The 57,671-nt window shown below is 66.9% G+C and carries 46 protein-coding genes and 6 tRNA genes (1 of these 52 cut by a window edge); 22 read left to right on the top strand and 30 right to left on the bottom strand.

The genetic code is table 11. From position 1 onward, the window contains the following. The 7 genes from ACZIYR_RS05905 to ACZIYR_RS05875 all read right to left on the bottom strand — a co-directional run. Nucleotides 1-221: the start of an ABC transporter ATP-binding protein gene (locus ACZIYR_RS05905; RefSeq protein WP_483528539.1), read on the bottom strand. The gene continues 742 nt to the left of window position 1, outside the view; the window shows 221 of its 963 coding nt (coding positions 1-221); its start codon is at nucleotides 219-221; its stop codon lies off the left edge, out of view. Between the two features lie 166 nt (nucleotides 222-387). After that, nucleotides 388-462, bottom strand: a tRNA-Gly gene (locus ACZIYR_RS05900). 9 nt (nucleotides 463-471) lie between these two features. Further along, nucleotides 472-547, bottom strand: a tRNA-Glu gene (locus ACZIYR_RS05895). 18 nt (nucleotides 548-565) lie between these two features. Further along, a tRNA-Gly gene (locus ACZIYR_RS05890) sits at nucleotides 566-640 on the bottom strand. A 59-nt stretch (nucleotides 641-699) separates the two neighbouring features. Further along, nucleotides 700-775 (bottom strand) — tRNA-Glu (locus ACZIYR_RS05885). A 36-nt stretch (nucleotides 776-811) separates the two neighbouring features. Further along, nucleotides 812-886 (bottom strand) — tRNA-Gly (locus tag ACZIYR_RS05880). 24 nt (nucleotides 887-910) lie between these two features. After that, nucleotides 911-986, bottom strand: a tRNA-Glu gene (locus ACZIYR_RS05875). A gap of 155 nt (nucleotides 987-1,141) precedes the next feature. Between ACZIYR_RS05875 and msrB the strand changes: the two genes are divergently transcribed. The 4 genes from msrB to htpX all read left to right on the top strand — a co-directional run bounded on the left by msrB (nucleotide 1,142) and on the right by htpX (nucleotide 4,943). Beyond that, a complete protein-coding gene (gene msrB / locus ACZIYR_RS05870; RefSeq protein WP_473032836.1) occupies nucleotides 1,142-1,543 on the top strand; it encodes a peptide-methionine (R)-S-oxide reductase MsrB in 402 nt (133 codons plus the stop codon). Between the two features lie 76 nt (nucleotides 1,544-1,619). Next, entirely contained in the window at nucleotides 1,620-2,603 is a 984-nt protein-coding gene (gene ylqF / locus ACZIYR_RS05865) for a ribosome biogenesis GTPase YlqF (RefSeq protein ID WP_483528538.1), read from the top strand. A 58-nt stretch (nucleotides 2,604-2,661) separates the two neighbouring features. Next, entirely contained in the window at nucleotides 2,662-3,894 is a 1,233-nt protein-coding gene (locus ACZIYR_RS05860) for a pyridoxal phosphate-dependent aminotransferase (protein WP_473032835.1), read from the top strand. 149 nt (nucleotides 3,895-4,043) lie between these two features. Next, a complete protein-coding gene (gene htpX / locus ACZIYR_RS05855; RefSeq protein ID WP_473032833.1) occupies nucleotides 4,044-4,943 on the top strand; it encodes a protease HtpX in 900 nt (299 codons plus the stop codon). Between the two features lie 82 nt (nucleotides 4,944-5,025). On the opposite strand, the gene pdxB is transcribed toward htpX, so the two are convergent. Beyond that, the gene (pdxB, locus tag ACZIYR_RS05850) at nucleotides 5,026-6,186 is read right to left on the bottom strand and encodes a 4-phosphoerythronate dehydrogenase PdxB (protein WP_483528537.1); all 1,161 of its coding nucleotides are present in this window, start codon (nucleotides 6,184-6,186) and stop codon (nucleotides 5,026-5,028) included. Nucleotides 6,187-6,372: 186 nt separating this feature from the next. Here pdxB and ACZIYR_RS05845 point away from each other — a divergent pair, with 186 nt between their 5' ends. Further along, on the top strand, nucleotides 6,373-6,654 hold the full coding sequence (locus ACZIYR_RS05845) for a hypothetical protein (RefSeq protein WP_473032831.1): 282 nt from the start codon (nucleotides 6,373-6,375) through the stop codon (nucleotides 6,652-6,654). Here the strand turns inward: ACZIYR_RS05845 and ACZIYR_RS05840 are convergent, their stop codons facing one another. Both ACZIYR_RS05840 and rlmKL read right to left on the bottom strand, forming a co-directional pair. Further along, entirely contained in the window at nucleotides 6,655-7,002 is a 348-nt protein-coding gene (locus tag ACZIYR_RS05840) for a glutaredoxin family protein (RefSeq protein ID WP_473032830.1), read from the bottom strand. Then, nucleotides 6,999-9,218, bottom strand: a complete 2,220-nt coding sequence (rlmKL, locus tag ACZIYR_RS05835; protein ID WP_483528536.1) for a bifunctional 23S rRNA (guanine(2069)-N(7))-methyltransferase RlmK/23S rRNA (guanine(2445)-N(2))-methyltransferase RlmL — start codon at nucleotides 9,216-9,218, stop codon at nucleotides 6,999-7,001. The genes ACZIYR_RS05840 and rlmKL overlap by 4 nt, the downstream gene beginning before the upstream one ends. 268 nt (nucleotides 9,219-9,486) lie before the next feature. Here rlmKL and rmf point away from each other — a divergent pair, with 268 nt between their 5' ends. Next, entirely contained in the window at nucleotides 9,487-9,693 is a 207-nt protein-coding gene (gene rmf / locus ACZIYR_RS05830) for a ribosome modulation factor (RefSeq protein ID WP_473032829.1), read from the top strand. A gap of 297 nt (nucleotides 9,694-9,990) precedes the next feature. On the opposite strand, the gene ACZIYR_RS05825 is transcribed toward rmf, so the two are convergent. From ACZIYR_RS05825 to ACZIYR_RS05805, 5 genes are all read right to left on the bottom strand, one after another. Then, nucleotides 9,991-11,013 carry a quinone-dependent dihydroorotate dehydrogenase gene (locus tag ACZIYR_RS05825; protein ID WP_483528535.1) on the bottom strand — a complete coding sequence of 341 codons (1,023 nt, stop codon included), beginning with the start codon at nucleotides 11,011-11,013 and terminating at the stop codon, nucleotides 9,991-9,993. A 196-nt stretch (nucleotides 11,014-11,209) separates the two neighbouring features. Beyond that, nucleotides 11,210-16,048 (bottom strand): NAD-glutamate dehydrogenase, encoded by a 4,839-nt coding sequence (locus ACZIYR_RS05820; protein ID WP_483528534.1) that lies wholly within the window; start codon nucleotides 16,046-16,048, stop codon nucleotides 11,210-11,212. A gap of 232 nt (nucleotides 16,049-16,280) precedes the next feature. Beyond that, the gene (trmA, locus tag ACZIYR_RS05815) at nucleotides 16,281-17,390 is read right to left on the bottom strand and encodes a tRNA (uridine(54)-C5)-methyltransferase TrmA (protein ID WP_483528533.1); all 1,110 of its coding nucleotides are present in this window, start codon (nucleotides 17,388-17,390) and stop codon (nucleotides 16,281-16,283) included. A gap of 39 nt (nucleotides 17,391-17,429) precedes the next feature. After that, the gene (gene murI / locus ACZIYR_RS05810; protein WP_483528532.1) at nucleotides 17,430-18,206 is read right to left on the bottom strand and encodes a glutamate racemase; all 777 of its coding nucleotides are present in this window, start codon (nucleotides 18,204-18,206) and stop codon (nucleotides 17,430-17,432) included. A 98-nt stretch (nucleotides 18,207-18,304) separates the two neighbouring features. Then, nucleotides 18,305-18,850 carry a hemerythrin domain-containing protein gene (locus ACZIYR_RS05805; protein ID WP_473034998.1) on the bottom strand — a complete coding sequence of 182 codons (546 nt, stop codon included), beginning with the start codon at nucleotides 18,848-18,850 and terminating at the stop codon, nucleotides 18,305-18,307. Between the two features lie 230 nt (nucleotides 18,851-19,080). Between ACZIYR_RS05805 and ACZIYR_RS05800 the strand changes: the two genes are divergently transcribed. After that, entirely contained in the window at nucleotides 19,081-20,412 is a 1,332-nt protein-coding gene (locus ACZIYR_RS05800; protein ID WP_473032825.1) for a replication-associated recombination protein A, read from the top strand. 291 nt (nucleotides 20,413-20,703) lie between these two features. Here ACZIYR_RS05800 and lolA read toward each other — a convergent pair whose 3' ends face one another. From lolA to ACZIYR_RS05785, 3 genes are all read right to left on the bottom strand, one after another. Then, nucleotides 20,704-21,333 (bottom strand): outer membrane lipoprotein periplasmic chaperone LolA, encoded by a 630-nt coding sequence (lolA, locus tag ACZIYR_RS05795; RefSeq protein ID WP_473032823.1) that lies wholly within the window; start codon nucleotides 21,331-21,333, stop codon nucleotides 20,704-20,706. A gap of 105 nt (nucleotides 21,334-21,438) precedes the next feature. Continuing rightward, entirely contained in the window at nucleotides 21,439-24,240 is a 2,802-nt protein-coding gene (locus tag ACZIYR_RS05790) for an FtsK/SpoIIIE family DNA translocase (RefSeq protein WP_473032821.1), read from the bottom strand. Next, entirely contained in the window at nucleotides 24,126-24,626 is a 501-nt protein-coding gene (locus ACZIYR_RS05785) for a DNA translocase FtsK 4TM domain-containing protein (protein WP_483528531.1), read from the bottom strand. Before ACZIYR_RS05785 ends, ACZIYR_RS05790 begins: the two co-directional genes overlap by 115 nt. 175 nt (nucleotides 24,627-24,801) lie before the next feature. Here ACZIYR_RS05785 and aat point away from each other — a divergent pair, with 175 nt between their 5' ends. The 3 genes from aat (at nucleotide 24,802) to infA (ending at nucleotide 26,700) form a co-directional block, all read left to right on the top strand. After that, a complete protein-coding gene (gene aat, locus ACZIYR_RS05780) occupies nucleotides 24,802-25,530 on the top strand; it encodes a leucyl/phenylalanyl-tRNA--protein transferase (RefSeq protein WP_483528530.1) in 729 nt (242 codons plus the stop codon). Nucleotides 25,531-25,573: 43 nt separating this feature from the next. Continuing rightward, the gene (locus tag ACZIYR_RS05775; protein ID WP_473032817.1) at nucleotides 25,574-26,311 is read left to right on the top strand and encodes an arginyltransferase; all 738 of its coding nucleotides are present in this window, start codon (nucleotides 25,574-25,576) and stop codon (nucleotides 26,309-26,311) included. 170 nt (nucleotides 26,312-26,481) lie between these two features. Next, entirely contained in the window at nucleotides 26,482-26,700 is a 219-nt protein-coding gene (infA, locus tag ACZIYR_RS05770; protein ID WP_010627817.1) for a translation initiation factor IF-1, read from the top strand. A gap of 119 nt (nucleotides 26,701-26,819) precedes the next feature. On the opposite strand, the gene clpA is transcribed toward infA, so the two are convergent. The 4 genes from clpA to ACZIYR_RS05750 all read right to left on the bottom strand — a co-directional run bounded on the left by clpA (nucleotide 26,820) and on the right by ACZIYR_RS05750 (nucleotide 33,403). Then, nucleotides 26,820-29,093, bottom strand: coding sequence for an ATP-dependent Clp protease ATP-binding subunit ClpA (gene clpA / locus ACZIYR_RS05765; RefSeq protein ID WP_483528529.1), 2,274 nt, complete (start codon nucleotides 29,091-29,093; stop codon nucleotides 26,820-26,822). Between the two features lie 140 nt (nucleotides 29,094-29,233). After that, nucleotides 29,234-29,617, bottom strand: a complete 384-nt coding sequence (clpS, locus tag ACZIYR_RS05760) for an ATP-dependent Clp protease adapter ClpS (RefSeq protein ID WP_483528528.1) — start codon at nucleotides 29,615-29,617, stop codon at nucleotides 29,234-29,236. 146 nt (nucleotides 29,618-29,763) lie between these two features. Beyond that, entirely contained in the window at nucleotides 29,764-31,020 is a 1,257-nt protein-coding gene (gene icd, locus ACZIYR_RS05755; RefSeq protein ID WP_483528527.1) for an NADP-dependent isocitrate dehydrogenase, read from the bottom strand. A gap of 145 nt (nucleotides 31,021-31,165) precedes the next feature. Then, complete coding sequence (locus ACZIYR_RS05750) at nucleotides 31,166-33,403, bottom strand: NADP-dependent isocitrate dehydrogenase (protein ID WP_483528526.1); 2,238 nt, start codon at nucleotides 33,401-33,403, stop codon at nucleotides 31,166-31,168. Nucleotides 33,404-33,701: 298 nt separating this feature from the next. On the opposite strand from ACZIYR_RS05750, the gene ACZIYR_RS05745 reads away from it, so the two are divergent. Next, nucleotides 33,702-34,319, top strand: a complete 618-nt coding sequence (locus ACZIYR_RS05745) for a pseudouridine synthase (protein ID WP_473032812.1) — start codon at nucleotides 33,702-33,704, stop codon at nucleotides 34,317-34,319. Beyond that, nucleotides 34,316-34,765, top strand: coding sequence for an NUDIX domain-containing protein (locus ACZIYR_RS05740; RefSeq protein WP_483528525.1), 450 nt, complete (start codon nucleotides 34,316-34,318; stop codon nucleotides 34,763-34,765). The genes ACZIYR_RS05745 and ACZIYR_RS05740 overlap by 4 nt, the downstream gene beginning before the upstream one ends. Here the strand turns inward: ACZIYR_RS05740 and ACZIYR_RS05735 are convergent. From ACZIYR_RS05735 to ACZIYR_RS05725, 3 genes are all read right to left on the bottom strand, one after another. Beyond that, nucleotides 34,753-37,764 carry an efflux RND transporter permease subunit gene (locus ACZIYR_RS05735; protein ID WP_483528524.1) on the bottom strand — a complete coding sequence of 1,004 codons (3,012 nt, stop codon included), beginning with the start codon at nucleotides 37,762-37,764 and terminating at the stop codon, nucleotides 34,753-34,755. The two genes, ACZIYR_RS05740 and ACZIYR_RS05735, sit on opposite strands and share 13 nt — an antisense overlap. Further along, nucleotides 37,761-38,828, bottom strand: a complete 1,068-nt coding sequence (locus ACZIYR_RS05730; protein ID WP_483528523.1) for an efflux RND transporter periplasmic adaptor subunit — start codon at nucleotides 38,826-38,828, stop codon at nucleotides 37,761-37,763. The genes ACZIYR_RS05735 and ACZIYR_RS05730 overlap by 4 nt, the downstream gene beginning before the upstream one ends. A gap of 79 nt (nucleotides 38,829-38,907) precedes the next feature. Then, nucleotides 38,908-39,513: a TetR/AcrR family transcriptional regulator gene (locus ACZIYR_RS05725; RefSeq protein ID WP_483528522.1), complete on the bottom strand. Its 606-nt coding sequence runs from the start codon at nucleotides 39,511-39,513 to the stop codon at nucleotides 38,908-38,910. Between the two features lie 136 nt (nucleotides 39,514-39,649). On the opposite strand from ACZIYR_RS05725, the gene mnmA reads away from it, so the two are divergent. The 7 genes from mnmA (at nucleotide 39,650) to ACZIYR_RS05690 (ending at nucleotide 47,520) form a co-directional block, all read left to right on the top strand. Next, nucleotides 39,650-40,780 (top strand): tRNA 2-thiouridine(34) synthase MnmA, encoded by a 1,131-nt coding sequence (gene mnmA, locus ACZIYR_RS05720; protein ID WP_483528521.1) that lies wholly within the window; start codon nucleotides 39,650-39,652, stop codon nucleotides 40,778-40,780. Then, nucleotides 40,777-41,415: a high frequency lysogenization protein HflD gene (gene hflD / locus ACZIYR_RS05715; protein ID WP_483528520.1), complete on the top strand. Its 639-nt coding sequence runs from the start codon at nucleotides 40,777-40,779 to the stop codon at nucleotides 41,413-41,415. Before mnmA ends, hflD begins: the two co-directional genes overlap by 4 nt. 60 nt (nucleotides 41,416-41,475) lie before the next feature. Next, on the top strand, nucleotides 41,476-42,840 hold the full coding sequence (gene purB, locus ACZIYR_RS05710; protein ID WP_483529050.1) for an adenylosuccinate lyase: 1,365 nt from the start codon (nucleotides 41,476-41,478) through the stop codon (nucleotides 42,838-42,840). Between the two features lie 307 nt (nucleotides 42,841-43,147). After that, nucleotides 43,148-44,320, top strand: coding sequence for a JmjC domain-containing protein (locus ACZIYR_RS05705; protein ID WP_483528519.1), 1,173 nt, complete (start codon nucleotides 43,148-43,150; stop codon nucleotides 44,318-44,320). A 73-nt stretch (nucleotides 44,321-44,393) separates the two neighbouring features. Next, the gene (locus ACZIYR_RS05700; RefSeq protein ID WP_483528518.1) at nucleotides 44,394-44,828 is read left to right on the top strand and encodes a GNAT family N-acetyltransferase; all 435 of its coding nucleotides are present in this window, start codon (nucleotides 44,394-44,396) and stop codon (nucleotides 44,826-44,828) included. A 389-nt stretch (nucleotides 44,829-45,217) separates the two neighbouring features. After that, nucleotides 45,218-46,813, top strand: coding sequence for an isocitrate lyase (locus ACZIYR_RS05695; protein WP_483528517.1), 1,596 nt, complete (start codon nucleotides 45,218-45,220; stop codon nucleotides 46,811-46,813). A gap of 239 nt (nucleotides 46,814-47,052) precedes the next feature. After that, nucleotides 47,053-47,520, top strand: a complete 468-nt coding sequence (locus tag ACZIYR_RS05690) for an outer membrane lipoprotein (RefSeq protein WP_473032801.1) — start codon at nucleotides 47,053-47,055, stop codon at nucleotides 47,518-47,520. 92 nt (nucleotides 47,521-47,612) lie between these two features. Here ACZIYR_RS05690 and ACZIYR_RS05685 read toward each other — a convergent pair whose 3' ends face one another. Further along, nucleotides 47,613-47,897 (bottom strand): hypothetical protein, encoded by a 285-nt coding sequence (locus ACZIYR_RS05685; protein WP_473032800.1) that lies wholly within the window; start codon nucleotides 47,895-47,897, stop codon nucleotides 47,613-47,615. A gap of 212 nt (nucleotides 47,898-48,109) precedes the next feature. Here ACZIYR_RS05685 and ACZIYR_RS05680 point away from each other — a divergent pair, with 212 nt between their 5' ends. After that, entirely contained in the window at nucleotides 48,110-48,592 is a 483-nt protein-coding gene (locus tag ACZIYR_RS05680; protein WP_473032799.1) for an FKBP-type peptidyl-prolyl cis-trans isomerase, read from the top strand. 69 nt (nucleotides 48,593-48,661) lie between these two features. Here ACZIYR_RS05680 and ACZIYR_RS05675 read toward each other — a convergent pair whose 3' ends face one another. Further along, nucleotides 48,662-50,878 (bottom strand): FAD-dependent oxidoreductase, encoded by a 2,217-nt coding sequence (locus ACZIYR_RS05675; protein WP_483528516.1) that lies wholly within the window; start codon nucleotides 50,876-50,878, stop codon nucleotides 48,662-48,664. Nucleotides 50,879-51,023: 145 nt separating this feature from the next. Between ACZIYR_RS05675 and msrA the strand changes: the two genes are divergently transcribed. Next, nucleotides 51,024-51,650 (top strand): peptide-methionine (S)-S-oxide reductase MsrA, encoded by a 627-nt coding sequence (gene msrA / locus ACZIYR_RS05670; RefSeq protein WP_483528515.1) that lies wholly within the window; start codon nucleotides 51,024-51,026, stop codon nucleotides 51,648-51,650. Here the strand turns inward: msrA and ACZIYR_RS05665 are convergent. Beyond that, a complete protein-coding gene (locus ACZIYR_RS05665) occupies nucleotides 51,624-52,823 on the bottom strand; it encodes an MFS transporter (RefSeq protein WP_483528514.1) in 1,200 nt (399 codons plus the stop codon). The two genes, msrA and ACZIYR_RS05665, sit on opposite strands and share 27 nt — an antisense overlap. 258 nt (nucleotides 52,824-53,081) lie before the next feature. Between ACZIYR_RS05665 and ACZIYR_RS05660 the strand changes: the two genes are divergently transcribed. Continuing rightward, a complete protein-coding gene (locus ACZIYR_RS05660; RefSeq protein WP_473032795.1) occupies nucleotides 53,082-53,969 on the top strand; it encodes a LysR family transcriptional regulator in 888 nt (295 codons plus the stop codon). Between the two features lie 2 nt (nucleotides 53,970-53,971). Here the strand turns inward: ACZIYR_RS05660 and ACZIYR_RS05655 are convergent, their stop codons facing one another. After that, on the bottom strand, nucleotides 53,972-54,556 hold the full coding sequence (locus ACZIYR_RS05655) for a C40 family peptidase (protein WP_473034995.1): 585 nt from the start codon (nucleotides 54,554-54,556) through the stop codon (nucleotides 53,972-53,974). 606 nt (nucleotides 54,557-55,162) lie between these two features. Next, complete coding sequence (locus tag ACZIYR_RS05650; protein WP_483528513.1) at nucleotides 55,163-57,622, bottom strand: DUF1266 domain-containing protein; 2,460 nt, start codon at nucleotides 57,620-57,622, stop codon at nucleotides 55,163-55,165. Nucleotides 57,623-57,671 lie beyond the last annotated feature (49 nt).

Here is a 57,671-nt window from a genome sequence, read left to right as displayed (position 1 = left end):
AAGTCGCGGTCGATATCGATGCCGAAGATTGAAACCTGGCCGGCGCTCTTCTGCACCAGCGAACAGACCACGCCCAGGGTGGTGGACTTGCCGGCGCCGTTGGGGCCGAGCAGAGCGAAGAAATCGCCCTGCTCGACATCAAGGTCGATGCCCTTGAGGGCGTGAAAACCGTTGCCGTACACCTTGGTCAGGCCACGGATCGACAGCGCCGGTTCGGCCATGAGACATCCTTGCATTGAAATCGGTAGGGGAGAGAAGACATTAGGGCGCGAAGGAAATTTTCAAGTCGCCGCCTGGAAAAACGCAGAAATCCCCGCCACTGGGCAAGGTCATCAAATTAAGTAGGGGGGGGCCGAGCCTTGGCATGTTCGAGATGGAGAGGAAAACTGGAGCGGGAAAGGAGATTCGAACTCCCGACCCTCGCCTTGGCAAGGCGATGCTCTACCACTGAGCTATTCCCGCTTTTCGAGGTGGCGTCCCATAGGGGGTTCGAACCCCTGTTCCCGCCGTGAAAGGGCGGTGTCCTAGGCCACTAGACGAATGGGACGCAAAAGCTTGTCGGCTTTGGAGCGGGAAAGGAGATTCGAACTCCCGACCCTCGCCTTGGCAAGGCGATGCTCTACCACTGAGCTATTCCCGCATGCACGACAGTCTATGCTATCACTAACGCAACCGCTATAGCGGATGCAACCGGCAGCGTGGCGTCCCATAGGGGGTTCGAACCCCTGTTCCCGCCGTGAAAGGGCGGTGTCCTAGACCACTAGACGAATGGGACGCATTGGAGCCTGTGCTCCCCTGCCGAAGCAGGAGCTGGAGCGGGAAAGGAGATTCGAACTCCCGACCCTCGCCTTGGCAAGGCGATGCTCTACCACTGAGCTATTCCCGCACTCCGGTACCCTGATGAAGCGATTGGCGTCCCATAGGGGGTTCGAACCCCTGTTCCCGCCGTGAAAGGGCGGTGTCCTAGACCACTAGACGAATGGGACGCAGCCGTCTCGCCTCAACGAGGTGGCGCGAATATTACTCAAGCCCCCGGGAGCTGTCAACACTCGGCCGTGAACGCCCCGGGGCTGGAAATGACGGCGGCATCCAGTGTCTGATGGACACGAGATGACGGAAAGCACCAAGCAGGAGAGACGCCATGCGCAAGAAGATAGAGAAGAGCGACGCCGAATGGCGTGCCCAGCTCACTCCGGAGCAGTATCGCGTCACCCGCGAGAAGGGCACGGAACGCCCCTACAGCGGGAACTACCGAGTCAGCGACGAGCACGGCATCTATCACTGCGTGTGCTGCCATGCGCCGCTTTTCGAGAACGAGCACAAGTTCGATGCCGGCTGCGGCTGGCCGAGCTTCGACCGGCCGCTGGGCAAGTCGGCGGTGGAAGAGCATAGTGACGACTCCCACGGCATGCAGCGCACCGAGGTCACCTGTGCCCACTGCGACGCCCACCTGGGCCACGTCTTCCCGGACGGCCCGCCCGATACCACCGGCCTGCGCTACTGCATCAACTCGGTGGCCATCACCTTCCACCCCGGTGAGTAGCCGTCTTTCCCCTGCCCTGAAACGGCCGCCCTTCTGGTATGATGGGCGGCCGTTTCATTTAGGCAGGAGAGGCACGATGCTCGGCTGGTACCCGGGACACATGCACAAGGCGCGCCGCCAAATCCAGGAGGCGCTGCCAGAGATCGACGTGGCGATCGAGGTCCTCGACGCCCGGCTGCCCTACTCCAGCGCCAACCCCATGCTGGCCGAGCTGAGCCGTCACACCCCGGTGCTCAAGATTCTCTCCCGAGCCGACCTGGCCGACCCCGAGCGCACCCGCGAATGGGTCGCCCACTTCGACGCCCAGCCCGACACCCGCGCGCTCGCCATCACCACCACTCAGGCCCGCGAACTCAAGCGCATTCCCAAGCTGTGCCACGAGCTGGCGGGCGCCGTACGCGCCGACCGCGATGTGCGGGTAATGGTCATGGGCATTCCCAACGTCGGCAAGTCGACCCTGATCAACGGCCTAGCCGGCCGCACCCTGGCCAAGACGGGCAACGAGCCGGCGGTCACCAAGCGCCAGCAGAAGGTGCGCATCAACGGACGAGTGGCGCTGATCGACACCCCCGGGGTGCTATGGCCGAAGATCGAGGATCAGGCCAGCGCCTACCGCCTGGCCGCCAGCGGCGCCATCCGCGATACCGCCATCGACTATATCGACGTGGGCATGGTCACCGCCGCCGAGCTGGCCAAACGCTACCCCGACGCGCTCAAGTCCCGCTACAAGCTCAAGGTGCTACCCCCCTACAGCCCCAATCCCGAGGCGGAGCGGGTGGAGGCCGACGGCCCGGCGCGGGTGGACCTACTGGCCCTGGCGGGCTTCGACGGCCATGCGATACTGGCCGAGATCGCCGCCAGGCGCGGCGGCTTGCGCCCGGGCGGCGAAGTGGACCTGCACCGCGGCGCCGAGGTACTGCTCCACGAGCTGCGCGACGGCAAGCTGGGCCGGCTGACGCTGGAAACACCGGCCGACATTCCGCCACCGCCCGCGCCGGAAGCGCTCGACGAAGCCTCCGCTTCCGACTGCCGTGGCGGCGCAGGCAGCGAGCCCGCATAATCACCCGAGCCGCCCCGACTCGAGCGGCCACTGGACACCACTGGAATTCGGATACGCCATGGACACGCCCGCCCTTTTCAGGAAATCGCACAAGCTCGACAACGTCTGCTACGACATCCGCGGCCCGGTGCTCGAACATGCCAAGCGCCTGGAAGACGAGGGTCAGCGCATTCTCAAGCTCAACATCGGCAACCCTGCGCCGTTTGGCTTCGAGGCGCCGGAGGAGATCCTTCAGGATGTGATGCGCAACCTGCCCACCGCCCAGGGCTACTGTGACTCCAAGGGGCTCTACTCGGCGCGCAAGGCGATCATGCAGGAGTGCCAGCGCAAGGAGATTCCCGGCGTTGGCATCGAGGACATCTTCATCGGCAACGGCGTCTCCGAGCTGATCGTGATGGCGCTGCAGGCGCTGCTCAACGACGGTGACGAGGTGCTGATCCCCGCGCCGGATTACCCGCTGTGGACCGCCGCTGCCAACCTCTCGGGCGGCCATGCCGTGCACTACCGCTGCGACGAGCAGGCCGACTGGGCGCCGGACCTGGACGATATCCGCGCCAAGGTCACCGGCCATACCCGAGCCATCGTGATCATCAATCCCAACAATCCCACCGGCGCCGTCTATCCGCCAGAGGTAGTGCGCGAGCTGCTGGAGATCGCCCGCCAGCACGACCTGGTGGTGTTCTCCGATGAGATCTACGACAAAATCCTCTACGACGGCACCGAGCATGTCTCCACCGGGGCGCTGGCCGACGAGGACCAGCTGGTGGTGACCCTCAACGGGCTCTCCAAGAGCTATCGCTGCGCGGGCTTCCGCTCCGGCTGGATGATCCTCTCCGGCAGCGTCGCCATGCAGCGTGCCCAGGACTTCCTCCAGGGGATCAACATGCTGGCCTCGATGCGCCTGTGCGCCAACGTGCCGGCCCAGCACGCCATCCAGACCGCCCTCGGCGGCTATCAGTCGATCAACGACCTGATCCTGCCCGGCGGGCGGCTGCTCGCCCAGCGCGACATCACCTTCGACAAGCTCAACGCCATTCCCGGGGTCACGTGCACCAAGGCCAAGGGCGCGCTCTACGCCTTCCCGCGACTGGACCCCAAGGTGTTCAATATCCAGGACGACCAGCAGATGGTGCTCGACCTGCTCCTCCAGGAGAAGATCCTGCTGGTGCAGGGCACCGCCTTCAACTGGCCCGAGCCCGACCATGTGCGCATCGTCACCCTGCCCTGGGCCGACCAGCTGGGCGACGCCCTGGACCGCTTCGCACGGTTCCTGTCGCGCTACCGGCAGTAGTCCCGGCCCGGATTGACGCCGCGGTCCGCCAAAGCTTGCAGCGGCTTGAAACCCAATCGCCGAGACCGTATCTAAGCAACAGCTTCTGGATGCCACGCGCAGGACCGCGTGGCGCCCCCCTTACGATGACCAATCGGAGAACCCGTACCATGCTGCGAATCCTGCTCTTTCTGGGCACCAACCTGGGCGTCATCATCGTCGCCAGCATTACCCTGCGCCTGCTGGGCGTGGAAGGCTACCTGCGCGGCCAGGGCATCAACTTCAACGCCCTGCTGATCTTCTGCTTTATCGTCGGCATGGCCGGCTCGATGATCTCGCTGTTCATCTCCAAGTGGATGGCCAAGCGCACCACCGGCACCGTGATCATCGAGACACCGTCGAATGCCACCGAGAAGTGGCTGGTCGAGACGGTGGAAGAGCTCTCCCGAGAGGCCGGCATCAAGACCCCCGAGGTGGGCATCTTCCCGGCCCAGCAGTCCAACGCCTTCGCCACCGGCTGGAACCGCAACGACGCCCTGGTAGCGGTCTCCGCCGGGCTGCTCAACCGCATGCGCCCCGAAGAGGTCCGGGCAGTGCTGGCCCACGAGATCGGCCATGTGGCCAATGGCGATATGGTGACCCTGGCGCTGATCCAGGGGGTGGTGAACACCTTCGTGATGTTCTTCGCCCGGGTGGTCGCCCACCTGGTGGACCAGTTCCTCAAGAGCCGCAGCGACGGCGCCGGACTCGGCTTCATGGGCTACTTCGCGGTGGTGATCGTCGCCGAGATCGTGTTCGGCATCATCGCCTCGGCCATCGTCGCCTGGTTCTCGCGCTTCCGCGAGTACCGCGCCGACGCCGCCGGCGCCCAGCTGGCCGGCTCCGGCGCCATGATCAACGCCCTGGCCCGCCTCAAGGCCGAGACCGAGATGCCCGACCAGATGCCGGATACCCTGCGCGCCATGGCCATCACCAAGGGCCAGACCAAGTCGCTGATGGAGCGGCTGTTCGCCAGCCACCCGCCCCTGGACGATCGCATTCGCGCGCTGAAGGAAGCCGCCTATCGCTGATCCCCGGTCGCGTATTTGGCGCCAACGCAGCGGGCCCGCCATTCGGCGGGCCCGCTGCGTTATGTGAGACGAAGGCGAGGCGTCAGGGCTCTCCTGCCCGGAAACCGGCGGCCGTCAACAGCAACGCCAACTCGCGGGCCTCCCCCTGAAGCTCGATCGCCAGGGTGGCAAACTCCCGGCGCAGCGGGTAATCGGCGCGGCAGGCCTCAAAGCCCTTCTCGATCCCGCGGCGCCCGGCCTCTCGCCGCAGGCTGTCATGGTCGCGGCGCACATCGTAGACTGCCCGGGCACAGAGCCTCAGGGCCTCCTCGGCGGAGAGCCCCTCGCCCAGCGCCAGGCGCGCCACGGGCGGTGCCGGCAGCAGCTCCGCCAGGGTCAGCCGCGCCGGCAGGCCCAGCCGATGCGCCAGCGCCGTATAGATCTGGTGGGTGCCACGCAGCTTGCCGTCCAGGCTGTAGCCGGCGATATGGGGCGTGGCCAGTGTCGCCAGATCGCGCAGCGCGGCATCGATGCCGGGCTCGCGCTCCCACACATCCAGCACCGCACTGATGTCGCCCTGGCCCGCCAGGCGCTGACGCAGCGCCAGGCCGTCCACGCAAGAACCGCGGCCGGCGTTGAGCAGCACCGTGCCCGGCGCCAGCTCGGCGATACGCTGGGCGTCGAGCAGGTGATGGGTGGCATGGGGCCCCTCGCGGGTCAGCGGGGTATGCAGGCAGAGCACATCGCACTCATCGATCAGGGTGTCCAGGTCGCGGAACGCCTCAACCCCGGCAGGCGGCGCATCCTGGCGCTCGGCGCGGGGCGGGTCGCAGGCCAGGCAGTCGATGCCCATGGCGGCAAGCCTGGTCAGCAGCCGCCCCCCCACGTTGCCGACCCCGACGATGCCGACACGCCGCTCGCCAAGCCGCCACCCCTGGCGTTCGGCCAGGGTCAGCAGGCTGCCCAGCACATAGTCGACCACCGCCTCGGCGTTGCAGCCGGGCGCGCTGGCGAAGGCGATGCCGTGGCGTGCCAGCGCCGCCTGGTCGACATGGTCGGTGCCGATGGTGCAGCTGCCCACGAAGCGCAGCCGCGACCCCGCCACCAGCGCCTCGTCGACCCGGGTGACCGAGCGCACCACCAGGATGTCGGCGTCGCGCACCGCTTCGGCATCGATCTCGCGCCCCGGCAGGCGCACCAGCTCCCCCAGCGAACCGAAGCTCGCCTCGGCGGCTGGCACGTTGGCATCGACAACAATCCTCACAGGCACTCCCCCTTCACAGGCACTCTCCCTTCACAGGCTCTCTCCCTTCACAGGCTCTCTCCCTTCACAGGCACTCTCCCGAAAACGGCCTTCATGCGACTTGTTCAGTCTGCGTGAACCCTTACAATACCGCCAAACGCACAGGAACGTCGCCACCCGGCGGCGTCACACCGCTAGGGAGCCATCGTGATCGTCCGCTGGGAGAGTGACCATGACTATGTGCTGGTGCATATCCACCAGGACATGTTCGGCGACTGGATCTTCAGCCGCGCCTGGGGGCAGATCGGCACCCAGTTCGGCGGCCTGAAACACCAGCTGGCCGACGATCACGACCAGGCGCTGATGTGGCTCGCCGACGAGACCACCATTCAGGCCTCCCGCGGCCTGCGCAAGGTGCTGGAGGTGGCGAGCGAAAGCGCCGAGGGCCAGGCGGCGGTCGAGCAGCTCTCGCTGCTCGACAAGGCCTGATCAGCCCAGGTAGCGCCGCCCACTGCCTCGCCCGGGAGAGGCCGGCCGCACTGCCGGGGCCCGCGGCGACTCCCCCGCCTGCAGCCGCTCCCAGGCCGCCGCATCGAGCCGGCCGCGCGCCTCCAGCCAGGCGGCCAGCCGGGCCGGTTCGAAACCCCGGTCCAGTTCATCACCTGCCTGGTCCACCAGCACCGGAATCCTCACGCCATAGCGCTCGACCAGGGCATCGTCCTCGCTGATCTCGATCGCCTCCAGCCGGTAGTCGCCCCGACACAGGGTCGCCAGCAGCGCCTCGAGCCGTTCGCAGAGATGACAGCCCAGGGTGGTATAGAGCCTCAGTCGCATCATGCGCCCTCCCGGTGGCGAATCAGAAACACATGGTGAAGATCGGGTCGGCGCTGGAAATCCGGGTCGAATGTCTTCGCCGAGATATCCTCCACGGCGTAGCGCGCGCTGAGCGCCGGGTCGAGCTTGAAGCGACGCTGATTGTTGGAGAACACCAGGGTGCCCCCTGGCGCCAGGCGCGCCATGGCCAATTCGACCAGCTGCGGATGGTCGCGCTGCACGTCCAGGGTGGCGTCCATCTTTTTGGAGTTCGAGAAGGTGGGCGGGTCGAGAAAGATCAGGTCGAACTCGGCCCGGGCGGTCTCCAGCCAGCGCAGGCAGTCATCGCGCACCACCCGATGGCGCGCGGGGTCGAGGCGATTGAGGGCGAAGTTGTCCCGTGCCCAGGCCAGGTAGGTATTGGAGAGATCCACGCTCACGCTTTCGCTGGCACCGCCCTCGGCCTCGCTGCCCAGCGCCGCCTGCACCGTGGCGGTCGCGGTATAGCAGAACAGGTTGAGAAAGCGCTTGCCGGGCGCCATCTCGGCCAGCCGCCGACGCACCGGCCGGTGATCGAGGAACAGGCCGGTATCCAGGTAGTCGTGCAGGTTGATCCAGAGCCTCGCACGCCCTTCTCGCACCTCGAAGCGCTCGCCCCTTGCGCCCTGCTTCTGGTACTGCTCCTTGCCCTGCTGGCGTTCACGCCGTTTGACGACGATGGCCGAGGCCTCGACGCCCAGCGTCTCGGGAATTACCGAGAGGGCATCGAAGAGCCGTTTCTGGGCCTGGGCGGCATTCACCGAGCGCGGCGGCGCATACTCCTGAACGTGCACCCGGCCATCGTAGACATCGATGGCCAGGGCGTACTCGGGCATGTCGGCGTCATACAGTCGGTAGCAGGTCTCACCGGACTGTTTCAGCCACTTCTTCAAGCGCTTGCGGTTCTTCTGCAGGCGATTGGCGAACATCTGGGCCCCTTCGCTGCGCGCGGGGGTCGCCCCTCCCTCCAACGCCTCGGCGGATCTGGTACTGGCACCACCTGCGCCGGCAGCGCCATCGGGCACGTCCATCAGCAGCAGCCGCGCCTCCAGGGGGCCATTCTTCAGCGAATACTGCTTGTCGGCACGCATGCCCAGGCGATGGCCCAGGTCCGGGTTGGCGGTGAACACTGCCAGGCGCCATCCGGGAAAGGCCCGCCGCACCCCCTCCCCCAGCTCGGCATAGAGCGCCACCAGCTCCGGCAGCTCGCCGAGCCGCTCGCCGTAAGGGGGGTTGGTGATCACCAGCCCGCGAGCCGAGGCCTCCAGCGCCTCCGGCCGCTGCAGCTGACCGAGCGAGGCACCGTGGAAGTCGATCAGGGCGGGAATGCCGGCGCGCATGGCGTTGGCCTTGGCCGCCGCCAGCGCCGGGGGACTCTGGTCGAAGCCGAACAGCTTCACCCGACAGCGCTTGCGGCCGATGCTGGCCCGCGCCTCGGCCTCGCGCCTGAGTTCACGCCACAGGGTGTCGTCGTGGCCCGCCCAGCCGTGGAAACCGAAACGCTCACGCGACAGATTGGGCGCCATGTCGGCGGCCATCAGGGCGGCCTCGATCAGCAGCGTGCCGGCCCCGCACAGCGGGTCTACCAGGGCCTCCCCGGCGCGCAGCCGCTCAGGCCAGCCGGCGCGGATCAGCAGCGCCGCCGCCAGGTTCTCCTTGAGCGGCGCATGCCCCACGTCGCGACGGTAGCCCCGGCGATGCAGGCTCTCACCGGAAAGATCCACCCCGAGGGTTAGCCGACCGCGATGCAGGTGGGCATAGAGCCGCAGGTCCGGCTGCTTGAGGTCGACGTTCGGACGCGGCTGGCCCGCCCCCTGCAGCGCCGCCACCACGCCATCCTTGACCAGCTGGGCGCCGAAGCGGGTATGGCGGATCTGCTCGCTGCGACCGTGGAAATCCACCGCCAGGGTGGCGCCTGGGGATAGGTGCGATGCCCACGGCACCCGGGTCACCGCCTGGCGCAGCGCCTCGGGCGTCTCGACGCCCTCCTCCCGGGCGAGGCATAGCACGATGCGGTTGGCCAGGCGCGACCAGAGGCAGGCTCGATAGGCGGCCGCCAGATCGGCGTGACAGTGCACGCCGGCCACGGTGGTCTTGACCGGCTCGGCGCCCAGGGCGCGGAGCTCATCGGCCAGCAGCTCCTCGAGCCCTTTTGGACAGCTGGCCAGCAGGCGTAGTGGGGTATCGGGTGACTCGGTCATGGCAATGGGGCCCGTGCTTGATCGGGCATATTCCTCAGGTTGCAGTTTTGCGTCGATCTTATGACGAAACATAGGTCGACAATGCTGCCCATAATGAGCTAAGAATAAGGTGAGTAGCTACTCTATAGACGCATGCGTTCTGTCAGCGACCCCCGGGCTCGCTACCCCTTCGCTCTGCCGTTGACTTGGCAACGGCACTGGAGCGGTGGAACGTCGGGTTGGAACATGGTGTTCGGCCCAAATTGGTACCTTTACAAGAGGTCATCCGATGAAAAGACAGAAACGTGATCGCTTTCAGCGCGCTTACCTTCATGGCTACAAGGCCGGTGTCTCAGGGCGCTCCCGCGACGACTGTCCCAGTCAGGATGTCAATATTCGCGAATACTGGATGAGCGGTTGGCGTGAAGGTCGCGGAGATCAATGGGCCGGCATGACCGGCGTCTCCGGGATTCACAAGAACCCCATGGTAATGTAACCCTCTATCGACCCAATCGACCGTCCACTGCCGCCGCTGCCGCGGCGGACATCACCCAAGCCCGTGATTCGCTCACGGGCTTTCTTTTGGTTCATCCCAGACTGGCGTGAGCTGGTTCTGTGGGAGGGACGGTTCGACGCCTCGACTTTAGCTCGCGAAGTAGTGCGCAGGGCTACCCAGGGGGCGCCTGCGGCGCCTTCGTCGAAGCGTCGAACCGCCGGCAGAGCCGGCCTCCCACCTTGACGCTTGCCAAACTTATTCACGCAAAGAGCGAAATACATTACTTTTGGCTTCCGGCTAGCCTGCCGCTGCCGCCTTGAGCGCCCGGGCACACTCGCCGACCAGCGACGGCCCACGGTAGATGAAGCCCGAGTAGAGCTGCACCAGATCCGCCCCCGCCTGACGCTTGGCCACCGCCGCCTCGCCGCCGTCGATGCCACCCACGCCAATGATCGGCAGGTCGGGCAGATGGCGACGCAGCTCACGGATCACCGCATTGGACGGCTCGAACACCGGCCGCCCTGACAGCCCACCCTGCTCGTCGGCGTGGGGGAGCCCGGCCACGGCCTCGCGCGACACCGTGGTGTTGGTGGCGATCACCGCATCGATCTCGCTGCGCGCTATGCTTTCGGCCACCAGGCCGATCTCCTCGGGCGTCATGTCCGGGGCGATCTTGACCGCCAGCGGCACCCGCCTGCCGGCGGCGGCATCCAGGCGATTGCCGGCCTCTCTCAGGGTGCCCAACAGGGCATCGAGCTGCTCGCCGAACTGCAGGTCGCGCAGTCCCGGGGTGTTGGGCGAGGAGATATTGACGGTCACATAGTCGGCATGCGCGTGCACCTTCTCCAGGCAGTGGAGATAGTCCTCCACGGCCCGCTCTACCGGCGTGGTGAGATTCTTGCCGATATTGATGCCGAGGATGCCATCATAGCGGCGCTGGCGAACCCGCTCGACCAGGTGATCGACGCCGGCATTATTGAACCCCATGCGGTTGATGATGGCGCCGCGCTGGGGGATGCGAAACAGCCGCGGCCGGGGATTGCCCTCCTGGGGGTTGGGGGTCACGGTGCCGACCTCGACGAAGCCGAAACCCAGCGCTCCCAGGGCGTCAAGGTGGTCGGCATTCTTGTCCAGGCCCGCGGCCAGCCCCACCCGATTGGGAAAACGCAGCCCCATCAGCTCCACCGGATCCTCGACGCGACCGCCCCCCAGGCGGGACGCAAGGTTCAGCCGGTGCGATGCATCCAGCGCGCGTAGCGCTATCCCATGGGCGGTTTCGGCATCGAGGCGAAACAGCAGCGAACGGGCCAAGGCGTACATGGGCATCTCCGGGCAGTGACTGGCAACGGGCGGCAGGAGTATACCAGCCCTTGCCACCACTTGTGGGAGGGCGATGTATCGCGCGAAGCAGCGCGGAGCGCTGTCTACACCCGGGCGCCTTGCGGCGCCTTCGCCCGGCAGAGCCGGCCTCCCACCCTGGACCGATGCACCAGCAAGGAAATGCGAGCTGACGCCGTCATCCCTCGTCGTTGCTTTCGGCGAGGTCGACCAGCTCGCGCACCGCCACGGCGAACAGCGGAAAGCTAGCCTGGCTGCCGCTGCGCACTTCCGCGATCAGGCGGCACCAGCGCTCGTGCAGTGAGCGGTGGGCCTGAAGCCAGTGCTCGACGCGCTCTTCGGGCTCGCGGCCGTCCTCGGTCTTGAGCACGCTGACCGTCAGCGCCAGCTGCTGGCGGTCGATGTCGTCGCGGAAGGTTTCACGCGCCTGGGCCTGCCAGCTGTCGCGCACCTTGAGGTCGGTGACCTGCTGGATCATCCACGGCAGTTCGAGACGGTGGCCGATCTCGTAGAAGATCTCGGCCACGCGCTGGGGCTTCTCATCGGTCTGCCGCGCCGCCTGGATAATGCCCAGCGCACCATAGAGGCTGCCAGCACCGGCCACGGTGGCGGCCAGCTCTTCCGGTACCCCGGCCTCGATCAGCTCGCTGCGCTTGGCCTCCCAGCTGTCACGCTCCTCGCCGCGCACCAGCTCGCCGATGCTCTCCTGGAGCTGCGCGACCCGGGGGGCAAAGTATTCGATCGCATCCCGCGTCGAGAGCCCCAAGCGCTGGCGCAGGAACCAGCGGGTGGCGCGGCGGATCAGGCGCATCAGGTCGAGCATCATGGCGTACTGCACCTGGCACGGCACCTGGTTATCCAGGGCTTCGATCCGCTCCCAGATAGCGGCCAGCTGGAAGCTGTCGCGGGCGACGATATAGGCCCGGGCGATCTCGGGCCGGCCGGCCCCGGTAGAGTCGATCAGCCGGCGCACGAACACCATCCCCATGTGGTCGACCAGATCGTTGGCCACCTGGGTGGTAACGATCTCGCGCCGCAGGCGGTGGTCATACATCTCATCCTTGAAGCGCTCGACCAGCACCGGCGGGAAGATGCGCTCCAGGTACTGCTGAATGTAGGGGTCGTCGGGAACGTCGGAGGCCAGCACCTCGCCCTTGAGCACGCTCTTGGCGTAGGAGATCAGCACCGACAGCTCCGGCAGGGTCATGCCCTGCTCGTTGGCGGCCCGCTCCTGCAGCTCCTCGTCCGCCGGCAGGAACTCCAGCTCGCGGTCGATCTGCCCCACCGCCTCGAGCTCGCTGATGAAGCGGCGATAGGGCCCGATGCCGTGGCGGGAGAGGATCTCGGAGAGATCCAGCGCCTGGGTCTGGCGATAGTTGTCCCGGATCACCAGGTCGGCAACCTCTTCGGTCATATCCGCCAGCAGCTGGTTGCGCTGCTTATCGGTCATGTCGCCGCGCTTGACGATCTCGTCGATGAGGATCTTGATATTGACCTCATGGTCGGAGCAGTTGACCCCGCCGGCGTTGTCGATGAAATCGGTATTGACGCGAACGCCCTTGGCGGCCGCCTCCATGCGCCCGTGCTGGGTCAGCCCCAGGTTGCCCCCCTCACCGACCACCCGGCAGTTCAGCTCACGGCCGTTGATGCGCAGGGCATCGTTGGCCTTGTCGCCGACCTCGGTATCCGACTCGTCGCTGCCCTTGACGTAGGTGCCGATGCCGCCGTTCCACAGCAGATCGACCCGGGAGCGCAGCATGGCGCGAATCAAATCGTTGGGCGACAGCCGCTCCTCCTGGATATCGAACACTTCCCGCATCTCCCGGGAGATGGGAATCGACTTGGCGCTGCGCTTGAACACCCCGCCCCCCTCGGAAATCAGGGAGGTATCGAAGTCCTCCCAGCTCGAGCGAGGCAGGTCGAACAGGCGTTGACGCTCGGCGAAGGTGGCCGCGGCGTCCGGGTTGGGGTCGACGAAGATATGCAGGTGATTGAAGGCCCCCACCAGGCGAATCTTGTCGGAGAGCAGCATGCCGTTACCGAAGACATCGCCGCCCATGTCGCCGACGCCGATCACGCTGAACTCGTCCTCCTGGGTATTGAGTCCCAGGCCGCGAAAGTGGCGCTTGACCGACTCCCAGGCCCCGCGAGCGGTAATACCCATCTTCTTATGATCGTAGCCGTTGGCCCCACCCGAAGCGAAGGCATCCCCCAGCCAGTGGCCGTACTCGGCGGAGATTTCGTTGGCAATATCCGAGAAGGTCGCCGTGCCCTTGTCGGCGGCCACCACCAGGTAGGCATCGTCGTCGTCGTGGCGCACCACGTTCTCCGGGGGCACCACCTCGCCGCCCACCAGGTTGTCGGTGACATCCAGCAGCGCGCTGATGAAGGTCTTGTAGCAGGCGATCCCTTCGCGCTGGAGCGTGTCGCGGTCGGCGCCCTCGGGCATGCGCTTGCAAACGAAGCCGCCCTTGGCACCCACCGGCACGATCACCGCGTTCTTGACCTGCTGCGCCTTGACCAGACCCAGCACCTCGGTGCGATAGTCCTCGTGACGGTCCGACCAGCGCAGCCCTCCGCGGGCCACCTTGCCGCCGCGCAGGTGAACGCCCTCCACCCGGGGCGAGCAGACGAAGATCTCGTAGGCCGGGCGCGGGCGGGGCATGCCGGTGACCCGGCTCGGGTCGAGCTTGTAGGCGATGTAATCCTTGACCCGGCCATCCGCTGAGGGCTGATAGTAGTTGGTTCGCAGGGTGGCCTGGATCAGCTCCATGTAGCGGCGCAGCAGCTGATCATCGTTGAGGCTGGCCACGCCGTCGAGACCGCGAAGAATGCGCTCCACGCAGGCGTTGACCTGCTCCTCGTCGGGACGCTGCTTCGGATCGAAGCGCAGTGCGAACAGCAGCACCAGATCACGGGTGATCTCGGGGTGGTTGGCCAGGGTGGCGGCGATGTAGTCCTGGGACATGCCGAAGCGGATCTGCTTCAGGTAGCGCGCGTAGGTGCGCAGCATGGCCACTTCTCGCCAGTCCAGGTTGGCCACGATCACCAGGCGGTTGAAGGCGTCGTTGTCGGCCTCACCGGCCCAGATGCGCCGGAAGGCCTCGATGAAGGGCTCGCGCATCTCCTGCAGGCTGACCTCGATGCTGGTGTGGTGCTCCAGGTCGAAGTCGTGGATCCAGTAGCGGATATCCGGGGTATCGATCTCGTAGGGGCGCTCGCCGATCACCCGCAGCCCGAGATTCTCCATCATCGGCAGCACATCGGAGAGCGGAATCGGCTGGTCACGGTGGAACAGCTTGAGGTTGACGCCGCTGCCCTCCTCCTCGACCAGGCGATAGAGGGTCAGCGCCAGCGGCTCACCGCGATCCAGCTCCCCCATGTGCTGCAGGTCGAAGACCGCCGTCCGGGCGCCGAAGTCGTCTCGGTAGCTGGCCGGAAAGGCATCACGGAAGCGGTCCATCAGGATGTTGGCCTGCTCCTCGCCAAAGCCCTCGATCATGGCCTCCTGGAGCTCATCGCGCCAGCTGCGCGCCAGCCGCGCCACCTTGGCTTCGATGCGCTTGATGTCGAAATCGCGCGGGCCCTCCTCGTTGAAGCGCAGGATGAACTGGATACGCGCCAGCACCGACTCGGAGAGGTAGGTGTTGAAATCGCCGAAGGAGGCGTTGAGCTCCTCGCACAGCAGGTGCTGGATGCGCAGGCGCAGGTCGGTAGAGAACACATCCCGCGGTACGAAGACCAGGCAGGAGTGGAAGCGGCCGGAGAGGTCGGTGCGGATGAACAGCCGGACCCGGCGCCGCTCGCGAATGTCGAGAATACCCAGCGCGGTCTTGGCCAGCTCATCGGTGTCGATCTGGAAAATATCGTCGCGGGGATAGACCTCGAGGATCTGCAATAACTGCTTGCCGTTGTGTCCCTTGGGATTGAAGCCGGCGATCTCCATCACCGCCTTGAGCTTGCGGCGCAGCAGCGGGATGTTGCGCGGCGATTCATTGTAAACGGTGGAGGTGAACAGCCCCAGGAAGCGCCGCTCCCCGATCACGCGCCCCTTCTCGTCGTAGCGATCGATGGAGATGTAGTCCGGATAGGTGGGGCGGTGCACCCGAGCATGGTGGGCGCTTTTGGCGAAGGAGAGCAGCTGGGGCACCAGCACGAAGCGATTCCCCTCGACGCCCAGCTCGGTACGAATGCGCTCCTGGTAGCGCGGCTGGTCCAGACGAAAGACCCCCAGCTCGCTGCCGGCGACCTTGGTCAGGCGGTCGCCGTCGGCGTCGGCCTCGATAACGTACTCGTCATAGCCCAGGAAGGTGAAGTTGTCGCGCACCATCCATTCGAGAAAGGCGATAGCCTCCTCGTGATCCGCCGGGTCGACCTGTTCGGGGCAGCTCGACTTGAGCTCGGCAATCGCCTCGTTGACCCGCTCGCACATGGGCACATAGTCGTTCACCGCCGTGCGCACGTCCTCGAGCACTTCCTGCAGGGCGTCCTCCAGCGATTCCAGGACGCTGATGTCCGTGTGGCGGTCGATTTCGATGGCGATCAGCGACTCGCGGGCCTGGGGCGCATCCGCCTCGCGCGGCGAAACGACCCGCGTCAGGGTATGATCGGCGCCCCGCTCCACGGCGAGGACCGCATTGTGGATGGCGTGCACGGTCAACCCGCGGCGGTTGAGCTCGATGCGCACCGAGTCGACCAGAAAGGCCATGTCCTCGTGCAGAACGGCCACGAAGGTGTGGGTCGACTGCCAGCCGTGCTCCTCGAAATCGGGGTTGAAGACCCGCACCTTGGGCTCGGCCGGATCGTGGTGCTGGATGAAGTGCCAGACCGAAAGCGTGGCACCGTAGAGGTCATCGAGCCGGCGGTCGGCAAGGTCCTCCAGCGGTACCGTGGCATAGAAATAGCGGGCGAAGGCATCCACGGCCTCGGCCCGCTTCTCGTCCAGTCGACTGAACAGGCGTTCCCGTAGCTGCTTGAGAATGTCCTGCCTGCCGGCTTCGATCGTTTCGTAATGCATCCCTACACCTCGGCTGCCTGGGACCGCGGATTGCGGCCCTGGGAAAGAGTCAGCGCGGCCCCTCGGCCGCCTGATGTCAGCTTACTGCAGCCCCGATCCCCACCCTATCGACTTGCCAGCCTTCTCATGGAGCATGTCGCTTCTGCATCATTGGCCGCGGCTTTTCGCCTTGACTTTGCCGGCATGACGCCGAGCCTTGCCGATGACGCCGCCAACCCAAGCGCCGCGGCGCTCAGCCGGCTCGCCGTTCCAACAGCACGCCGCACTCGCAGTGATGCGTCCAGGGAAACTGGTCGAACAGGGCGAAGCGCGTCACCTCATGGGTCCGACTGAGTGTCTCCAGGTTGCGCGCCAGGGTATCGGGGTTGCATGAAATATAGACGATGCGTGGATACTCGCTCAGCTGACGGCAGCTGGATTCATCGAGCCCGGCCCGGGGCGGGTCGACCAGCACGGTCGAGAAGTCGTGCTCGTCGAGCGCCATCTCTGCCACCCGGCGCCCGCCCTTGTCGCCGTTCAGCGCAGCGGCAAACTCCTCGGCGGACATCCTCGCCACGCGCACGTTGTCGATACCGTTAGCGGCCAGGTTCTCACGGGCGCTGGCCACCGAGGTGCGCGAGATCTCGGTGGCCAGCACGCGACGGAAGTTCTCGGCCAGGGCGATGGTGAAGTTGCCGTTGCCGCAGTAGAGCTCCACCAGATCGCCGTCCTGGCTAGCGCGCGTCGCCTCTCGGGCCCAGGCCAGCATCGCGCGGCAGATCTCGGCATTGGGCTGGGTGAAGCTGTTCTCCACCTGCTGATAGACGAAGGGCCGCCCCTCGACCTCGAGGCGCTCCCAGACATGGTCCCGCTCGAGCACCAGGCGCTGCTTGCGGGAGCGGCCGATGATCATGATACCAAGCCGCGCCTGCAGCTCGCGGGCCTCGGTTTCCCAGGCATCGTCCAGGGGGCGATGGTAGATCAGCGTCACCAGCGCCTCGCCCGACAGAGTGGTGAGAAACTCGACCTGGAACAGCCGACGCCGGAGCACCGGGCTCTCAAGCAGCGCCTCGCGCAGGCGCGGCATCAGGGCATTGATCGCACGGCTCGCCACCGAATACTGGTCCAGGCGGATCACCCTCTTGCGCTTGGGATCTTCGGCATCCACCTCGAACATCGCGTAGTAGAGATCGTCGCCCTCGTGCCAGAGGCGGAACTCACAGCGCTGACGATAGTGGGTTGCAGGCGAAGGGAACACCTCGAGCGGCGGGGGGGCAAAGCGCGCGAACTGCGCGGTGATGCGCTCGCGCTTGGCCGCGAGCTGCTCGTCGTATCGGCCGGGTTCGACAACGGGAAGGGACACGGCATCTCCTGTCGTGTGCGGTGCAGGGAAAATCGGACATCAGCCGACGGTCAGCAGACCCGGCTCTGCAAAGGCGTAGCGGGAAAGCGCCCTGGCCAGGCGGCCATCCGGGGCGGTGGCGAAGCTTGGGTCACAGCCCTGACGCGGGGGTGGGTCGACCGCCAGCTGGGCGGCCCGCCGAGCGATGGCCTCGCCGGAGTCGACCAGGGTCACCGGGCGTGGCGCCGCCTCGGCGATGTGCGCGCGCAGTAGGGGAAAGTGAGTGCAGCCCAGCACCACGGTATCCAGGTCCGGGGCCTCCCAAAGCGGCGCCGTGGCCTGGGCGACGACGTCGCGATCCACGGGTTCGCCGGCCACCAGCCGCTCGGCCTGCTCCACCAGCGCGTCTGCGGCCACGCGGGTCACCCGACAGTCGGCGGCGAACGCCTGGATCAGGCGCTCGGTGTAGGGCCTCGCCACGGTGGCACTGGTTGCCAGCAGGCCGATATGGCGGCTTTGACTCAGCCGGGCGGCAGGCTTGATGGCCGGCACCGTGCCCACCACCGGCACGCCGAGCCGCTCCCGCAGGGCATCCAGGGCCAGGGTGCTGGCGGTATTACAGGCGACCACCAGCACGCCACAGCGGCTGGCGGCCACCGCCGCCTCGCACACCGAAAGGATGCGCGCCACCAGCCACTCATCCGGGCGAATGCCGTAGGGCAGCATGGCGTTGTCGCAGGCGTAGGCCAGCGCGACACCGGGCAGCTGGCGGCGCAGCGGCGCCACCACCGAAAGGCCGCCCACGCCGGAGTCGAAAATCAGTATTGGGCCAGGCATGGCGAACGGACGGTCATGCAGGGTCGCTCCGCAGCAGTGAGCCGCCCATTCTACCAGCTACGCCGGCAACGGAAATACGCCGCGGGTCGCGCCCTCCATCAGGTGGCAGGCTCGGGAGCCTCTTTCAGCTCGGCATAGAGCTCGGGATAGGCCTCCTGCAGGCGCTCCAGCGCCGCCGTGGCCCCGTCGGGCAGTGCCTCGGCCAGACGCTCGAGGTCCTGGTCGTCGAAGTGTTCACGAATCAGCGGGAAAAGCAGCTCGCGCTCATCGCGCAGATAGGCACGGTGAGCGTCCAGATAGGCCTTGAGATCGTCGGCAAAGCGGTCCATGGGGACCACCGCGTCCATCAGGATCATATCCAGATCGTTGGAGAGCCGCATCAACTGCTTGCGCAGCGCCTGGTAGTCATTGCTGAGTCGCTCGGTCAGCTCCTGGCTCTCCGGTGCCAGGGTCTGGAGACGTTCGGTGCAGATCCGTTCGAGCGGAACGGTGAAGCCCTCCATATAGTCAAGGATGTAGTCGACAACCTCCCGGACCAGCTGAAAGTTGGGGCGATCGCCGACCGCCAGCGCCTTCTGCTTGAGCTGAAGGACGTGCAACATGCGCGCCATGTTGGCATGATCCCGACGCAGTTGGGTCAGCATGGGCATGTCGAAGCCTCCTCTTCCATCGGATGGGCGAGCATACAGTCTTGGATACGCGGAATGGGTACGGGTTCATTGCCCACTCCATCCTCCCGCCAACGCCGGGACGGGATAGACGCCGTATCACCCTAGCGCCTAAAGCCCGATGATGCCTATCACCCAAAGTCGTATTGCAAAATTCGCCGTAAACGGAACTGGAACAGCGACAGCGCTACCGCAAGGAGATCATCATGGATCTGTTCGGTCAGGCCCCGCCCGAGACGGCCCCCTTGGCCTATCGAATGCGCCCCCGCCGCCTGGATGACTATGTGGGCCAGCAGGCGCTGGTCGGGCCGGGTAAGCCGCTGCGACGGATGGTCGAGACCGGCACTGTCCGCTCGATGATCCTGTGGGGCCCACCCGGCGTGGGCAAGACCACCCTGGCCGAGATTCTGGCCACGGAGTCGGGGTCGCGCCTGGAGCGGCTGTCGGCGGTCATGGCGGGGGTCAAGGACATCCGCGAGGCAGTGGCCCGGGCCGGCGTGGCCCGCGACCAGGGCCAGGCGACCCTGATGTTTCTCGACGAGATCCACCGGCTCAACAAGAGCCAGCAGGACGCCCTGCTGCCCCACGTGGAGTCGGGACTGCTGACGCTGATCGGTGCCACTACCGAGAATCCCTCCTTCGAGGTCAACTCGGCGCTACTCTCCCGGGCGCCGGTCCAGGTGCTTACCCCGCTCTCGGAGGAGGAGCTGCTCCAGGTGATGCGCCAGGCGCTGACGGACGAGGCATGCGGTCTGGGCGCACGCCGCATCGCCGTGGCGGAGGAGGTGCTGGCGCGCGTGGCCCGCGCTGCGGCAGGCGACGCTCGCCGCGCTCTGGGCCTGCTGGAGAACGCCTGCGATTTCACCCTCGCCGAGGATGGCGGCGAACGCCTGCCACCCGAGGCCCTAGAGGCCGCCCTGAGCCATGGCACCAGCGCCTTCGACAAGCAGGGCGACCACTACTACGACCTGCTCTCGGCGATCCACAAGTCGGTGCGCTCCTCGCGCCCCGATGCCGCCCTGCTCTACATCGCGCGCTTCATCCAGGGCGGCGGCGACCCGCTCGACGTGGTGCGCCGACTGGCGGCGATCGCCTCGGAGGACGTGGGCAACGCCGACCCGCGCGCCCTGCCGCTCGTCATGGCCGCCTGGGACGCCTACCTGCGCCTGGGCGACTACGAGGGTCAGCGCGCCATCGCCCATGCGGCGATTCACCTGGCCGTGGCCCCCAAGAGCAACGCCGTGGAGCGCGCCTGGAAGGCAGCCCAAGCCTATGTGGCGGCCCAGCCGAGCGTGGACGTGCCCACTTACCTGCGCAATGCACCGACGACGCTGATGGCGTCACTGGGCCACGGCCAGGGCTATCGCTACGCCCACCGCGAACCCCACGGCTACCCGGCCGGCAGCGCCCACGATTGCTGGCCGGACAACCTGCCGCGGGCGAGATTCTATGACCCCACCGACCATGGCCAGGAGAAGCGCTACGCCCAGATGATGGCCTGGCGGGCCGAACTCGACGCCGGAGCGGATGGTGACTAGGGGCGAGGGGCGAGGGGCGAGGGGCGAGGGGCGAGGCAGTCTGCGCCCAAATGAAAGGGCTCTTCGCACTTTAGCGTGAACGTGTTTGGCAGGTTCTATGGTGGGAGGCCGGCTCTGCCGGGCGAAGGCGCCGCAGGCGCCCCATGGGTAGCGCTGCGCGCTACTTCGCGAGCTGAAGCTCCCTCCCACAGGGTAAGTCCACGCCAGTCTGCGATGAACCAATGAAAGGAGCAAGCCAAGGGGATTCCTTGAAACTTGCTCCTTGAACCTCGCTCCTGGCCGAAGGCCTTATTAGTGCGTATCGCGAATCACATCGGTCCCCTCGGGGATCTCGAAGGCGAAGCGGCTACCGTCGATGGCCTGGTTCATCTGCACGTCGCGAAACTCGATGGCGGTACGCTGACCGGTGCTGTCGGTCATCATCAGCACGCTCAGGCGCTCCCCGCGGAACGTCATCTCCAGCTCCTCGAAGAGAGTGTCGGCGGCCTTGGGCACCAGGGTGAAGGTCTCGGCGCTGCCCTGCTGGCGACGCGAGACCTCATAGCTGTCGGTCAGCTCACCGGCGCTGCCGGAGAGCAGCAGGGCCGGCGTATGGGTGACGCGATGATCCAGCGCCTGCACCGTCACCTGCTCCAGATCGGGATCGTAGAGATAGACGTCGTCACCGTCGGAGACCACCACCTGCTGGTAGGGGGCATCGACTTCCCAGCGGAACTTGCCCGGCCGCGACAGCCACATCTGGCCGCTCGCTTCCTGCAGGCGCTCGCCGCTGCCGTCGAGGATCTGCTGAGCGAAGCGTGCCTCGTAGGTCTGCAGCGGCTCGAGCATGCGGGTCAGGCGCTCGGCGCCGTCGCTGGCCAGGGCGGCAGCCGGCAGCAGCGCCGAGACGGCGAGGGCGGCAAGGGTCTTCTTTACTGTCATGGGGTCATACTCCCTGAACGGGTCCATTGTGGCGTCCTGTCACTCTGACCGGGCCGACACCGGGGGGTTGCATGGCCCCCCCACGCTTCCACCGTTGCTGCACGTTCATTCACCCACTGGGGGCGGCGCCAGCACCTCGCGGGCGCCATTGGTGCCCATGGTGGAGACCACGCCGGCCATCTCCATGGCCTCGACCAGCCGCGCGGCGCGGTTGTAGCCGATCTTGAAGCGTCGCTGCACCGCCGAGATCGAGGCGCGGCGGGACTCGGTGACGAACTGTACGGCCTCATCGTAGAGGGCATCCTGCTCGGCGTCGCCGCCGTCGCCGCCCTCGGCCTCCAGGCCGGTGAGCGCCTCGGCGGAGACGCCGCCGGAGAGGATCTCGTCGATGTAGTCCGGCTCGCCACGGCGCTTCCAGTCCTCCACGACCCGGTGCACCTCGTCGTCGTCAACGAAGGCGCCGTGGACCCGGGTCGGCATCCCGGAGCCGGCGGGCAGATAAAGCATGTCGCCGTGACCCAGCAGATTCTCGGCGCCGCCCTGGTCGAGGATGGTGCGCGAGTCGACCCGCGAAGAGACCTGGAAGGCCATGCGAGTGGGCACGTTGGCCTTGATCAGGCCGGTCACCACGTCCACCGAGGGGCGCTGAGTGGCCAGAATCAGGTGGATGCCGGCGGCCCGGGCCTTCTGCGCCAGCCGCGCGATCAACTCCTCGACCTTCTTGCCGACGATCATGAACATGTCGGCGAACTCGTCGATCACCACCACGATATAGGGCAGCTTTTCCAGCACCGGCGGGGTCTGGTGCATCTCCCAGGGCTGCGGCTCCCACAGTGGGTCGGCCACCTGGGCGCCGGCCCGCTCCGCTTCGTCCAGCTTGGCGTTGAAACCGGCGATGTTGCGAACGCCCATGGCGGCCATCAGCTTGTAGCGCCGCTCCATCTCGGCCACGCACCAGCGCAGGGCATTGGCCGCCTCCTTCATGTCGGTGACCACCGGCGCCAGCAGATGCGGAATGCCGTCATAGACGGAGAGCTCGAGCATCTTGGGATCGACCATGATCAGGCGCAGCTCGTCGGGCGTGGCCTTGAGCAGCATCGAGATCAGCATGGCGTTGACCCCCACCGACTTGCCCGAGCCGGTGGTGCCGGCCACCAGCAGGTGGGGCATCTTGCCCAAGTTGGCCACGACCGGGCCGCCGCCGATGTCCTGGCCCAGGGCCAGGGTCAGCGCCGAGGCCTCCTGCTGGTAGCGGTCGGAGTCGATCACTTCGCGCAGGCGAATCATGGCCCGGTGGGGATTGGGGATCTCGATCCCCACCGTGGGCCGCCCCGGGATCACCTCGACGACGCGCACGCTCTTGACCATCAGCGAACGCGCCAGGTCCTTGGCCAGGTTGCTGATCTTGGACACCTTCACCCCGGCGGCGGGCTTGATCTCGAAGCGGGTGATCACCGGGCCGGGCCAGGTGTTCACCACCTCTGCCTTGACGCCGTACTCGCGCAGCCGCGTTTCCAGAAGTTCAGCCATCTCGGCCAGCTGCGCATCGGTGTAGTTGCGCTGATGGGGCTCCGGCGGCGTCAGCAGCCTGAGGCTGGGCAGCTCGCCGTCGGGCTCGGGCAGGTCGTCGAGCTGCGGGCGCTGGCTCTGCAGGTGCTCCACCGTCCACAGCGCCGGCCCCTCCGGCTCGTCCGCCGCGGCTCGTCCCTGCTCGGCGGTGGCAACGGTCGCCGCTGCCGCCTCAGGTGCCTCGGCACTGGAGCGCCACTCTCGCAGCCCAGCCGCCTGATCGGCGACCTCGCGGGCGTCCGGCGTCGTGGCTGGCGATGCCTCCGCGGACGCTGTACGGGACGAGACAGTCGGCGCCGACTCGCCCGAGGCCTCGTCGGCAACGCTCCCCCAGCTCAGCCGCGGCTCACGCTGGGCGCCCTCGTCTGGCTCCGTTGACCGCCAGTCGCCAAGACCCGGCTCACGACGCGAGGCCCGAGGCGACTCGCCCGCTGGCGGCATCGGCTCCGGTTCATCGGGCACCGCCGGCTCGGGCGGAGAAAAGTGCCCGGCGTCCTCCGTCCGCGACGGCGAGGCGTCAGCCGCGACGGCAGACGCCGGATCAGCGCCGTGGCGCGTGTCCGCTGGCTCGGCGGCCAGCGGCACTTTCGTGCTTGCCGTGGCCGTTTCACCGCCCGGGTCGGGGAATGACTGGGCCTCGGGCTCCCTGGCACTCAAGGGCATGGGGGCTTCAGCGGCCTCGGGCTCATCGCGACGCGCGCTCAGCGGTGACGCCGGCTCGGGGTCGGAAGCGCGCGGCACGGCAGATGGCGACGCCTGGCTTGCCGGCGCGACCTCATGCTCGACAGCCTGCTGCGCCGCATAGGCCGCCTCCGGCCGCTTGGCGGAAGGCGTTCGCTCGGGCACGTCCCAGGGGATCTCGGTGTCGCCATCGTCGCCAAAACCAGGGGCGAGGCGCGGCTCGGCAGCCGCGGAACTCGACGCCGCTCGGCGCCGCCCGAAGCGCCCGAACCAGCCCCGGCGCGGCGAGGCCGGCGCCTCCTCGCCATCATCGGCGTCGGGTTCGACGTCCGGCTCCATTTCGTCTGCCACCGCGTCACGCTTCGCCTCTCGGCGCTCGCGGGCCAGCCCGAAGGGCACGGCGAACCAGCCCCACAGGCGTAGCGCCCGATGGCCTAGCTCGTCCATGACGCTGAGCCAGGACACCCCGCTGAACAGCGGAAAGCCGCAGAGCATGGCGGCCAGCGCCAGCAAGCCGGTGCCACCGGACCCCACCAGCGGCACTAGCGCTCCCACCAGCCCCTCGCCGAGGATGCCGCCGGATGAGTAGGGCAGCACGCTATCGGGGTGATAGAAGTGAAGCGCCCCCAGCGTCGTGGTGCCCAGCAGCAGCAGCACAAGCCCCCCAGGCGCACGGCCACCGCCGTGGCATCCCATTCGAAGCGTACCCGACGCGAGCGGATCAGCCACCAGCCGGCAAATCCCAGCATGCCAGGCCACCACAGAGCACTGGCACCGAACAACGAATAGAGCACGTCGGCCAGCCAGGCACCGATGGGCCCCATCCAGTTCGCCACCTCGGTCTCCGGGCCACGGCGAGACCAGCCGGGGTCGGCGGCCTGATAGCTGAACAGCGCCAGCAGCAGGAAGACGCAGGCCGCCAGCAGCACGATGACCACGCCTTCACGGGCCGCCCCCTGCAGGCGAAGCCCCATGCGTTGTGCCGTCTGCCGAGCATTCTCCGCCGTCGCACGCCGCGGCGCGCGCTTTTCCTTCGCACTCAAATCACCCACCCCCTCGTGCCGCCAACGGGCGACACTGTCAGAAGCATTCGTCATCCAAAGATCGTCTCAGCCGCCCATCATACCGGGCCTGGCAGCCCCGGCACAGAGTACCGCGCCTGCCGCTTGAGCCCCGCCACGGGCAGCGTCAAAATGGAGGCTTTTCAGGAGCCCCTGCATGCTGCCCTGGCTACCCGAACGCCCGGTGCGCTTTCCGCCCGTCTCGCAGGCGCTGCGCGATCCGGATGGCCTGCTGGCCGCCGGTGGCGATCTCACGCCGGCGTGGCTGCTGGCCGCCTACCGACGCGGCATTTTCCCCTGGTACAGCGACGACCAGCCGATCCTGTGGTGGAGTCCCGACCCGCGCATGATACTGCTGCCCGACGAGCTTCATGTCAGCCGCAGCCTTGCCAAGCGGCTGCGTAACGGCGGTTTCACCGTCACCTTCAATCGCGCCTTCGAGGCGGTCGTCGACGCCTGCGCCGCCCCGCGGGCCGGTCAGCCCGGCACCTGGATCACCGCGGAGATGCGCGACGCCTACGTAGCCCTGCACGGGCTCGGCTTCGCCCGCTCGGTGGAGGTCTGGCGGGAGCAGCAGCTGGTTGGCGGTCTCTACGGCGTGGCCATGGGTGGCGCCTTCTTCGGCGAATCGATGTTCTCGACCATGCGCGATGCCTCCAAAGTGGCCCTGGTCCATCTGGTGCGCGCCATGCAGGCAGGCAACGGTCGGCTGATCGACTGCCAAATGCATACCCGTCACCTGGCCAGCCTGGGCGCTCGGGACATCGCCCGCAGCGACTTCATCAACTATCTTGAAGAGAGCCTGACGACCCCCACGGCGCGGCACGCCGGCCACCCGCTCCCCGACTGGCCGCTCCCCGCAGAGGCAGCCGTGGCGGTGCCATGATCGGCACCCGCTCAATCCACAACCGACCAGGAGGCGGACGCCCGTGAGCAGCAATACGCCTCATCAGCCGGTCAGGGACCTGCGCTTCTTCCTGACCGTGCCCCATGCCTGCAGCTATCTGGAAGGGCGCGAGGCCACCACCCTGTTTCTCGACCCCCAGGAATCCCACGGCCAGGGGGTCTACGACGCCTTGGCGCTGCTCGGTTTTCGCCGCAGCGGCCGCCACCTCTACCGCCCACACTGCGAGGGTTGCAGCGCCTGCCTCTCGGTGCGGGTGCCGGTCGCGGACTTCGCCCCCAGTCGCACCCAGCGCCGCGTGGCCAAGCGCAACGCCGACCTGCGCCTGATCGAGCGCCCGGCGCTGTTCGACCCGGAGCACTACGCCCTCTACGACCGCTATATCCGCACCCGCCACGTCGATGGCGACATGTATCCGCCCAGCCATGAACAATACCGCACCTTTTTGACCCTGGATGAGCCCTACTCGCGGCTGCTGGAGCTCCGACTGGGCGAGCGCCTGCTCGCCGTGGCCGCCTTCGACCGGCTAGAGCACGGCCTCTCGGCGATTTATACCTTCTTCGACCCGGCCCCCGAGTGGGACCGACGCTCACTGGGCACCTTTGCCGTGCTGTGCCTGGTAGAACAGGCCCGCCAGCAGGGTCTGCCCCACGTCTACCTGGGCTACTGGATTCGCGAGTGCCGCAAGATGGCCTACAAGGAGAACTTCCAGCCGCTGGAGATCCTCGACGGACGACACTGGCGCCGCACCATTCCTTTATGACCTACCAAAGCCGCATGCCGGGCGCCAGGCCATCTTTGCCTTGACGCCCGGCTTGCGGCACAATACCGCGCTATCCTAATGGCATAGGCTGGCTACCGGCGGCTGGGGCGCCGGAAGGCCCGTGAGAGTCACGCCAAGATCATTGTCATCATCAGCGAGGAACCGCCTATATGGCACGCGAAGACCATATCGAAATGGAAGGCGTGGTCGTCGACACCCTTCCCAACACCACCTTCCGCGTCGAGCTGGAAAACGGCCACGTGGTCACGGCCCACATCTCGGGCAAGATGCGCAAGAACTACATCCGCATTCTCACCGGCGACAAGGTCAAGGTCGAGCTGACGCCCTACGACCTGACCAAGGGCCGTATCGTCTACCGTTCGCGCTGAGCCACGCCTCCCCGGCCAGCCGGCGTTCGACGCCCCACTGACGCTGCGCAGCGGCACACAAGACAACGCCCCGTCATTCGACAGGGCGCTGTGCGTGGTACCTGGCCAGTCGCGAGCCGTCAGGGTTCGGCCAGCTCCACCTCGGTCGAGAGGTGCAGCTCACCCTCCTCCACGGTGACATGCACCACCCCGCCATGCTCGGAGAGCTCACCGAACAGGATCAGCTCGGCCAGCGGCTTCTTGAGCCGGTCCTGGATCAGTCGCGCCATGGGGCGTGCCCCCATGTCCGGGTCGTAGCCCTTCTCGGCCAGCCAATCCCGCGCGGCCATGTCCACGTCCAGCTGGACCCGCTTCTCGTCGAGCTGCGCCTGCAGCTCCACCAGGAACTTGTCGACCACGCTGCGCACCACCGCGGTGGGCAGGGAGTGGAACTGGATGATCCCGTCCAGACGGTTGCGGAACTCCGGCGAGAAGGTCTTGCGGATCACTTCCATGGCATCGGTGGAATGGTCCTGGGTCTGGAAGCCGATGGAGCGACGCGCCTGCTGTTCGGCGCCGGCGTTGGAGGTCATGACCACGATGACGTGACGGAAGTCCGCTTCGCGACCGTTGTTGTCGGTCAGCCGGCCGTGATCCATCACCTGCAGCAGCAGATTGAAGACCTCCGGATGGGCCTTTTCAACCTCATCGAGCAGCAGCACGCAGTGGGGCTGCTTGGTGATCGCCTCGGTGAGCAGTCCACCCTGGTCGTAGCCCACGTACCCCGGCGGCGCGCCAATCAGCCGCGACACCGTGTGGCGTTCCATGTACTCGGACATGTCGAAGCGCACCAGCTCGATGCCCATGATACGCGCCAGCTGGCGGGCCACCTCGGTCTTGCCCACCCCGGTGGGCCCGGCGAACAGGAAGCTGCCCACCGGCTTGTCCGGCGACTTGAGCCCCGCCCGCGACAGCTTGATCGCCGCCGACAGGCTGTCGATGGCCTCGTCTTGACCGAAGACCAGCATCTTGAGATCGCGGTCGAGGTTCTCGAGCAGCTTGCGGTCGGAGCTGGAGACGCTCTTCGGCGGAATCCGCGCGATGGAGGCCACGACCGCCTCGACCTGATCGACATCGATGGTATCGACCCGCACCTCCGGCGGCAGCAGCCGCTGATGGGCGCCGGCCTCGTCGATCACGTCGATGGCCTTGTCGGGCAGGTGGCGATCGTTGATATAGCGATCCGCCAGCCGTGCGGCGCTCTCCAGGGCACCGTCGGTGTACTTGAGGCGATGATGCTCCTCGAAGCGCGAGCGCAGCCCCTTAAGGATGCGAATGGTGTCCTCCACCGAAGGGGCCATGACATCGACCTTCTGGAAGCGGCGCGCCAGCGCCCGGTCCTTCTCGAAGATGCCGCGGAACTCCTGGAAGGTGGTGGAGCCGATGCAGCGCAGCTCACCGGAAGAGAGAAGCGGCTTGAGCAGGTTGGAGGCGTCCATGACGCCGCCGGAGGCCGCCCCGGCACCGATCACCGTGTGGATCTCATCGATGAACAGGATGGCGTTGGGCTGTTTCTTGAGTTCGGCAAGCAGGCTCTTCAGGCGCTTCTCGAAATCGCCGCGATACTTGGTGCCGGCCAGCAGGGCGCCCATGTCCAGTGCGTACACCACGGCGTCGCCGATCACCTCGGGCACGTCCTCCTCGACGACGCGCTTGGCCAGCCCCTCGGCGATGGCGGTCTTGCCCACCCCGGCCTCACCGACCAGCAGCGGGTTGTTCTTGCGCCGCCGGGCGAGAATCTGGATGACGCGCTCGAGTTCGTGCTCCCGCCCGATCAGCGGGTCGATCTTGCCCAGCCGCGCCTGCTCGTTGAGGTTGGTGGCATAGCCGGTGAGCGGGTTGGCGCTGGTCTCGCCGCCGCCCTCTTCGGCCTCCTCGGACTCGGAGGGAGACGCCGAGGGCGCCTGACCGTGGCCGGACACCTTGGAGATGCCGTGGGCGATGTAGTTGACGGCATCCACACGCGCCACGCTCTGCTGCTTGAGGAAGTAGACCGCCTGGCTCTCCTGTTCGGAGAAGATCGCCACCAGCACGTTGGCGCCGGTCACTTCGCTCTTGCCGGAAGACTGCACGTGGAAGACCGCACGCTGCAGCACCCGCTGGAAGCCCAGGGTGGGCTGCGTTTCGCGCTCGCCCTGATCCTCGGGAATCAGCGGCGTGGTAGAGTTGATGAAGTCCTGCAGGTCGGACCGCAGCTTGTCGAGATTGGCCCCGCAGGCCCGCAGCACGTCTGCCGCCGAGGCATTGTCGAGCAGCGCCAGCAGCAGGTGCTCCACGGTCATGAACTCGTGGCGCTTGGAACGGGCCACGGTAAACGCCGTGTTCAGGGTCAGTTCAAGTTCTTTGCTCAGCATGGCAGTCCCCTTCTCGCCGCCTAGGGCTTGCGTCGGATCTTTCAAGGTCCGGCATCATCAACATCGGGCACAATCGCTGCCGTTGCAAGTCTGGTCCTCAACGACTGCCATTCACATCCCGTCTCGACAACCACCGGGAGTCAGTCCGCCGCCTCGATGTCACACAGCAGCGGGTGCTGACACTCTCTCGCATATTGATTGACTTGATGGCTTTTGGTTTCCGCAATGTCGCGGGTGAAGACACCACAGGTGGCCTTGCCCTGGGTGTGTACCGCCAGCATCACCTGTACGGCGGTCTCGCTATCCATGTGGAAGAACGTCTGCAGCACCTCTACCACGAACTCCATGGGCGTGAAGTCATCGTTGTGCAGCACCACCTTGTACATCGGCGGCCGGGCCAGCTCCGGCTCCGATGACTGCACGGCCAGGTCGCCATCATCCTCTTCTTCCGGCCGCGGTGGCCGGGTCATGCCGGCAATCACGCCGACTCTCCACCACCCGCCGGACAGGTCTCTCTTGAACATAAAAGCCACACACCATCTCGACAAGCCGGCTGCGTTGAGGCGCCTCGACTCAGCTTGGACGCCATCGGGCCGGCAGGGTTCATGGTCATCACGCAAAGGGCCCCCGCCCGCCATGCGGACGAGGGCCCCGGGAAACGCCGGACCGTTTACATGTTGTCTGCGACGGCCTGACCGAACTCGGAGCACTTGAGCAGTTTGGCATCGTCCATCAGGCGGTGGAAGTCATAGGTGACCTCGCCCTTGGAGATGGCCTTCTCCATGCCCTTGAGCACCAGATCGGCGGCTTCGACCCAGCCCATGTGGCGCAGCATCATCTCGGCGGACAGGATCAGCGAGCCGGGGTTGACCTTGTCCTGCCCGGCATACTTCGGCGCGGTGCCGTGGGTCGCCTCGAACATGGCCACGGCGTCGGACAGGTTGGCCCCCGGGGCAATGCCGATGCCGCCCACTTCCGCCGCCAGAGCGTCGGAGAGGTAGTCGCCGTTGAGGTTCAGGGTAGCGATGACGTCATATTCGGCCGGACGCAGCAGAATCTGCTGCAGCATGGCGTCGGCGATGACGTCCTTGACCACGATGGTCTTGCCGGACTTGGGGTTCTTGAACTGCATCCAGGGACCGCCGTCGAGCAGCTCGGCACCGAACTCCTCCTTGGCGAGCTCGTAACCCCAGTCCTTGAAGGACCCCTCGGTGAACTTCATGATGTTGCCCTTGTGCACCAGGGTCACCGAGTCGCGGTCGTTGTCCACGGCGTACTGCAGGGCCTGACGCACCAGACGCTTGGTGCCCTCGACGGAGACCGGCTTGACGCCGATGCCGCAGTTCTCGGGGAAGCGGATGTTGGTGACCCCCATCTCCTCGCGCAGGAACTTGATCACCTTGTCGGCCTCCGGAGTGCCGGCCTTCCACTCGATGCCGGCGTAGATGTCCTCGGAGTTCTCGCGGAAGATCACCATGTCGACGTCGGCAGGCTTCTTGACCGGGCTCGGCACCCCTTCGAACCAGCGCACCGGGCGCAGGCAAGTGTAGAGGTCGAGCTTCTGACGCAGCGCCACGTTCAGGGAGCGGATGCCACCGCCCACGGGCGTGGTCAGCGGCCCCTTGATGGAGACGACGTAGTCCTGAACCGCTTCCAGGGTCTCTTCCGGGAGCCAGGTGTCGGCATCATAGACCTGGGTGGCCTTCTCACCGGCATAGACTTCCATCCAGTGAATCTTGCGCTCGCCACCGTAGGCCTTCTGAACGGCCGCATCGATGGCGATCTTCATCGCCGGCGTCACGTCGACGCCGATGCCGTCACCCTCGATAAACGGGATAACCGGCTCGTTCGGCACGTTCAGACTGTTGTCGGCGTTGACGGTGATCTTCTCGCCGCCTTCGGGAACAACAATGTTCTGGAACCCCATAGAGAACTCCCTTATCTGGTCTGTTCAGGTGGAGCGCGGAGTATAACATCGTCCACCCACCCGGCCCATAACAGGCCTTTCAAACTAAATGCTAAAAGGCCCCGCCCGCCAGGGGCGGACGGGGCCTGAGGGACCTAGCGGATGCTTATCCCTTGGCCACCATCGCCAGGGCGTCATTCAGCGTCTTGCTGGGACGCATGACCGCGCGGGCCAGCTCGGGGTCGGCATGGTAGTAGCCCTTGATGTCCACCGGCTGGCCCTGAACGCCATTCAGCTCGTCGAGGATGACGGCTTCCTTGGCCACCAGGGTCTCGGCCAGGCGGGCGAAGCGCTCCTTGAGGCCGGCGTCCTTGTCCTGGGCGGCCAGCGCCTCGGCCCAGTAGAGGGCCAGGTAGAAGTGGCTGCCGCGGTTGTCGATCTCGCCGACCTTGCGCGACGGCGACTTGTTCTCCTCCAGGAACCGGCCGGTGGCCTTGTCCAGCGCGTCGGCCATCAGGGCGGCGCGCTCGTTGTCGAAGGTCTTGGCGAGGTGCTCCAGGGAGGCGCATAGGGCGAGGAACTCGCCCAGGCTATCCCAACGCAGGTGGTTCTCCTCGAGCAGCTGCTGAACGTGCTTGGGCGCGGAACCGCCGGCACCGGTCTCGAACAGGCCGCCACCCTCCATCAGGGGCACGATGGAGAGCATCTTGGCGCTGGTGCCCAACTCAAGGATCGGGAACAGGTCGGTGAGGTAGTCACGCAGGATGTTGCCGGTCACCGAGATGGTGTCGAGGCCACGGATCACGCGCTCCAGGGTGTAGCGCATGGCGCGCACCTGGGACATGATCTGGATGTTGAGACCGGTGGTGTCGTGCTCCTCGAGGTAGGTGCGGACCTTCTTGATCAGCTCGTTCTCGTGGGGACGGTAGGGGTCGAGCCAGAAGACCGCCGGCATGCCGGAGTCGCGACAGCGGTTAACGGCAAGCTTGACCCAGTCGCGGATCGGCGCATCCTTGACCTGGCACATCCGCCAGATGTCACCCTCCTCGACGTTCTGGGTGAGCAGCACCTCGCCGGTGTCCAGGTCGGTGATGTTGGCCACGCCGGCCTCGGGCACCTCGAAGGTCTTGTCGTGGGAGCCGTACTCCTCCGCCTTCTGGGCCATCAGGCCGACGTTGGGCACGGTGCCCATGGTGGCGGGGTCGAAGGCGCCGTGCCACTTGCAGAAGTTGATCATCTCCTGGTAGATGCGGGCGAAGGTCGACTCCGGCATCACCGCCTTGACGTCCTTCATGCGGCCATCGGCACCGTACATCTTGCCGCCGGCGCGGATCATGGCCGGCATCGAGGCGTCGACGATCACATCGCTGGGCGAGTGGAAGTTGGTGATGCCGCGGGCCGAATCCACCATCGCCAGCTCCGGGCGCTCGTCGTGGCAGGCGTGCAGGTCGCGGACGATCTCGTCACGCTGGCTCTCGGGTAGGGTGTCGATCTTCTCGTAGAGATTGGCCATGCCGTTGTTGACGTCGACCCCCAGCTCCTCGAACAGCTCGCCGTGCTTGGCGAAGGCCTCCTTGTAGAACATCCGCACGCAATGGCCGAACACGATAGGGTGCGAGACCTTCATCATGGTCGCCTTGACGTGCAGCGAGAACATCACGCCGGTCTTGCGGGCGTCCTCGATCTCGCGCTCGTAGAAGTCGAGCAGCGCCTTCTTGCTCATGAACATGCTGTCGATGATCTCGCCTTCCTGCAGCTCGACCCGGGGCTTGAGCACCCGGGTCTCGCCGCTGGCGGTGAGCAGCTCCATCTTCACGTTGCGGGCGCGATCCAGGGTCATCGACTTCTCGCCGTGGTAGAAGTCGCCGCCGTGCATGTGCGAGACGTGGGTGCGCGAGGCCTGGCTCCACTCCCCCATGTGGTGCGGGTACTTGCGGGCGTACTCCTTGACCGCCTTGGGGGCGCGGCGGTCGGAGTTGCCCTCGCGCAGCACCGGGTTGACGGCGCTGCCCTTGGTCCTGTCGTAGCGGGCCTTGATGTCTTGCTCTTCGTCGCTGCTCGGCTCATCAGGATAGTCAGGCAGCTTGTAGCCCTGCCCCTGCAGCTCCTTGATCGCCGCCCGGAGCTGCGGCATGGAGGCGCTGATATTGGGCAGCTTGATGATGTTGGCTTCCGGCGTCTTGGCCAGGGCACCCAGTTCGGCCAGATGATCCTCGACACGCTGCTCGTCGGTGAGGTAATCGGGGAACTGGGAGAGAATCCGGGCCGCGAGGGAGATGTCCCGGGTCTCCACCTCGATACCGGCGGCGTCGGTGTAGGCATCAATGATCGGCAACAGCGAGTGGGTCGCCAGCGCAGGCGCTTCGTCGGTGAACGTATAGATAATCTTCGGCGTTTTAGACATGGTGGCTGTGATCTCTCTGGTCACTGCGGTGGCAGGAAACTGGAACGGTTGCGCGCGCTCATGATGTGCGAAACGGGGGTCTCGGCATGCTCCACCTACGGTTCTCTATTTTTCATGGATATGGCAAGGAAGGCGCTTGGCTCCATCCTCGGTGGCGAAGTCACGACAGGCCCCGTAACGACGAGGCCGCTTCCGGCGAGCGAGCGCATTATACCAGCCACCCTGTCTCGGCGTATGATCAATAAGGCTGACACGCCGCCCCCTCCCATCCCGCCCCGCTTGTCGGTAAGCTTGCGCCATGAGCACCCTCTATCTCTTGCACAAGCCTTACCGCATGCTCTCCCAGTTCACCGATGATCAGGGGCGCGCCACCCTGTCCGAGATCATCGATGTGCCCGGGATCTATGCCGCCGGCCGTCTCGACTACGACTCCGAGGGGCTGCTGCTGCTGACCGATGACGGCGACTTGATACACCGCATCAGCGATCCGCGCCACAAGCAGCCCAAGACCTACCGGGTGCAAGTGGAGGGCACGCCCAGCGACGCCGCCCTGCAGGCGCTGCGCCAGGGCGTAGCGCTCAAGGACGGCCTCACCCGCCCCGCCAAGGTGCGTCGCTTGAGCGAGAGCGGCTTGGCAGAGCGCGACCCACCCCTGAATCCCAAGCGCCATCCGGTGACCACCTGGCTGGAGCTGACCCTGCGCGAGGGACGCAATCGCCAGGTCAGGCGGATGACCGCCCACGTCGACCATCCCACTCTGCGCCTGGTGCGCGTTGCCATCGGCCCCTGGCGGCTCGATGGCCTGGCCCCCGGCCAGTGGCGGCGGGAGACCCTGCACGCCCCTTCGCCCCGCACCAAGCCCGGTCACCCCCGGGCAGCGCGCCGGCAACCGGCCGGACGAGGTGGCAAGCGATGAGCCGCTGGACGCCCCGGGTCACCGTCGCCAGCGTGGTCGAGCGCGCCGGCGCCTTCCTGATCGTGGAAGAAGACTGCGGCGGGGCCGAGACGCGGTTCAACCAGCCCGCCGGCCATCTGGAACCCGGCGAGCGCATCCAGGACGCCGCCCTGCGCGAGGTGGCCGAGGAGACCGCCTGGCGGGTCGGCCTCTCCCATTACCTGGGCCTCTACATCTACACGACCCCGGGGGGGCTCACCTTTCACAGTCACGGCTTCTACGGCATGGCCCTGGCCCATCTGGGCACCCCCCTCGACCCGGCGATCCGCGCCGCGCACTGGCTCACCCTGGAGGAGCTGGAAGCGCTGGCGCAGGCCGGCCGGCTGCGAAGCCCCCTGGTGCTACGCCGCATTCGCGACGCCCAGGCCGGCCGGTTCTTCCCCATGGAGGTCATTCACGAGACCTGACGCGCCATCAGCAGCCGATAGAGCGCCGGGATCACCAGGAGGGTCAACAGCGTCGAGGCGAGCAGGCCCGAGATGATCGCCCAGGCCATGGGCGGCCACAGGGTCGACTGGGTCAGGGTCAGCGGCACCAGGCCGGCCACGGTGGTGGCGGTGGTGAGCAGCACCGGCCGGGTGCGTCGGGCCACCGCCGAGACCACGGCCTCGCTCACCGACTCGCCCTGGCGTCGATTGGCGTTCATCAGGTCGATCAGCACGATGGCGTTGTTGACCACGATGCCGACCAGTGCCACCACGCCCAGAATGGCGGTGAAGCCGAACGGTTGACCGGTCAGCCACAGCCCCGGTACCACGCCGATGATCGCCAGCGGCAGCGTGGTCAGCACGATGAACAGCTGGCGGAAGGAGTTGAACTGGGCGAGCAGGAAGACCACCAGCAGCAGGCCGCCGATGGGCAGCGTCTGGAACAGCGCGGTATTGGCATCGCCGGCGGATTCCGCCGCCCCACCGACGCTGTAGCGGGTTCCGGACGGCAGCTCGAGCGCTTCCAGGTGGGGCAGGATCTCGCCCAGCACGCCGTCGTAGGTCCAGCCATCGGCCACCTCGGCCAGCACCACGGTCATGCGCTGAAGGTCACGATGCTGGATCACCGCCGGTCGCCAGGTGGGCGTCAGGGTAGCGATCTCACCGAGCGGCAGCGAACGCCCTTCGGCCGAGGCCAGGCGCAGCCCTTCGAGCCCCTCGAGGGAGAAACGCTCGCCCTCCGGCGCCCGCACCAGCAGCGGGGCCGGGTCGCGCTCGGCCCGCCAGGCGCTGACCTCGATGCCGCGACTGGCAGCCGCCAGGGCCTCGGCCACGTCATGCCGCGAGAGGCCGTACTCGGCGGCGCGGGCATCGTCGGTCTCCACCCGCAGGGTGGCCAGCCCCTCCCCCAGGCGATGCCGCGCATCCCGGGCGCCCTTGGCCTCCCGCACCACGCCGAGAATCTCGCTGGCGACGTCGGCCAGGGCGGCGCGGTCCTCACCGAAGACTCGGATCTCCACCGGCGCCTCCAGCGGCGGCCCCTGCCCCAGCCGGCGCGCCACCACCTCGGCCTCGGGCAGCCACTCAGGCGCCACGGCCCTTACCCAGTCCATCAGCTCGGTCAGGTCGTCGGCACCGTCGGCCTCCACCACCAGACGCGCCAGGTGCGACTGATGCGGCTGCTCGACCAGGTTGTAGTAGAAGCGCGGCCCGCTGAAGCCGGCGAAGCGATGCACCGCCTGCACCGCCGGCCGGGAGGCCAGCTCGGCGGCCAGCACCTCGGCTCGATGGGCGGTGTCGTCCAGGTGAGTGCCCTCGGGAAAGTTGAGGTCGACGACCAGCTGATTGCGATCGGTGTCGGGAAAGAAGTCGTGGTCGAGCAGCGGCAGCATGGCGATGGCGGCCACCAGCAGAGCCCCCGTGCCCGCCAGCACCGCCAGCGGCCAGCGCACGGCGACCCGGCCGACACGCTGGCCGATGGCCTGTAGCCGCTCGTGGCGCACTGCCAGCCGGGGCTTGAGGATACCGGCGGCGAACACCGGCGTGACGAAGACGGCATAGACGTAGCTCACCGCCAGGGTCAGCATCACCATGATGGGAATGGCACGGGTGAAGTCGCCGGTGTCGCCACGGGAAAGCAGCAGCGGCACGAAGGCGGCCAGGGTGGTGCCGGTGGCCGCCAGCAAGGGCGCGGCCAGTTCCCGCACCGAGCGGGTCACGGCCTGGATGGCCGAATGCCCCTGATCGCGGTGGTACTGGATGTTCTCCACCATGACAATGGCGTTGTCCACCAGCATGCCCAGCGCGACCACCATGCCGGCTACGGCGATCTGGTGCAGCACGCCGCCGCCCATGGCGTACAGCGCCAGGGAGGATAGGGTCACCAGCGGCACGATCACCATCACCGCCAGCCCCAGCCGCAGCCCCATGACCAGGAACAGCAGCACCCCGAGAATGGCGACCCCCAGCAGCAGCGAGACGCCCAGCTCCGCCAGGCGTCGCTCCACCCAGCGAGGCTGGTAGAAGGTCTCCTCGATGGCGAGCGGCGCATAGGCGGGACGCAGCTCATCCACCAGGGCGCGCAGCCGTTTGCCGATCCGGACGGCGTTGCCACGGTCGTTGGCGAGCACCACCCCCAGCGCCACCGCCGGGCGGCCGTCGTGCCACATGCGAGCGCTGGCGGGTTCCTGCGGCGCCAGGCTGACGCCGGTGAGTTCGCCGAGGGGCACCCGCTCACCCTGCCGGGTGCGGATCGGCGTGGCGGCGAGCTCCTCCAGGGACCCGAACTCGGTGAGCGGGTCGAGCACCAGGGAGCGTCCCGCCACCGCCAGGGTGCCCCCGGGCGAGGTCAGATTGCGAACGGCGAGCTGATCGCCGAGCGCCCGGGCATCCAGCCCGGTCATCTCGGCCAGCGTATCGTCCCAACCCACCACCACCTGCTGGCCAGGGTCGGCGAGCAGGTCGATACGGGACACCTCCTTGAGCCGGAACAGATCGCGGCGCAGGCGCTTGGCCGCCTCGCGCAGCTCGAGCAGATCGTCCGAGCCGGTCACCGCCAGCACGATGCCGTGGGTATCGGCATCGCGGTCGCTGATCTCCGCCTCGCCCACGCCCTCGGGGAACTGGCGAGCGGCCCGGTTCACGGCAATACGCACCTGCTCCCAGGCGGCATCGGTGTCGTAGACGTGATCGTGCATCTCGATGGTGACGTGGGCCACGCCGAGACGCGCGGTACCGATGATATCGTCGACCTCCTCGACCTGGGCCAGCGCCTCTTCCAGGGGGTTGAGAACCAGCCGCTCGACCTGCTCCGGCTCCGCACCGGGATAGGGCACCAGCACCTGGCCGAAGCGATAGGGAAAGAACGGGTCCTCCTGGCGATCCATCGCCACCCAGGCCGCCAGGCCCAGGAGGGCCAGCAAGATCGTGACGGTCAGGATCAGGCGCTTGTAGCGCAGCGACGCGAGCAGCCAGCTCATGGCAGCACCCTCACCCGCATGCCTTCTTCAAGGCGCCCCTGCCCCGCGGTCACCACCCGGTCGCCCGGCGCCAGCCCCTCGCCGTTCACCGATACCCAGCCGCCGGCCAGGCGCCCCGGGGTGACGGGGGTACGCCGCACCCTGTCGTCATCGTCAAGCGCCAGCACATAGGGCGCGCTGCCGGCGGGGTCGATGACCGCCGACAGGGGCACCTGGAGCATCGGCGACGCCGCAAGCGGCAGCCGCACCAGGACCGGCTCGCCCAGCGCCGGCGCGGGCTCCGAGGCGATGACAACGATCACAGGCACCATGCCCTCATCCGCCCGGCCAATATCGGCGACTCGCCCTGTGAAGCGCCGAGCCGTCATCGAGTTCGTCAGGGTCGCTTCCTGTCCCGTCTCGAGTCGTGCGGCGTGCCTCGCCGGCAAATGCATCGCCACTTCGCGCTGGTCGAGGCCGACCAGGCTGACGACCGGCTGCCCGGGGGCGAGGTAGCCCCCGGGCTCGGCGCGCAGCTCGGCCACCTCGGCGGCAAAGGGCGCTCGCAGGGTCAGCTCTTCGAGCTGGGCCTGCGCCTCGTCGCGCTGGGCCAGAGCCTGTGCGCGGGCCTGCTCGGTCGCCTCGTACTCGGAGCGCAGGCGATCCAGCTCCTCTTCGGCACTGAGGTTGCGTTCGCGCAGGGTGCGGGCACGCGACACGTCGCGCCCGAGCTGGGCCAGGCGGGCGTCCAGCTCACGCACCCGCGCCTCGGCCGCGACAAGCGCCGGCGCCATCGCCGGGTTGTGCAGGGTGGCCAGCACCTCCCCCTGCTCGACCCGCTGACCGCGCACCACGTGTCGCTCGCGCAGCACGCCGCCATGCAGAAAGGCCGAGGCGGCCCGCTCGCTGGCCCGCACCGTGCCGGGAAAGCGATAGCTCTCCTCGTCCGGCGACAGGCGCACCGCTTCGCTTTGCACGCTGGGCAGCGGCGGCTGGATTGCCTCGAGCGGCGCTGGGGACTCACCGCACCCCTGCAGCAGTACCGTGCCAAGCATCAACACCACCGCCAGGCTCACCCTCGCCATCCTCCCCATCGTGCTTACCTCCCATGAAGCGGGCCACCATGGACTGGCCGGCCGGTCAGTTATTCGTGCAAAAAAACGCTCACTCTCGCGGCGTTACGCCTTCCATGAAGATCGTCAGGAAATCCTTCAGGAACGCCTCGTCGTCGCCCATGCCCGGCCAGTGCTGGTGATGACACTTGGCCTCGAACCACTGGGTGCAGCTCATCACGAAGACGGCGATGATATGAGTGGGATTTAGGTCGGAACGCAGCAGGCCGCGCTTCTGGGTCTGGCGAATCCACTCGGCGCCCGCCCCAACGAGCTGATGATCGAGCTCGCTGCAGTGACTGTCCCCCTCCAGGTGGGTCCAGGCGAACAGCCGTACCACGCCGGGGTTGTCCCGCAGGAAGTGGAAATAGGCCTCCACGGAGCGGCGCAACAGCAGCGCATCCGGCTCTCCGGCCTCTTCGAACAAGGCCATCTGGGCCGCGAAATAGCGCTCAAAGGCACGGTCCTTGACCACTCCCCACAGCTGCTCCTTGCTGCCGAAATGGTGGTGGATCAGGCTCTTGGTGACGCCCGCTGAGCGTGCCAGCTCGCTGAGCTTGACGGCGGAGAAGCCCTGCTCGACGAACAGCGCCTCGGCCGCGTCGAGAATACGGGCGCGGGTCAGCTCGGGGTCGCGGGTCTGAATTTTCTGAGTCATGCGGCAAGCGTAATGCTAACTGGCCGGCCGGTCAATTACCCTGCGCGCAGCCGACACGCCCCCACAGGATGAAGCAACACCTCGACCTGGGGTATAATCCCCGGCCATTTGTGATCCACCGATCCCGAGAGCGCCCATGACCGCCACCCCAGGCAAGGTGATCGTCGGCATGTCCGGCGGCGTCGACTCCTCCGTCTCCGCCCTGCTGCTGCTGGAGCAGGGCTACCGGGTCGAAGGCCTGTTCATGAAGAACTGGGACGAGGACGACGGCACCGAGTACTGCACCGCCAAGGCCGACCTGGCCGATGCCGAGGCCGTGTGCGAGAAGCTCGGCATCAAGCTGCATACCGCCAACTTCGCTGCCGAGTACTGGGACAACGTCTTCGAGCACTTCCTGGCCGAGTACAAGGCCGGGCGCACGCCCAATCCGGACATCCTCTGCAACCGGGAAATCAAGTTCAAGGTGTTCCTGGAGTACGCCGAGATGCTCGGCGCCGAGAGGATCGCCACCGGGCACTATGTGCGTCAGGGCGAGAGGCTCGGTGAGCTGGACGGCGAGACCCGGCCGCGCCTGCTCAAGGGGCTCGACGCCAACAAGGACCAGAGCTACTTCCTGCACGCCGTGCCCGAGGCCGCCATCGCCCGCACGCTGTTCCCGGTGGGCGAACTGGAGAAACCGGAGGTGCGGGCGCTGGCCGAGCGTCACGGCCTTGCCACCGCCCGCAAGAAGGACTCCACCGGCATCTGTTTCATCGGCGAGCGGCGCTTCCGCGATTTTCTTCAGCAGTACCTGCCCGCCCAGCCCGGCACCATCGAGACGCCCGACGGCGAGGTCATCGGCGAGCACATGGGGCTGATGTACTACACCTTGGGGCAGCGTCAGGGGCTCGGCATCGGCGGCCTGCCCCACCATCCCGAAGCGCCCTGGTACGTGGCCGCCAAGGACCTCGAGCGCAACGTGCTGGTCGCTGTGCAGGGCAAGCATCATCCCCTGCTCTATACCGACAGCCTGGCCACCGAGGCCATGGACTGGGTGGCCGGCAAGCCCCCGGCGGCCCGGGCCCGACTCACCGCCAAGACCCGCTATCGCCAGTCCGACGTGCCCTGCACGCTTCGCACGCGGGAGGATGGCGGCGTGGAGGTGGTGTTCGATGCCCCTCAGCGGGCCGTCACCCCCGGCCAGTCGCTGGTGCTCTACGACGGCGACATCTGCCTCGGCGGCGGCGTGATTCGTGACACCTGGAACGCCAAGGAGCGCGCCGCATGACCGCAACCCCGATCCACCGCGTGCCGGACTCTCCGACCGCCCGCCAGGCCCTGGCGCTGGCCGGGGTCTTCCAGGCCGCCAGCCTGGTCGATGAACTGGCTCGCACCGGCCAGGTCGATTCGCGCGCCTGGGAGACCCTGATCCACGCCACCCTGGACACCAATCCGGAGAGCTTCGAGGCGATCTACGGCGGCCACCCCAACAACCTGCGCCGCGGCCTCGAGGTGCTGGAGGCGGTGGTGGGTCGTAAGCAGGCCAACCCGGTGGTGCTGCGCTACGGCTTCTCGCTGCTGCTGCTGATGAACAAGCTGCGCGGCAACGACGAGATGATGGCCGGCCTGGGGCAGCGCCTGACGCGCATCCAGGGCCAGGCCGAGCACTTCGACGCCACCCACGAGAACGTCATCGCCAGCCTCGGCGAGGCCTATCAGGAGACCCTCTCCACCTTCAAGACCCGTATCGTGGTGCAGGGGGACCCCTCGCTGCTGCAGAGCCGCATGATGCCCGAACGGGTGCGCGCCATCCTGCTCGCCGGCATCCGCTTCGCGCTGCTCTGGCACCAGCAGGGCGGCCGGCGCTGGAAACTGGTGTTCCAGCGCGGCGCCTTGAAGAAGGCCCTGGATCAGATCGGCTGACCCTTGCCACTGCCCACTTTTCAGACACAGAACCGGACACTCCACATGCAAGCCGCTCCCCTGCCCCTCACCGCCCTGACCGCCCTCTCCCCCGTCGACGGCCGCTACGCCGCCAAGGCCGAGTCGCTGCGCGAGCACTTCAGCGAATTCGGCCTGATCCGCGCCCGGGTCATCGTCGAGATCCGCTGGCTGCAGCGACTCGCCGGGCTGGCCGGCGTCACCGAGGTGCCGCCGCTCTCCGCCGAGGCCACCGCCTTTCTCGAGGCGCTGATCCGCGACTTCTCGCTGGAAGACGCCGAGCGCATCAAGACCATCGAGCGCACCACCAACCACGACGTCAAGGCGGTGGAGTACTTCCTCAAGGAGAAGATCGAGGCCCAGCCGGAGCTGCACGCTATCACCGAGTTCGTGCACTTCGCCTGCACCAGCGAGGACATCAACAACCTCTCTCACGGGGTAATGCTCAGCGACGGCCTGAAGAGTCTGCTGCCGGTGATGCACCGGGTAGCGGACGCCATCGCCGAGCTGGCCCGGGAGCACGCCGAGCTACCGATGCTCTCGCGCACCCACGGCCAGACGGCGAGCCCCACCACGCTCGGCAAGGAGATGGCCAACGTCGCCTATCGTCTGCGTCGTCAGCTCAAGCTGATCGAAGGGGTGGAGATCCTCGGCAAGATCAACGGTGCCGTGGGCAACTACAATGCGCATCTCGCCACCTACCCGGAGGTGGACTGGGAGGCCAACGCCCGCACCTTCGTCGAGGGCCTGGGGCTCACCTTCAACCCCTACACCACCCAGATCGAGCCCCACGACTATATCGCTGAGCTGTTCGACGCCGTGTGTCGCTTCAACACCATCCTGATCGACTTCGACCGGGACGTCTGGGGCTACATCTCGCTGGGCTACTTCAAGCAGAAGACCGTCGAGGGCGAGATCGGCTCCTCCACCATGCCCCACAAGGTCAACCCCATCGACTTCGAGAACTCCGAGGGCAACCTGGGGCTCTCCAACGCCATCCTCGGCCACCTGGCCCAGAAGCTGCCGATATCGCGCTGGCAGCGCGACCTCACCGACTCCACGGTGCTGCGCAACCTGGGCGTGGGCCTGGCCTACGGCCTGATCGCCTATGAGGCGTCACTCAAGGGCATCGGCAAGCTCGAAGCCAACCCGGCGCGCCTGGCCGAGGATCTGGACGCCAGCTGGGAGGTGCTCGCCGAGCCGATCCAGACGGTGATGCGCCGCTACGGCATCGAGAAGCCCTACGAGAAGCTCAAGGAGCTGACTCGCGGCAAGCGCATCGACCAGGCCGGCTTCGCCGCCTTCATCGATACCCTCGAGCTGCCGGAAACGGTCAAGACCGAGCTCAAGGCGCTGAGCCCCGCCAGCTATATCGGCAACGCCGTCGAGCAGGCGAAAAAGCTTTAAGCAGCAAGCTGGAAGGACGGCCACCATCAAGGTGAGCGGCGCCGGGGACAGGCCTGAAGAGGGTCCGATTCCAGGAGTGAGGAGCACTGCTCCGAACGGGCTGGCCATGGATGGCCAGCACCGGCCCTGCATGCGAAGCAGGATGCGAGAGCGAAGCAGGGAATCGTTAGCATACAGGGAAGTATTTACAGCGCCCTCGCACAGGCCTGTCGCCTGAACAGCCGCGACTCGAAGCCACGATGACAAGCCGCGTCTCGAAGCCCTTACACGCCCCCAAGCCTCAACCGTTCGACACGAGGTGGTACCCATGTCTCCCGATACCCCCCTATCGTTACTCGGAGGCCTGAGTGCCGCCGAGTTTCTGCGCGACTACTGGCAGCGCCGGCCGCTGCTGATCCGAGGCGCCTTTCCCGACTTCGAGAACCCGCTGGACCCCGACGAGCTGGCGGGACTCGCCTGCGAGGAGGGCGTCGAGGCGCGTATCGTCGAGGAGCACGGCAAGGACGGCCTCTGGCAGGTCAGCCACGGCCCCTTCGACGAGCGCACCTTCGCCGAGCTGCCCGAGCGTGACTGGACCCTGCTGGTGCAGGCCGTGGACCACTATGTCCCCGAGGTGGCCGAGCTGCTCGAGCATTTCGCCTTCCTGCCGCGCTGGCGGCTCGACGACATCATGATCAGCTACGCCCCGCCGGGGGGCAGCGTCGGCCCCCACGTCGACCAGTACGACGTCTTCCTGCTCCAGGGCATGGGCCAACGCCGCTGGCAGCTGGGCGGCAAGGTGGCCGACGACGCCCCCATCATCGCCGGCATCGACCTGCGCATCCTCGAGCGCTTCGAGGTGACCCCCGGCGACGACTGGGTGCTCGAACCCGGCGACATGCTCTACCTGCCGCCCGGCTGGGCCCACCACGGCGTCAGCCAGTCCGACGACTGCCTGACCCTCTCGGTGGGCTTTCGCGCCCCCTCCGCCGACGAGGCGATCACCTCCTTCGCCGACTACCTCGGCGAACAGCTGCCCGCCTCGCTGCGCTACGCCGATGCCGGCATAGCACCACCCCACGACCCCGCCGAACTCGATGACGCGGCCCTGGCACGCATGCGAGCGCTGATCCTCGAGACGCTGGACGACCCGGCCCAGCTGGCCCAGTGGTTCGGCCGGGTGATGACCCAGCCCAAGTACGTGGACCAGCTGGTACCGAGCGAGACCCCCACCGCCCCCGACGAGCTTGTCGCTGAACTACAGGACGGCGCCGAGCTGGTCAGAACCGCCGGCTCACGCTTCGCCTGGCGTACCCTGGACGACGAGCGCGCCACCCTGTTCGCCGATGGCGATGGCCTCGACTGCCCCCTGCCGCTGGCGCGCCTGATCGCCTCCGATGCACCGCTGGATACCGAGGCATTGGCCCTGCCCGGCGCCTCCGAGCTGCTGGCCGCCCTGCTCGACGCCGGCAGCCTGGCCTGGGACGAGGGAGAAGAGTAGGGGCGAGGGGCGAGGGGCGAGGGGCGAGGGGCGAGGGGCGAGGGGCGGCCATGATCAAGCAGAGGGCGAGAGCATGAAAGAGACATCGCTGGAGATCCGCGAGGGGAGCTGGGAGGCGCTCGGCAGCGAGGCCACGGAGATCCGTCGACTCGTCTTCATCGAGGAGCAGCGGGTGCCGAAGGAGGAGGAGTGGGACGGCCGCGACGGCGAATGCCACCACTTCCTGGCCCTGCTGGAGGGCCGGCCGGTGGGCACCGCCCGACTGCTTCCGGATGCCCATATCGGCCGGGTAGCGGTTCTTCCCGAAGCCCGTGGCCTGGGCATCGGGGTGGCGCTGATGCGCGCCGCCATCGAGGCGGCGCGACGCCAAGGTCACGACGCCGTCGAGCTCGCCGCCCAGATCCACGCCCTGGCCTTCTACGAAAACCTCGGTTTCGAATCCTATGGCGAGTGCTTCATGGACGCCGGGATTTTGCACCGCAATATGCGCCTTCAGCTAACGTCTTGAGCCGCGCGCACTCTCGTCTCACACGGAAATCGACTACAGGATCATCCTGCCTCCCCACCGCCCTGTAGTCGAGCTACAACCCTCTCTCCCCCCAAGTGTCAATTGTGGAACCCCATAGCCATGGGCCATAGTGACAACAAGACGAGGTTAAAACGATTGTTCGGTAATCGATTCTCGGCAATCTTCCGCAAGCGTTTTGATCTCGATACTGGTTCGACCAAGGCCGTAAAGACTTATGCACCGTCCTGGTAGAACCTGGCATCACTTCGCAGGCGCAGCATGACCGGCGACACGCCCGTCGATGCCGCAGGCGACCGGCAGGCCAGCAGTGCGCCGCAGCGCGGCGGCCCAAGGCTGACGACTACACCTCAGATCGGAAGGATGGTTCCATGTCATACAAAGACGATATCAAGGCACTGGCTCAACTGCGTGAAGCCCAGCAGGGCAAATGGGCCGACATCAGCCCCGAGAACGCCGCCCGTCTGCGTGCCCAGAACCGCTTCAAGACCGGCCTGGACATCGCCAAGTACACCGCCAAGATCATGCGCGACGACATGGCCGCCTATGACGCCGACACCGCCCAGTACACCCAGTCGCTGGGCTGCTGGCACGGCTTCATCGGCCAGCAGAAGATGATCTCCATCAAGAAGCACTTCGGCGAGACCAAGCGCCGCTACCTCTACCTCTCCGGCTGGATGGTCGCCGCCCTGCGCAGCGAATTCGGCCCGCTGCCCGACCAGTCCATGCACGAGAAAACCACCGTGCCGAGCCTGATCGAGGAGCTCTACACCTTCCTGCGCCAGGCCGACGCCTGGGAGCTGAACCACCTGTTCCGCGACCTGGAAGCGGCTCAGAAGGCGGGTGACACTGCCAAGGCGGAAGAGCTGATCGCCAAGATCGATAATCATGAGACCCATGTGGTGCCGATCATCGCCGACATCGACGCCGGGTTCGGCAACGCCGAGGCCACCTACCTGCTGGCCAAGAAGATGATCGAGGCGGGCGCCTGCTGCATCCAGATCGAGAACCAGGTCTCCGACGAGAAGCAGTGCGGCCACCAGGACGGCAAGGTCACCGTGCCCCACGAGGATTTCCTGGCCAAGATCAACGCCGTGCGCTATGCCTTCCTGGAACTGGGCGTGGACGATGGTGTCATCGTCGCCCGCACCGACTCCCTGGGCGCCGGCCTGACCCAGAAGATCGCCGTCACCAACGAGCCGGGTGACTTGGGCGACCAGTACAACAGCTTCCTGGACGGCGACGAGATCACCTCGGCTTCCGACATCGACAACGGCGACGTGGTGATCAAGCAGAACGGCAAGCTGGTCAAGGTCAAGCGCCTGGCCTCCGGCCTCTACCAGTTCAAGCCGGGCACCGGTGAAGACCGCGTGGTGCTGGACTGCATCACCAGCCTGCAGAACGGCGCCGATCTGCTGTGGATCGAGACCGAGAAGCCCCACGTCGGCCAGATCGCCGGCATGGTCAACCGCATCCGCGAGGTCTGCCCGGACGCCAAGCTGGTCTACAACAACTCGCCCTCCTTCAACTGGACCCTGAACTTCCGCCAGCAGGTGTTCGACGCCTGGCAGCAGGAAGGCAAGGATGTCAGCGAGTACGACCGTGCCGACCTGATGAACGAGAAGTATGACAGCACCGAGCTGGCGGCCCTGGCCGACGAGTGGACGCGCAACTTCCAGCGCGACGCCGCCCGCGAGGCCGGCATCTTCCACCACCTGATCACGCTGCCGACCTACCACACTGCCGCGCTGTCCACCGACAACCTAGCCAAGGGCTACTTCGGCGACGAGGGCATGCTGGCCTACGTGGCAGGCGTCCAGCGCCGCGAGATCCGCGAGGGCATCGCCACCGTCAAGCACCAGGACATGGCCGGCTCCAACATCGGCGACGACCACAAGGAGTTCTTCCACGGCGACGCGGCCCTCAAGGCCGGTGGCAAGGACAACACCATGAACCAGTTTGGCTGACATGGCCTAGCGGTAGAACGACTGGAACCCTTGGGGAGGCGCAGGCCTCCCCCTTTTTTGTCTGGGCAGCTTGCACATTGTTTGTCGGCTTGGCCACTACACTGAAGGCACCCAAACGCCGCAGGCTGGTCAAACTCTGCATGACTGGTTAAGCTGATTAACAAACAGCGTTCCGTTATCTAATGCCGTTGCCTTACCCTGCCCTGGGCAGCATCGGCTCCATGCTCCAGGAGGTTTTCATGAAGCGTCTACTCCCCGTGCTGGCCGTTGGCCTGCTGACCCTGGCCGGCTGTGCCAACACCGCCCCCTTCGGTGGCGATGTCTATCGTGGTAGCCAGGCCCAGACCGGCCAGCAGGTCACCTTCGGCACCATCACCGCCCTTCGTCAGGTGCAGATCCAGGCCGACAGCCGCCTGGGCGGTGCCATCGGCACCGGGGGCGGCGCGGTGATCGGTGGCCTGCTGGGCAGCCAGGTAGGCGGTGGCTCCGGGCGTCAGCTGGCCACTGCCGCCGGTGTCATCGGCGGTGCCGTGGCCGGCAGCGCCATCGAGGAATCCGCCAACCGCGTGGCTGCCTGGGAAATGGAGATTCGCCGTGACGACGGCCAGAACATCGTGGTGGTCCAGAAGGCTGACCGCCAGTTCCAGACCGGCCAGCGCGTCCGCATGATCGGCAGCGGCAACAACCTTACCGTCGCACCCTACTGAGCACCGTCGTTCACGCCAGCCATGAACCAGAAGGCCCGCGGCGAATGCCGCGGGCCTTTTGATGTGGGGAGTCGGTGAGCGCCTGGGACGGCTCAGTGAAAGTTCGTCCGATCCATTGCCCAGTTGGCGAGCTTCTTGCCGACCAGCGCCACGAGGCCAATCAGGATCACGGTCAGCAGGATATCCACCGGGCGCACCAGGGTAGTGGCGCCCAGCACGCCCAGCGCCAGGCTCCACACCAGCCGATTGTCGCCGTGGGACTTCATCACCGCCGGCAACATCTTGTCGACACCGCGGCTGACACTGCTCTCCCAGCGGGTGTAGCAGAAGAAAACGATTGCGGCGAAAGCGATCAGCCAAAGCACAATCTCGATCATGGGACTCTCCATGGAAGGGTTGAGGGAAGCATTGCGAAAAATCGAATCCCGCTAGGGTAGCCGCAGGCCCTCGGTGGCGCAACCGCGCCAAAAGGCGTGAATATCCCTCAGGAGCCGCCGCGGGAATCCTGAAAATTCTCGCATCCCCCTGACAGGCCCCGGGGCGGCACGTTACCATGCTCTCTTACATGCACTCACCGAAAGGTTCATCAATGCAGATTGCGCAGAATTCCGTTGTCGCGTTCCACTACACCCTGACCAACGACGCAGGTGAAGTGCTGGACAGCTCGGAAGGCCGCCAGCCGCTGACCTACCTGCACGGCGCCGGCAACATCATTCCGGGCCTTGAAAAAGAGCTGGAGGGCCACGAAGCGGGCGAGAAGCTTAACGTCTCCGTGTCACCGGAAGAAGGCTACGGCGAGGTGCAGCCGCAGCTGGTGCAGGAAGTCCCGCGTGATGCCTTCCAGGGCGTCGAGTCCGTGGAGCCCGGCATGCAGTTCCAGGCCCAGACCCAGGGCGGCCCGCTGATGGTCACCGTGACCCAGGTGGAAGGCGATACCGTTACCGTCGACGGCAACCATCCGCTGGCCGGTCAGAAGCTCAACTTCGACGTCGAGATCGCCGAGGTGCGCGAAGCCAGCCAGGAAGAGATCGAGCATGGCCACGTGCACGGCGAGGGCGGCGTCGAGCACTGAGCCGCCGGCCCGGTCCACGAGTCACCCAGGGGGCAGCCATCGGCTGCCCCCTTTCTGTTGGCCTTCCGCTCAGCTACGAGCCGCTGACCGGTGCGGCTGCACTCCACGCTGGCGACGCCCGCGCCGGCGCCAGGCGAAGTAGCGCACCAGCCAGCCCAGCAGCCGTTCGGGCTTGTGGGCATTTTTCCACACCCCGGCCGTGGCCTTGACCGCCTCGGACCAGGTCGGATAGGGGTGAACGGTGCCCAGCAGCTTGTTGAGACCGATCCCGTGGGTCATGGCCAGGGTGAACTCGGCCAGCATCTCGCCGGCAGCGTGGCCGACGATGGCGGCCCCCAGGATGCGGTCCTTGCCGGGCACCGTCAGCACCTTGATGAAGCCTTCGGTCTGCCCTTCCGCAATGGCGCGATCCAGCTCGGCCAGCGCATAGCGGGTCACCTCATAGTCGATGCCTTGCTCGCGCGCCTCCCGCTCGTTGAGTCCCACCCGGGCCACTTCCGGGTCGGTAAAGGTCACCGCCGGCAGTGCCCGGTAGCCGACCCGGAACCGCTTCAACTCGCCGAACAGGGCGTTGACCGTGGCATGCCAGGCCTGGTGGGCGCTGGCGTGGGTCAGCTGGAAGGGACCCGCCACGTCGCCGCAGGCCCAGACATTGGGCAGCACGCTCTGCAGGGTCTCGTCCACCGCCAGGGTGCCGTCATCGCGGGTCTCGACGCCCAGCGCCTCCAGCCCCATGCCGGTCACGTTGGCCTGGCGCCCCACCGCCACCAGCAGGCGGTCGAAAGCGAGTCGCTCCTCTCTCGGTTCGCCGGCGGGGCTGCGCCCCTCCACGACCAGCTCACCGGCGCCGCCCTCGCCGGCCTCGACCCGCAGCGCGCGGGTCTCCAGCCACAGCGAAAGCCCCTCGGCTTCCAGGCGGCGGCGCAGCGCCTCGGCCACCTCTTCATCCTCTCGGGGCAGCAGCTGGCTGCCCATCTCCACCAGGCTGACCCGGCTGCCCAGACGGGCGAAACTCTGCCCCAGCTCGCAGCCGATGGGGCCGCCACCCAGCACGATCAGCCGCCCCGGCAAGCTCTCCAGCTGCCAGAGGTTGTCCGAGGTGAGCACCTCGACGGCCTCCATACCGGGCAGTGACGGCAGCCGCGGCCGGGCCCCACTGGCAATGATCACATGACGGGTGGTGACCAGGCGCGAGGCACCGCTCGCATCGGTCACGCGCACCCGCCAGGGATCCTCGAGCACCGCCGAGCCGCCCATTACCTCCACGCCCAGCCCTTCATAGCGTTCACGACTGTCGTGAGGCTCCACCTCACGGATGGCGCCCTGTACATGGGCCATCACGGTGGGGAAGTCCACCCGGGGCTCCCCGGCCTGGATACCGAATCGTCCGGCGCCGCGCACCTCGTTGACCAGACGTGCCGCCCGAATCAGCGCCTTGGAGGGCACGCAGCCGGTATTGAGACAGTCACCGCCCAGCCGGTCGCGCTCGACCAGCGCCACCTTCGCCTTCACCGCCGCCGCGATATAGCTGGCAACCAGCCCCGCCGAGCCGCCGCCGATCACCACGATGTCGTGCTCGAAAGCGTCGGGACGGTCATAGCGCTTGGCCAACCGGCGGCGCTTGGCCAGCGCCACCCCGGCCCTGGCCAGCCAGGGGAAGAGGCCAATCAGCACGAAGGAGCCGATCAGTCCCGGCGAGAGAATGCCGGAGAGCGACTCCAGGTTGCCCAGCTCACGGCCGGCATTCACGAACACTGCCGTCCCCGGCAGCATGCCCAGCTGACTGACCCAGTAAAAGGTCCACAGCCGCATCCGCGTCAGCCCCAGCACCAGGTTGATGACAAAGAAGGGAAACAGCGGGATCAGCCGCAGGGTGAAGAGGTAGAAGGCGCCTTCCCGCCGAATGCCGGCGTTGATACGCTCGAGCTGGGGAGCGAAGCGCCGCTCCAGCGGCCCCCGCGCCAGGGTCCGGGCAATCAGCGCGGCCAGGGTCGCGCCCAGGGCACTGGCGAAGGAGATGATCAACAGACCCCAGCCCAGCCCGAACAGCGCCCCGCCCAGTACCGTCATCAGGGTGGCACCGGGCAGCGAGAGCGCCGCCATGACCACGTAGAGAATGAAGAAACCGCCGACCACCGTAACGGGGTCGTCGGCCAGCCAGGCCTGGAAGCGAGCCTGCTCGTCCTTGAGATTGCTCAGGGTCAGCGCCTGATCGGCCCCGCTGAGGAAGAAGGCCGCCACGGCCAGGGCAATGATCGCCGCCAGAAACAGACGTCGCTTGGTCACGTAATTCACTCCTTGTTGACGCCGCGTCGCGGACGTCCGGTCGTTGAGGTCCCCTTGCGTCGGCGCCCTGCCGCTATCCTTACAGGGGGAACCCGAACCGCTTGACACCATCAAAACTACCACCTTTGCCCAACGAGGACTGCCCATGGCCCGCATATCCTGGAGTCTCGCCCTGCTGCTCTCGCTGGGGCTGGCCGACGCCGCCGCAGACGAGACGAGCGCCCCCGCCCAGGCGATATTCGGCGGTGGCTGTTTCTGGTGCGTTGAGGAGGCCTTCGACCAGGTGCCCGGCGTGCTGGCCACTACCTCGGGCTTCAGCGGCGGGCACGTCGAGAACCCCAGCTACAATCAGGTCGTGGCGGGCGGCACCGGGCACGCCGAGGTGGTCAAGGTGGAATACGACCCCGAGCGCGTCGACTACGAGACCCTGCTCTACGTGTTCTGGCGCAATATCGATCCCTTCGCGGTGAATCGCCAGTTCTGCGATGCCGGCGAGGCCTATCGCAGCGCGATCTTCTACACCGGCGACGACGAACGCGCCCTGGCCGAGGCCACCCGCACTGCGCTGGCCGAGCGCTTCGAACGCGATATCGCCACCGAGATCAACGCCTTCGAGGCCTTCTACCCGGCCGAGGAGTATCACCAGGATTACTATCGCAAGAACCCGGTGCGCTACCAGTACTACAAGGCGGCCTGCGGCCGCGAGCGTCGGCTGGAAGCCGTGTGGGGCGACGAAGCCGGCGGCCTAGACCGGCTGCGCGCGCGCCATTGAGCGCTCGCCGTGCCATAGCCAGGCGGCGATGCCCAGGGTCACTCCCAGCAGCAGCCAGGAGGCCAGCGCCACCCCCGGCCAGCCGCCCCACTGCCAGAACGGTTCCAGCCAGGCGCTGCCAAGACTCGCCCCCAGGTAATAGAACACCAGGTAGAGCGCCGAGGCGCTGCCCCTGGCCCGCTGTGCATGACGCCCCACCCAGCTGGAGGCCATGGAGTGGGCGAGGAAGAAACCGAAGGCGTTGACGGTCAGCCCGATGAGGATCCAGACAAGCGATGCCGACAGCGTGATCAGGGTGCCCCCCATCAGGATCAGGATCCCCAGCATCATGCACGCCGGCTGCCCAATTCGGGCGGCCAGCCGCCCGGAGAGCGTTGAGCCCAGGGTACCGCCCAGGTAGGTCAGGAAAATCAGCCCCAGCCAGCGGGTCCCCAGGCCGAAGGGGGCCTCGGCCAGGCGAAAGGTGATGTAGCTGTACTGATTGATGAAGATCAGGAAGTTGATGCCGCCCAGCAGGTAGGCGGCCAGCAGCAGCGGATGGCGCAGATGCCCGCCCAGGTCGGCCAGCGCGCCGCGCAGCTCGAAACGCCGCGGCGTGAACGCCTGGGCGCTGGGCAGCAGCTTCCAGAACAGCACCACGCCCACCAGCGTGACCAGCCCCACGGAGAGAAAGCCCGCCGAGGCACCGCCCCACTCCCCCGCCGCACCGCCGATCAGGCGTCCGCCGATGCCGCCCAGGGTATTGGCACCGATATAGAGCCCCACCGCGGTGAGCAGGGCCGGCCGCTCGAACTCGTCGCCCATCCAGGCGATGGCTACCGCCGGTAGCCCGCCCAGCAGGAATCCCTGCAGCAAGCGGAGCGCCAACAGGCTTTCGAAGTTGGGGGCAAAGGCGAGCGCTAGCGAGCAGAGCCCCGTTGCCAGCAGGGTGATGCGCATGATGGCCCCGCGGCCAATGGCATCCGACAGCGGCCCAAAGACCAACAGCGCCGCGGCCAGGGCCAGGGTCGACACCGACATGATCAGACTCACGCCCAGCGTCGAGACCCCATAGACCTCGCGCAGCGCCGGCAGCAGCGGCTGCGGCGCATAGAGATTGATGAAAACCAGAAAGGAGCCCAGACAAAGGGCCAGGGTGGCGCGCCACCAGGCGCGGGTATTTGCTTCGATCATCGTGCCCTCCTCTTGGAAAACACTGCACAAATATCTGCGCGGGCAAATCGCTGCGTTGCGCGGTGCTGGAGCGCCAGCCCGGTCGAGTCCTCACCTATACCGCATAGGCTCCGGCTCCTGCGCTCCGTGCGCCTTGCGCTTCACTCCGCTCGCCGATTTGTTCAGCGTTTCCCTTGGCAGGGCATGATCGCGCGGGCAGAATAATAAGCCAAACAGAATAACCAGATTACTTCCATCTGTTTTACTTATGGTGATGCCGTGTCCTTGCCGTTCGATCTCCGTACGCTGCGCGTCTTTGCCACGGTGGCCCAGCGGGGCGGGTTCAGCGCCGCCGCCCGGGAACTACACGTGGCCCAGTCGGCGATCAGCCAGACCATCGCCAATCTGGAGCGCCGCCTGGAACTGACGCTCTTCCATCGCCACGAACGACGCATCAGCCTGACGCCCGAGGGGCAGACCCTGCTGGAACATGCTCAGGAACTGCTGGAACGTGCCGATGCGGCTCATCTGGCCATGCGCGAGCTGCACGGCCTGGTCAAGGGCGAGGTGCGCATCGGCATTCCCTCGATGCTCGGCTCCTACTACTTTCCGCCGCTGCTGATGGGGTTCAAGGCCCAGCATCCGGGGATTCGCTTGACCGTGGTGGAGGCCGGCGCCCGCCGGCTGCAGCGCATGATCGCCGACGGCGAGCTGGATCTGGGCGTGGTGATCGATGATGACCAGAGCCGCCATATGACGCGTCGGCACCTGGTCAGTGAGGAGATGGTGGTCTGCGTGCCGGTGGACCACCCCTTTGCGCAGCGCGACGGCATCAGCCCGGAGGAGTTCTTCGGCGAACCCCTAGTGCTCTTCCAGGACGGCTACTTCCACCGCGAATTCGTCGAGGCCCTGGCGCGCCAGACCGGCCTGGCTGCCAACGTCGCCTTTCAATCGAACCTGATTCCGCTGACCAAGGCAATCGTGCGCCAAGGCTTCGGCATCACCACTTTCCTGCGCCGCGTCGTGGATGAACCGGAGCTGGCGGCGGTCTCCTTCGACCCGCCCACCTGGCTCTCGCTGTCGCTGGCCTGGGCCCGGGACGGCTACCTCTCCCGGGCGGAGCGCGCCTTCGTCGACTTCGTGATCGCCCATCGCGGTGCGCTTTGACGCTAGCCCTCGCCCACCAGCGCGACCCGCTGCGCCAGCAGGGCCGGCGCCAAGGCGCGGCGCGCCTGCCAGTAGTGACGCTGCCAATAGGCGTTATCCAGCGCCGAGAGCATCACGCCCTGAGAAGTGGAGGCATGGAGGAAGTAGCCGTCACCGACATAGATGCCCACGTGATCGTAGGGGCCCGGAGGCCGAAAGAAGACCAGATCGCCGGCCTGCAGCTGGTCTCGTGATACCACCTCTCCCTGATGCACCTGTTCGCCGGTGGAGCGCGGCAGCTCGACGCGGAAGGTGTCGCGGAAGACGTTCTGCACCAGGGCGGAGCAGTCGATTCCCCGCTCGCTGGTACCGCCCAGCCGATAGGGGGTACCCGACCAGCGCTGGTGCTGGCCCAGCAGCGCCTGACGGATCAGCGAGGGGGGCGGATGGTGCAGGCCGTTGGCCTCTACGATGGGATTGTCCACCGGCGACATCATGGGACGCCAGGAGGCCGGCAACCCCGGCAGGGTGCGAGCAAAATACTCGCCGGGCGTCTGCATCAAGGATGAAGCGGTGCCGGCGCAGCCGGCCAGCGGCACCAGCAACATGACCACAAGGACGACACGATGCAATCGGTTTACAGCCATCTTAGCGAGACCCTCATTCCCTGAGCCGCACGTGGCCGTGTGCAAGCAGCGCCTGCATCATCGGCCTGTGTTGGGTCGCTGTGGCAGTGGTGCGATGGACGCCCGTACCACTGCCACAGCAGCCTGTCGGCGGCAAGCCGGTGGTGAAGGGTCCCTCGGAGCCGTCGGACTTAACGCTGATCTGCTATGAAACCCGGGCTTTCGGCCAATTTCATTCGAACTGATTTGTGAAATAGCGCGCTATTCGCCTCATCAGATCGATAAACTTGTCTCGAAATCCGTGTTCCTCGCGACGATCGGTCAAATCAGACAGGCTCCTCGCGGGACCCCGTATCAGCAAACCTGCTGAATATAAGTCAGATTTTCTCCTGAGGCGAGAGGCTAGCCCGTTTAATGGGCTCTTCGCAGACTGGCGTGAAGTGGCTCAGTGGGAGGGAGCTTCAGCTCGCGAAGTAGCGCAAAGCGCTACCCATGGGGCGGGGGCGCCTGCGGCGCCTTCGCCCGGCAGAGCCGGCCTCCCACCATAAAGCCTGCGAAACATGTTCACGCTAAAGTGCGAAGAACCGCTCAATGCAGCGTGCGCGTATCCCCGGGCAGAGTGTCGATATGCATCGGCGCCCAGTGACGGGGCCGAGCGCCGGGGAAATCCAGGCTCGCCCAGGGCCCCGCCAGCGGCGGAGCGCCGGACAGCCAGGCCACCAGCGCCTGGCGAAAGCCGGCCAGAAAAGCATCGCGCTCGGGCGTCTCCCCCATGAAGAACGAGAAGCCGGCATACAGGCCTCGCGCGTAGGCTTCCCAGCCGCCGTAGTGTGCCGCGGCCAGGGCATGGGCACGCTCCAGCACCGTCCCAAAGGCCTCGGCATCCAGCCAGCCCAGCTGACGTCCGGCAATGGCCAGGTCAACGGCCTGAGCCAGGTCCCAGGCGGTCATGTCGAGCTCGTTGCAGCCATCCTCGTTGTCGCGCACCCGCTCGAGTCGAAGCCGGTGATTACGCTCCTCCTCACTGCTGTCGCCGGACTCGAGAATGGCAATCTCCGCGGCAAGCCGCTGTTCGTTGAGGGTGTAAGGCGCGTAGTTGACCTGGTAATCCTGGCGATCCCCCACCTCGAGCAGGAAATCGAGAAACTCGACAAGCTCCGCTCGACTCTGGAAGCCGTAGTGGCCGTCGACCCAGTCACGGATCGACACCGCCTCGCGCTCGCTCTCCCGATGCGGCTCGCTCCATACCGGACTGTTGAGTGGCCCGACCAGCGCCATGGCGGTAAAGCGCGATAGGGTGGGACGCGTTCCCGGCTCCTGCCACTCGCCGGTGCGCCAGTCCAACCAGTGGAAGGGACTGCCGGGATCTTCGAGGTGCCAGCGGATCTCGGCCACCAGCGGCGGCTGCTCGGCCTCGGGGAGCAGGGCCTCCCACTGGGACCAGGCCTCCAGCAGACGCCGCGCATCGGGATAGAAGCGGCATAGGGTGCCACGCAGGGCGTCGGCGAGAACCTCCAGCGCCGCGGCATCGAAGGCCTGACTGTCCGTGGCCATCTGCAGGTAGAAGGCGTACTTCTCGGCCATGTGAATGGTTGCCGCATGGCGGCTGGCGTGGCGCAGCGCGGCGAGGCGCTCGCGTTCGGCCTGGTCGGGGCGGCCGAACGGCGTCTCGGCCGGCGGCAGGGCGTCGTGGGCGGCATCCGCTGCCAGCTGGTTGAGGTGATGCGCCTGGGCCGGCAGCCAGTAGCGGGCCAGCGCCTCGACGCCCTCGTCAGGGTGCAGCTCGAGAGTCTCGTCGAGATAGCGCAGGGCGTCGTCGCGCCGCTCGGGGGGCACCGACACCTCCGCCCCCTGGCGGGTGGCAAGCTCGGGTTCGCGCACCGAGGCCAGCGCCAGCACCCAGTGACGCGGCGAGCGGCGCCACTCGGCCATGGCGTGACGCGACGCCTCGCGCTCGTCGTGGCCAAGCAGATCCTGCAGGGCCACGCGCCAGGGACTCACCGGCGAGTGCAGCAGCAGCCGCCAGTCGGCCTCCAGCGAGGCGAGCCGGTTGCGTCCCTCGAAGAGACTCCGCCCGCGCTGGTAGGCGCGCACCAGCGCCAGCCAGTCGCTGTAGCGACGCTGGATCAGGTCCGCGCCGTGGGTGGCAAAGTCGCGCGCCTCCTTCTCGCTTAGCCATCCGGCGCAGGCACCGGCCCAGGCCAGGTCGATCAGCCGCAGCCAATCCCAGGCGGCCCACTCCAGCGGCTCGCCCCGATCCAAGAACGTCAGCAGCACCTGCCCGTAGGCCTGCTCCGCTCCCTCGAGGGCGTCGAACCACTCCCGTCGAGCGGCGGCATCGGCGCCCAGCAGGCGAGTGGCGTCCAGGTCCCACCCCTGGCGATGCCCCTGGCCGGCCAGCCACAGCAGGCTGCGCAGCAGCTCTTCACGACTCTCGATCCGCCACACCTCCCCCAGCCAGGCCTCGACGTCACGCCAGTCGCCGGCCCCCGCCGGCAGGGCAATCACCGGGGCGAAGGCGGCGCGCAGTCGCCAGGCACGCTCCCCGCTCGCCTCGGGCCAGAGGTGCAGATCCCGCCGCTGCCGGGCCACCCACTCGGCGATGCGCTCCCAGGTCACCCCTTCCCCCTCGTGCTCGAGGGCGGCCAGTGCCTCACAGGCCTCACCGAAGCCATCGTCGCCGTGCACCCAGCCCACGGCACTGCGTGCATGGAGCAGCGCCTCGAGCCAGGCATCCAGGTCGCGGTAGCCAGCGGTAATTTCATCGGTCAACCGCAGCGCCCAGTCATGCACACGGCGCTCCGGCAGCCAGCCGGCGGCTCCGGCCAGCGCCAGGAGTTCCAGCGCCGACAGCAGGGCCGCAGGGTCTGGGCTGCCGGCCCCGAAGGCCTCGACCAGCCGCCAGCCGAGCTCACCGCGCTCGGCCACGCCCAGCTCCACCAACCTGGCGGCGGCCGCATCGGCTTCGACGGCCAGGGGTTCCGGCTCGAAGGCCCAGTCACACAGCACCAGCTGCTGGGCCCACCAGGCTTTCAGGGGATCGATCAAGGCTCACCTCGACGTTCGGCCACAGGAAAAGGGGGCATGGCCCTGCCAT

The sequence above is a fragment of the Billgrantia sp. NRB1 genome (genome assembly GCF_056921725.1).
The sequence above is the reverse complement of the archived record's forward strand: the minus strand, read 5'-3'. Positions and strand labels throughout refer to the sequence as shown.

Coding starts and splice junctions, on each gene's coding strand:
- msrB (WP_473032836.1), top strand. CDS start 1,142: ATGCGCAAGAAGATAGAGAAGAGCGACGCCGAATGGCGTGCCCAGCTC.
- ylqF (WP_483528538.1), top strand. CDS start 1,620: ATGCTCGGCTGGTACCCGGGACACATGCACAAGGCGCGCCGCCAAATC.
- ACZIYR_RS05860 (WP_473032835.1), top strand. CDS start 2,662: ATGGACACGCCCGCCCTTTTCAGGAAATCGCACAAGCTCGACAACGTC.
- htpX (WP_473032833.1), top strand. CDS start 4,044: ATGCTGCGAATCCTGCTCTTTCTGGGCACCAACCTGGGCGTCATCATC.
- ACZIYR_RS05840 (WP_473032830.1), bottom strand. CDS start 7,002: ATGATGCGACTGAGGCTCTATACCACCCTGGGCTGTCATCTCTGCGAA.
- rlmKL (WP_483528536.1), bottom strand. CDS start 9,218: ATGACCGAGTCACCCGATACCCCACTACGCCTGCTGGCCAGCTGTCCA.
- rmf (WP_473032829.1), top strand. CDS start 9,487: ATGAAAAGACAGAAACGTGATCGCTTTCAGCGCGCTTACCTTCATGGC.
- ACZIYR_RS05825 (WP_483528535.1), bottom strand. CDS start 11,013: ATGTACGCCTTGGCCCGTTCGCTGCTGTTTCGCCTCGATGCCGAAACC.
- ACZIYR_RS05820 (WP_483528534.1), bottom strand. CDS start 16,048: ATGCATTACGAAACGATCGAAGCCGGCAGGCAGGACATTCTCAAGCAG.
- murI (WP_483528532.1), bottom strand. CDS start 18,206: ATGCCTGGCCCAATACTGATTTTCGACTCCGGCGTGGGCGGCCTTTCG.
- ACZIYR_RS05805 (WP_473034998.1), bottom strand. CDS start 18,850: ATGCTGACCCAACTGCGTCGGGATCATGCCAACATGGCGCGCATGTTG.
- ACZIYR_RS05800 (WP_473032825.1), top strand. CDS start 19,081: ATGGATCTGTTCGGTCAGGCCCCGCCCGAGACGGCCCCCTTGGCCTAT.
- lolA (WP_473032823.1), bottom strand. CDS start 21,333: ATGACAGTAAAGAAGACCCTTGCCGCCCTCGCCGTCTCGGCGCTGCTG.
- aat (WP_483528530.1), top strand. CDS start 24,802: ATGCTGCCCTGGCTACCCGAACGCCCGGTGCGCTTTCCGCCCGTCTCG.
- infA (WP_010627817.1), top strand. CDS start 26,482: ATGGCACGCGAAGACCATATCGAAATGGAAGGCGTGGTCGTCGACACC.
- clpA (WP_483528529.1), bottom strand. CDS start 29,093: ATGCTGAGCAAAGAACTTGAACTGACCCTGAACACGGCGTTTACCGTG.
- clpS (WP_483528528.1), bottom strand. CDS start 29,617: ATGTTCAAGAGAGACCTGTCCGGCGGGTGGTGGAGAGTCGGCGTGATT.
- icd (WP_483528527.1), bottom strand. CDS start 31,020: ATGGGGTTCCAGAACATTGTTGTTCCCGAAGGCGGCGAGAAGATCACC.
- ACZIYR_RS05750 (WP_483528526.1), bottom strand. CDS start 33,403: ATGTCTAAAACGCCGAAGATTATCTATACGTTCACCGACGAAGCGCCT.
- ACZIYR_RS05745 (WP_473032812.1), top strand. CDS start 33,702: ATGAGCACCCTCTATCTCTTGCACAAGCCTTACCGCATGCTCTCCCAG.
- ACZIYR_RS05740 (WP_483528525.1), top strand. CDS start 34,316: ATGAGCCGCTGGACGCCCCGGGTCACCGTCGCCAGCGTGGTCGAGCGC.
- ACZIYR_RS05735 (WP_483528524.1), bottom strand. CDS start 37,764: ATGAGCTGGCTGCTCGCGTCGCTGCGCTACAAGCGCCTGATCCTGACC.
- ACZIYR_RS05730 (WP_483528523.1), bottom strand. CDS start 38,828: ATGGCGAGGGTGAGCCTGGCGGTGGTGTTGATGCTTGGCACGGTACTG.
- ACZIYR_RS05725 (WP_483528522.1), bottom strand. CDS start 39,513: ATGACTCAGAAAATTCAGACCCGCGACCCCGAGCTGACCCGCGCCCGT.
- mnmA (WP_483528521.1), top strand. CDS start 39,650: ATGACCGCCACCCCAGGCAAGGTGATCGTCGGCATGTCCGGCGGCGTC.
- hflD (WP_483528520.1), top strand. CDS start 40,777: ATGACCGCAACCCCGATCCACCGCGTGCCGGACTCTCCGACCGCCCGC.
- ACZIYR_RS05705 (WP_483528519.1), top strand. CDS start 43,148: ATGTCTCCCGATACCCCCCTATCGTTACTCGGAGGCCTGAGTGCCGCC.
- ACZIYR_RS05700 (WP_483528518.1), top strand. CDS start 44,394: ATGAAAGAGACATCGCTGGAGATCCGCGAGGGGAGCTGGGAGGCGCTC.
- ACZIYR_RS05695 (WP_483528517.1), top strand. CDS start 45,218: ATGTCATACAAAGACGATATCAAGGCACTGGCTCAACTGCGTGAAGCC.
- ACZIYR_RS05690 (WP_473032801.1), top strand. CDS start 47,053: ATGAAGCGTCTACTCCCCGTGCTGGCCGTTGGCCTGCTGACCCTGGCC.
- ACZIYR_RS05685 (WP_473032800.1), bottom strand. CDS start 47,897: ATGATCGAGATTGTGCTTTGGCTGATCGCTTTCGCCGCAATCGTTTTC.
- ACZIYR_RS05680 (WP_473032799.1), top strand. CDS start 48,110: ATGCAGATTGCGCAGAATTCCGTTGTCGCGTTCCACTACACCCTGACC.
- msrA (WP_483528515.1), top strand. CDS start 51,024: ATGGCCCGCATATCCTGGAGTCTCGCCCTGCTGCTCTCGCTGGGGCTG.
- ACZIYR_RS05665 (WP_483528514.1), bottom strand. CDS start 52,823: ATGATCGAAGCAAATACCCGCGCCTGGTGGCGCGCCACCCTGGCCCTT.
- ACZIYR_RS05655 (WP_473034995.1), bottom strand. CDS start 54,556: ATGTTGCTGGTGCCGCTGGCCGGCTGCGCCGGCACCGCTTCATCCTTG.